The sequence below is a fragment of the Paenibacillus sp. FSL K6-1096 genome (assembly GCF_037977055.1).
Lineage (GTDB): Bacteria > Bacillota > Bacilli > Paenibacillales > Paenibacillaceae > Paenibacillus_AQ.
The window spans coordinates 1,845,486-1,903,156 of sequence record NZ_CP150274.1; the positions used below are offsets into that span (position 1 = coordinate 1,845,486).

A 57,671-nucleotide genomic window follows, 5' to 3' on the forward strand; every position below is an offset into this window, starting at 1 on the left:
GCACGATCACGGCATCAATCACTCCCCTGCGCAGATCGAGCTCCAGATCACTGATCTGGCCAAGCCGCTTGCCGTCCACAATATTGATAACATCCTTGGTCTGGAAATCGGAGATTTTCATTTTTCTCCCCGTTCCCGCCGCCTCTTCATTCATCCTGCCACCCCTGTACATTCAGACCTATAGCTCAGTATATGTCCCCAAGGCTTGGCCGCATGACTCTATTTCCACGGTGACAGAGCGCTTCCTTACATACAAAAGGATATCCCGGACAGCCGCTGCTGCCGCCCTCCGGAATATCCTGGTCATCTGCTGTGTGGGTTTAGGACTTCACATGCTTCTGCATCTGCTGAATCGCCGACTTCTCCAGCCGTGAGACCTGGGCCTGGGAGATGCCAATCTCGTCAGCGACCTCCATCTGCGTCTTGCCTTCGAAGAACCGCATCGATAGAATGCGCTTCTCGCGCTGTCCCAGCCGCTGCATCGCCTCCCGGAGGGCAATCTCTTCAATCCAGGAGACATCCTTGTTCTTGTCGTCGCTGATCTGGTCCATCACATAGATCGGGTCCCCGCCGTCATGATAGATCGGCTCGAACAGGGATACCGGGTCCTGGATCGCATCAAGGGCGAAGACCACATCCTCTTTCGGAACGCCAAGCGCCTCGGAAATCTCAAAGATCGTCGGTTCGCGCGAATTCTGGTTTGTCAGACTGTCCCTTACCTGCAGCGCCTTATAGGCAATGTCCCGGAGGGACCGCGATACCCGGATCGGATTGTTATCCCGCAGGTAGCGGCGGATCTCCCCGATGATCATCGGGACCGCATAGGTGGAGAACTTGACATTCTGCGATAAGTCAAAATTATCGATGGCTTTCATGAGTCCGATGCAGCCTACCTGAAACAGATCATCCACGAACTCTCCACGATTGTTGAACCTTTGAATGACGCTCAGCACCAGCCTAAGGTTGCCGTTAACCAATTTCTCTCTGGCGGATCGCTCGCCCTGCTGCTGCAGCGAAGTGAACAATGCCCGCATCTCCACGTTCGTGAGAACCGGCAGCTTGGCGGTGTCCACACCGCAAATCTCGACTTTATTTCGGGTCATGATGATTAACCTCCCAAGGAGAAACATTACTGTACATTATCTCCCCGGCAGGCCATTTTATTCCTCAGCTTTCCCCTCACCTACACCATCTTGTTGAACTCCTTACGCAGCCGCTTGATAATTCTTTTTTCCAGACGCGAAATATAGGATTGGGAGATGCCGAGCAAATCGGCTACATCCTTTTGCGTTTTTTCTTCCCCGCCGCGCAGGCCGAATCTCAGCTCCATGATGAGCCGTTCCCTTTCGCTGAGCTTCTCCAGCGCCTTCTGCAGCAGCTTGCGGTCGACCTGCTCCTCGATGTTGCGGTAGATGGTGTCGTTCTCCGTGCCCAGTACATCCGAGAGCAGCAGCTCATTGCCGTCCCAGTCAATATTCAGCGGTTCATCAAAGGAAACCTCGCTCCTGGTCTTGCTGTTGCGCCGCAGGTACATCAGGATTTCGTTCTCGATGCAGCGTGAAGCGTAAGTGGCGAGTTTGATTTTTTTCTCGGGATCAAAGGTGTTGACCGCCTTAATGAGTCCGATGGCGCCAATCGACACCAGGTCCTCGATGTTGATGCCGGTGTTCTCGAATTTCCGGGCGATATAGACCACCAGCCGCAGATTGCGCTCAATCAGCATGGCCCGGACGGCCGCATCGCCGCTGGAGAGCCGCTGGAGCAGGAATTCCTCTTCCTCCCGCGTCAGCGGGGGCGGCAGCGCCTCACTCCCGCCGATATAATAGATTTCCTGGCTCTTAAGTCCCAGCAGAAACAGCATCCGGTAATACTGCAGTTGCAGCACAAGCTTGAATTTGACCATTATTGTTCCTCCTATATGTTACTTACCTCAACCTTCTCAGCCGCCGCTTCTGCAGCGCTCTCCCTCCGGGTCAGATCAGGATGAATGACTGCCCGGTACGCGCCGTCTCCCGCCAATGTTCCGCCGTCCAGCCCGATAAGCACTCTGGTATGGCAGAAGGTGTCACCGCCAAGCCTGATGCTCACGCTATCCGGCTTCAGCGCGAGCATGAAGGAGGCTGCGCGGTTCACCCCCCTGTACGGCACCAGCCGTATTCTGTCCTGCCAGGCGAATGACTGCCCGTCCGTCTCCAGAACAAGTGCATCTGCAGCTGTCTGGGTCAGTCTCCCTTTCCAGGAGGCCGGCAGGTGGTTCTCCCACAGGGAAGCCTCCATCACCATGACCGGCATCCTCGTCAGCGGATCGCTCAGCCGGTTGCCGGTGTCCAGCAGTCCCGGGCAGGTAACGCTCACGCCGTCAATCTCCACGGTGACTTCACCAATGTAGGTATCCAGCTGTTCTCTGTGCCTGCGGGAAGCAACCATCCGCCGGAAGAGCAGCAGCACCAGGGGGAGCAGGGCAAGCACGAACCAGAAGCCGATCTTCAGGCGGTGAGCTTGGCCTCCCGAAGAGGTAAAGATCATGCCGTTCCAGATGTCGCCGGAGCTTTGCAGCAAGTAATGAGCGCCTATGATCCCTCCCGCTGCCGCAAAATTAATCATATAGAATGCCCCGAATGCACGGAGATAGCTTTGCAGACTTCTGAAGCCGAAGGCTATCCACAGCATCAATACCGACAACCCGAACTTAATAAGAAAGGTGTACATAAAGGAAAGCTCTGGTACAAACATCATGACAACATAGAGCGCACCCGTCAGTGCGGACAGAGCCAGGCGCCACCAGGCCACCTTTTGCTTGACCAGCCAGCTTGTCAGCCATAGCAGGACTCCGTCGATTAGCAGATTGGCGGCAAAGATCAAATCAATATACACTACCAATGCGTTCACCTGCCTGCAAGCGAAAGCTCTGTCCGGAGGCCGGGGTGCAGGCTCTCTTTTTAGACGATAAGATTAGTATAGAAACTCCTGCATTCAAAGTCTGTCTAAACATGGGAGGCGTTCCTGCGGTTTTTTTGTCGGTTTATGGGCTGATGGAGGATGCTTACATAGAAAATAACCCCACAAAGTGGAGCTTTAGCGTAGGTGATGACTCAGGTACTTTGCGGGGACCCCAAAACATATAAATTCACCTACAAAAAAAGCCAGCCCGGAAAGGCTGACTTCAACTTGGAAAAGGTTGTCATGTCATAGATTTCAATTCTTCTTCGGTTAGCCCGGTCGCCTGCTGGACAGACGCAATATCCAATCCCATACTCAATAGATTCCGGGCGATCTCCCGCTTAGCTTCAAGCTGGCCTTCAGCTTTTCCTTTATCTTTTCCCTCTGCCAATCCTTTGGCGAACCCTTCCCGCTGCGCACCGTCCCGCTGAGATGCTTCATCGAGCAGGAATTTCTGGCGGTCCTCATACTTCCGGCGGGCTTCCGAATCCTGACTCAGAAATTCAAGGGTCTCCATGGCTTTCCTCAACGCCGGCTCGTTCATCTGCAACACCTCCCAATCTGAGTAGTGAACCCCCTTCAAAAACAGCAGCCAGTTAACCAGACCGCCCTCGCCGGGAATAACCGGCTGGTTCAGCTTGGGCAGCTCCAGGAAATGGATCTCAATATCGTCTGTGAGCGGCGCTCCGGTCACGTCCTCCCGCAAATGAAATACACTGTGCGTATGTTCATTGGGCAATACCTTGTAATTCAGGATATTGATTGTCACGCATTTCTTGAGATCAGCATATTTGCCGCTGACCTGAAGCTGGCCGGCATAGCGCTTACTCCAGTAATATAATGTGCGTTTCTCTATATCATATTTGTTGAACAGCTGCATTTCAATATTGATCAGCTTGCCGCCGGCAGTCTTCGCCCAGATATCAAATATCGCCTGCTTATCCAGCGGGTCATCCTTGTCCGTATACGGGTTAAGCAACTCTACCTCTTCAAGCGGCGGATCGCCGGCATCCATGAAGATCCGGTTCAGAAAAGCCAGCAGCACATCCTTATTGCTCTCGCTGGCAAAAATCCGCTTAAACACAAAATCCACCCGGGGGTCCAGCAATTCCATGTCATCGTCTCCCGTTATCGTTATTATACTGCCTGAAAACACAAAAAAACACCATACCCCGCAGATTATACGATCTGCAGGATACGGTGCTTCCGTATACCATAAGTATAAGTCTAAATTATCAATACCGTCTAATCGTTGTTGCCGCGTGTGCGGTTACGCAGGAAGGTCGGAATATCCAGCTGATCAGAGCTTGTCTGGTTGCCGAATGGACGAAGGTTGGTGTTATTCTTGTCGGCAGCTGGTTCACTGCTGTTGCTGCTGTTGCCGGCCGCCGGACGGCGTACAGGCGCTACAGCAGGCTTGTGCTCGAAGCCGGTAGCAATAACGGTAACCTTGATCTCATCCTTCATGCTCTCTTCAATAATGGCCCCGAAGATCATGTTGACTTCAGGATCTGAAGCCGCAGTAACAATCTCAGCCGCTTCATTGACCTCATACAGGGAGAGATTGGAGCCGCCGGTAATATTCATAATGACACCGCGGGCCCCTTCAATCGAGGTCTCAAGCAGCGGGCTCATGATCGCTTTGCGGGCCGCTTCAGAGGCACGGTTCTCGCCGGTGGCAATCCCGATGCCCATCAGCGCAGAGCCGCGCTCCGTCATGATCGTCTTGACATCGGCGAAGTCAAGGTTAATCAGGCCGGGAACCTGAATCAGGTCAGAGATGCCTTGTACCGCCTGGCGGAGTACGTTGTCCGCTTCACGGAAGGCCTCCAGCATCGGAGTTTTCTTATCCACGATTTCAAGCAGCCGGTCATTCGGAATGACAATCAGCGTATCAACCTTTTCCTTCAGCGCTTCGATTCCGAGCTCTGCCTGGTTGGCACGTTTTCTGCCTTCAAAGGTGAACGGACGGGTAACTACCCCTACGGTCAGCGCCCCGCACTCTCTGGCGATCTCGGCGATAACAGGCGCTGCGCCTGTACCGGTGCCGCCGCCCATTCCTGCGGTTACGAAGACCATATCCGCACCCTTAAGCGTATTTGAGATCAGATCGCGGGATTCCTCTGCCGCCTTCTTGCCTACCTCAGGATTGGCGCCTGCACCAAGTCCGCGGGTCAGTTTATCCCCGATTTGTAATTTATGCTCCGATTTGGCCATGTGCAGCGCTTGGGCGTCTGTATTCACTGTGATGAACTCCACACCCTGAACGCCATTTTCGATCATCCGGTTCACAGCGTTGCTTCCGCCGCCGCCTACGCCGATGACCTTTATTTGCGCCAAGCTCTCCATTTCAAAATCAAATTCCAACATATTGTTTCCATCTCCCCCTCGAGTAGTGCTTGGATGGCCAGTCCAAGTATATCTGGACCTACGCTTATATGAACTCGCTGAACATATTCTTCAGACGTTCCACCAGGCCAGGCTTCTTGGAAGTATCCTGTACCGGTGCTGCGCTCTGCTTGTTGCGGTTAACGTTCTTCTTGTTCGCGCTTGGTCCGCTGCTGCGTCCGCGGTAGCTGCGGACAACATGATGAAGAATGCCTACACCACCCGTGAAACCGGGGTCGCGGACTCCAATATAATCAGGCACGGCTATACGTACAGAGGCTGCAAGCTCCATCTGGGCGACCTTCAGTACACCCGGCATGGAGACTGTACCACCCGTAAGTATATACCCCCCCGGAAGCTCATTGTAACCTAGCCGTTTGACTTCCTGGCGGATCAGCTGGAAGATCTCCTGGACCCTCGGTTCAATAATTGCCGCCAGATCCTCCTGGTTGAATTCCTTCTCGACATTGCTGCCGATACGCAGAACCTTGAAGACCACGTCAGATGCGGCATCGTCAATCCAGGCACAGCCGTATTTCAGCTTGACCTTCTCGGCCTGATCCGTAAGCGTACGGAGTCCGTATGCAATATCATTGGTAACAAATTCTCCGCCGATCGGAATCGTGGAGGTCGCACTAAGGGAACCTTCCTCATATACAGCTATCGTTGCTTGTCCGGCACCAATATCGACCAGAACAGCCCCCATCGATTTCTCATCTTTGGAGAGCGCTAATCCGCCGGCCCCGAGAGACATAAGAACAAGATCTTTAACCTTCAGACCTGATTTCTCCACACAGCGCAGCAGATTATGTATGGGTGTCTTGGCACCGGTAATGATCGTGGCTTCCACTTCAAGACGAACCCCGATCATTCCGCGCGGGTCCTGAATGCCTTCAAGTCCGTCTACGATATACTGCTTGGCGACAACATCGATTACCTCGCGCTCCGGCGGCAGGGCAATGACCTCTGCAGCCTTGATGACACGGTCGATATCATCCTCGCCGATCTCTCGGTCCTCATTCTGGACGGCAACTACACCATGGCTGGATTGCAGGCCGATATGATTGCCGGATATCCCGACATACACCTCGGATATTTGAATGCCGACCATCTGCTCCGCATGTTCCACAGCGCTTCTGATCGACTGCACAGTCTGATCGATGTCTACAATCGCACCCTTGCGTATTCCATCCGAATCTGCAGATCCGACGCCAATAATATTAAAGGTCCCACTAGTAACTTCCCCAATGATTGCCCGAACTTTGGATGTACCGATGTCCAAACTAACAATGATGTCATTGTTGCTCAAGCCCTATGGCACCTCCTGTTATAATCATAATAAGTTGTGATAATAAATAGATATTAAGCATGAGTTACTCCCGGTCCCGGGAAACATCTTCTGTACATATTCAACGTCCCTAATCCTTTCCCTCTTTTTTCAACAAATTTTTTGAGTGGAAGTATATGACAAGCTTTTCACATGCAGATCCATGCCTTCAATCGGAAGCAGCAAGGCCTGGAGCTCCGTACGAAGAAATCAGGAGAAACAAGCGTTCTATCAGGGTTTCATCCCAAAAAATCCGCAGAAAAAAGAGGGAGATTGCTTCATGCCCGTAAAACTGATTGTAGCATTTTTTCCGCTCTATTAGTAGGGACTATTTACTCTTGTGTGTCCTCTTCATCCCCCGTATTTACGGTCTCTTTGTGAAACGGGACATAGGAATCCGCCTCCAGCATCCGGATAAGTCCCGGCTCCTCCGTCTCGATGACCTGGTTCAAATAGCCTACCTTATCCTTAAGCAGGGAGATCGCCGTAATCACCTCAAACCGCGAACGGGTGTACAGCTTGATCCGGTCCGGAAAAGACGGCGTGGGAGACGGTACAATCTCCGAGATATCACTGGTCAGCTCATTCGGTATCCCGGCCAGCGCCTGACACAGCTTAGCCTTATAAGGATCATCGGCCTTCCAGTTGGTCAGGATCGGCTTCTCAACGGCGATTCCGGTATCGGTCACGGAGACGGCCGCCCCACTGGACAGAATAGCCTCCAGTACACCGGCCTGATACAGTTCATAGGCCACCGCCGGATACTCCTTAATGCTGATCGTAACCACGCCCGGGAATTTCTTCGCGACCTCCGCCTCCTGGACGGTATCAAGTTCCTTTACCGCCTGCTCCACAGTATCTGAAGAGACCGCGAAGAACTGTCCGCCAATCCTCAGACCGCTTGCGGCCAGCAGTTTCTCCCGGACTGTATATTTATCTCCTTCAACATTAATAGCTGTAATCTTGCTGATAGACGAACGGAAGAAGATAACAGCCAGCAGCGCCACAAACAGCAGCAGCAGGATTATAATCATTCTACGGTTTCTTCTTTTGCTAGGCTTGTCCTCTTTCAAAAGAGGGATTCGCGTTTTTGGCATTCTCATATCTCCGTAATAAGGCCCTGTCTCCTTCCTTCGCGGCTCAGCCGAAGGAGACAGGGAGCTTTAATTGGCCAAATCAAGCGGGTCCGGTACCGGCACTTTGCGGCTGATGTTTGCACCCAGCTTCTGGAACAGAATCTCAATGCCGTCATATCCCCGGTCGATATGATGCGCCTGCTCCACAATGGTCGTTCCGTGAGCGGCAAGCCCGGCGATGACGAGGGCGGCTCCTGCACGCAGGTCAGTGGCTTCTACCGTAGCGCCGTACAGCCGCTTCACCCCGCGTATGAACGCCCGGTTCAGATCAATGGAGATATCGGCACCCATCCGGGCCATCTCTTCCACATGCTTGAAGCGTCCTTCAAATACGGTCTCTTTGATGACACTGAATCCGTCCGCCAGGGACAATAGAACCATAACCTGTGACTGCAGATCTGTAGGAAATGACGGATAAGGGGAAGTTACAATTCTCTCTACCGCACGGGGACGTCCCATACAACTGATATTAATTATATCATTGAGCACTGTAATTTGAACACCGGCACGCCTCAGGATGTGGATCAGGGAGGTCAAGTGCCCCGCATTGGTGTGGGTCAGCGTCACATTGCCCCGCGTGGCGGCAGCTGCGATCATCACCGTCCCGGCAACGATGCGGTCAGGTATCACCTCATAGCTGCAGGCATGAAGCTTCCGGACACCCTGGATGGTGATCGTGTCCGTGCCGGCCCCTATAATCTGCGCGCCCATAGCGTTAAGGAAGTTCTGCAGATCCTGGATTTCCGGTTCCCTGGCCGCCCCCGAGATCGTGGTGGTCCCCTCAGCCATAGCCGCAGCCATCATGATGTTCTCTGTCGCGCCTACACTGGGATAATCCAGATGGATATCACAGCCTGTCAATCTGGCAGCCCGGCAGCATATCATGCTGCCCGCCTCCTCAATCTCTGCCCCCAGCAGCTTCAGCCCCTGCAGGTGAAGATCGATTTTGCGTTCCCCGATAGCGCAGCCCCCCGGCTGATAGATCGTCACTTCCCCGAATCTGGACAGCAGCGGCCCCATAAGAAAAATGGAGGATCTCATCTGCCGCATCAGGTCCTCCGGAACATGCGAGGTCAGGAGCACGGAGGTGTCAACCGTCACCGTCTCCTCTTCATGGACTGTCTTGCAGCCCAGCCGGCCCAGAATATCCAGCATCGTCTCGATGTCCAGCAGCTTTGGCACATTATGCAGTGAGTGAACTCCTTCGGCCAGCAGGCTAGCAGCCAGAATGGGCAGCGCCGCATTTTTTGCTCCATGGATACGTATGGTGCCTGACAGGGGATTTCCACCCTCAATCACCAATTTGTCCAATGTATCACCTCCGAGATTACCGCTCACCCACCACGGCACTTCCTGCCCCCTATCCCGGATACGGGCGGGAAGAGCTCCGCTTCCCGTCCCCCGGCACCGGAAGTGCTCTGGGTGATTGTCACGATTATAGGATCATCCTATGTTCGGGGGAGCGTGAGTGTGACAATGTAAGCCCGGAATCTAACGCTTGCGCCCGGCGGCCAGTCTGCGGAGCTCGCCTACGACCAGCGAAGCGGAATCTCTTTTGCCGAGGCGTCTGGAGGCCTCTGACATGCGGCTGCGGACCTCATCTGACCCGATGATGCTCTGGACCGCCGCGAACAGCGCCTCGCCGCTGAGATCCTGCTCCAGCAGCACCACAGCCGCCCCTTCGCGCTCCAGCGCCCGGGCATTCGCTTCCTGATGATTATTGGTTACATTGGGAGACGGAATAAGTACGGAGGGAATGCCAAGCGCGGTAATCTCGGCCAGAAAAGAGGCGCCTGCCCGGTTCACGATCAGCGAAGTGCAGGCCAGCACCTCAGGCATATTATGAACATAAGGGAGGACATGCAGCCAGTTGGGCAAGCCGCCCAGCTTCTCGCGCACCGCCTTGCGTGTTTCCTCAAAATAAGCCTCTCCGGTAACATATACATAATGGACACCATTACCCTTACCCACAAATGGAGCCATTTCAATCATCGCACGGTTAATTGCCTTCGCACCGCCGCTTCCCCCCACAACCAGCACCACCGTGCTGTCTTCAGGTATACCGAGGGAGGCGAAGCCTCTCTGCGGGTTAGCCTTCATGACCGAGGTGGCCCGGGGATTGCCTGTATAGATTACATTGCCTGCGCCGGGAAAAGCCGGTTCCGTGCCTTCAAAGCTCACCGCAACCGTGTCGGCATAACGGCTGAGGAACCGGTTGGTCAGCCCGGGAATCGCATTCTGTTCGTGAATCAGCGTCGGGATACCAAGCTTGGAGGCCGCGTATACGACAGGTCCGCATACATACCCGCCGGTGCCGACCACCACATCGGGCTTGAACTCGCGCAGCATCGCCTTGGAGGCCTTGACCCCCTTCAGAAAACGCATGACCGTCTTCACATTATCAAAGGACAGCTTGCGGCGGAAGCCTGTAATATCAATCGCCTGAAACGGCAGCTTCTCCTGGGGAACCAGCTTGCTCTCCAGACCGCGCTTGCCGCCAATATATAAGAAGACCGAATCGTCATCTTCGGATTCCAGTTGTCTGGCCACAGCTACAGCGGGATAGATGTGTCCTCCCGTGCCGCCGCCGCTAAGTACTACACGCATGTCTTTCACCTCGCATAACGGGATAGATTAAGCAGAATGCCAAGGGCTGTGAGCATCAGGGTCAGCGATGACCCCCCGTAGCTGATCAGCGGCAGTGTAATTCCGGTAACCGGCATCAGGCCGATCACCACACCGATGTTGATGACCACCTGAACCGCCACCATACAGACGATGCCTACCGCAAGATAGCTTCCGAACCGGTCCGGCAGGCTCATGGCCACCTTCATCCCGCGCCAGATCAGCACCAGGAACAGCAGCAGCACGGCCAGCCCCCCGATAAACCCAAGCTCCTCGGCTAATATTGAGAAAATAAAGTCAGTCTGCGGCTCCGGCACATAGCTGTATTTCTGCCTGCTCATCCCCAGTCCCAGTCCGCCAAGGCCGCCGGGGCCAATCGCGTACAGCGATTGAATGATCTGGTAGCCGGCGCCAAGCGGATCGGACCAGGGATCAAGAAATGCCGTGATCCGCTGCAGACGGTAAGGCGCAGCGGCAATAAGCCCGGCGAAGCCGGCCACACCTATAGCGCCGAGCGAGAGCAGATGCTTCATCCGCGCTCCCGCCGTGAAGACCATCATCAGGGCCGCTCCGAACATGACCGTGCCCGTGCCGAGATCCGGCTGGAGCATAATCAGCGCGAAGGCTGAGCCGATCAGCGCAAGCGGCGGAAGCAGCCCGCGGAAGAAGCCGGAGATATCATATTCCTCCGTCCCGAGCCATTTCGCGAGGAAGAGAATCATCCCCATCTTCATGAACTCGGAGGGCTGGATGCCGAAGGAGCTGATCCCCAGCCAGCTGCGCGCACCGCCGCGCACGACGCCGATGCCGGGAATCAGCACCAGCACCAGCAGGATGAAGCAGGCAATCAGCACCGGCTTGGCGAACCTCTTCAGCACCAGATAATCGGTATTGGCTGTAATGAACATTGCGATGAGGCCGAGGCCTGCGAACAACAGCTGCCTTTTGACAAAATAAAACGAATCGCCATAATTGCGGAAGCCCAGAACAGACCCGGCGCTGTATACCATTACCATACCGATGGCCAATAAAGCCAGTATAGCAAGCAGCAGCCAGATGTCGGGCGCATGTCGGGATTTGTTCATCAGGAGCACACCTCTTGCATCCGTAGTAGGGGCTTATCCACCCCCCTACTTAAAGGTTATGCACCGCCTCTTTAAAAATACGCCCGCGCTCTTCATAGGAGCTAAACATATCCCAGCTCGCACAGGCCGGCGACAGGAGAACCACATCCCCCGCTTCCGCCAGGGCTGCGGCCTCCCGCACAGCCTCCTGCAGCACGGCGGCGGCGCTATCCCCATTATCGACGGAGATCACCGTCTTTACTCCTGCCATTCCCGCCACAGCGGCCAGCTTGTCCCGGGTCTGGCCAAGCGCCACCAGCGCCTTGACATTTCCGCTGAGGACAGGCAGCAGCTCCATATAATCGGAGCCGCGGTCCAGTCCGCCGGCAATGAGAATAACCGGCTGGCGGAAAGAGCCGAGCGCCATCGCCGTCGCTTTGGAATTGGTAGCTTTGGAGTTGTTATAGTAGGCTGCCCCCTCCTTATCTGCCACGTATTCGAGCCGGTGCTCCACACCGCGGAAGGAGGCCAGTACACCGCCCAGCACCGCCGGATCAGCCCCGGCGGCAATGGCGATACCGCAGGCCGCCAGCGCATTCCCCACATTGAAGCGGCCGGGCAGGCCGATGGAATCCACAGCGGCAATCTCGGTCTCCGTCTCCGTGTAATCCCGGTAGATGATTATCCGCTCCTGTTCATCCTCGCTCCCCGGCACGAAGGATGGCCGGACGAAGATGCCCTGAACCAGCTCCTCGGTCATCGAGAAGGGCAGAATCCCGGCCTTGAGATAGGGTACCAGCCCGCGGCAGACCGGATCATCCCAGTTCAGCACAGCGGTATCCTCCGGTCCCTGATTGGCGAACAGCTTGGATTTCGAGGCTACATAGTCCTCCATGCCCCCATGGTAGTCCAGGTGGGTCTCCGCCACATTCAGCAAGGCAGCGATCTTGGGCCGGAAGTCCACCGTCCCCTTCAGCTGGAAGCTGCTTAGCTCGACCACCATCCAGTTGTCCGCGTCAGCCTCCTGTGCCGCCTGAGAGAGCGGTGTTCCTATATTACCGGCCACAATGGGGCGCATCCCCGCTGCCTCCAGCATCTGGCCCACCCAGGTCGTTGTAGTCGTCTTGCCGTTGGAGCCGGTGATGCCGATCATCGGGGCCGCGCAGAGATGGTAGGCTACCTCCACCTCAGTCACTACCTCGATGCCCAGTTCAAGCGCCTGCTGTACCGGTGGAGCCGTATAGGGGATGCCGGGGTTTTTGACCAGAAGCTGTACACCCTCATGGATCAGGCTCTCCGGATGCCCGCCGCATATAACAGAAATTCCCAAAGATTCCAGTTCGGAAGCTTCGGGACTCTGATCTCTTTCTTTTCTATCATTGACCGTCACAACAGCACCGCGCTCATGCAGCACCTTGGCCACCTGGACGCCGCTTTTGGCGAGCCCCAGGACGACCACTTCTTGATCACGGTACAGATCAGGATGTTTCATTCGTTACAACCCCTTGATGAGATATAGTCCAGCAGCGGCCAGCACCAGGCCTACCGCCCAGAAGGAGACGACCACGCGCCACTCCGACCAGCCGCCCAGCTCGAAATGATGATGAATCGGGCTCATGCGGAAGATCCGCTTGCCGCGCGTTTTGAAGGAAGCGACCTGAAGGATGACCGACAGCATTTCAACCACGAATACCCCGCCGATCACCACAAACAGCAGCTCCGTCTTGGTTACAATCGCAATAGCGCCAATAGCGCCGCCGATCCCGAACGAGCCGAAATCGCCCATGAACACCTTGGCCGGATGGGCATTGAATACTAGGAAGCCCAGCACCGCACCGATCATCGCAGCAGCGCAGACACCGGCGGCAATGGAAGTCGCCTGCATCGCAACCACCGCAAACGCGGCGAGCGCAATCGCGCTTACCCCTGACAGCAGTCCATCCACACCGTCCGTGAAATTCACGGCATTGGTGACCGCCATCATCATCAGGACAATGAACGGATAGTAGAACCAGGGGCCCCAGTCGAAGCTGAGAGATGTTCCCGGAACGCTGATGCCTGTATTATGGCCTGCCGAAATCAGCAGCACACTGAGCAGAATGCCGACCAGCAGCTGGCCCAGCAGCTTTTGGCGCGCGGTCAGACCGAGCGAGCGTTTGAAGACAATTTTGATATAATCATCGAGGAAGCCGATCAGCCCGTACCCCAGCGTAGCCGCAAGCAGCACATAGAAATCCGGATTGATGACCGAGAATTTCAGAAAAGACAGCGTGAACGCCACCATGATGATGACCCCGCCCATCGTGGGGGTTCCCGCCTTCTTCAAGTGGGTCTGGGGCCCGTCGTCACGAACCTGCTGTCCGAGCTTAAGCCGGCGCAGCAGCGGTATGATCAGCGGAGCGGCAATGACCGCAAGGATAAAGGACACAGCAATCGTCAGCAGAAGTAATTGATAATCCATGGGTACACCCCCTCCATTAGTTTGAATCGTCCGTGGAATAATCCCTCAGGCGGTGAAGCACTTCCTCCAGCCGCATGCCCCTGGACGCCTTGAACAGCACAATATCTCTCATGCTGCATTTCGCGGTTAGAGCATGAATTAAGGCTTCCTTATCGTTAAAAGCAAACACACGCCCGTCCCCGAACCGCTCTGCCGCCGCTTCGGCAATATGAGCGGCAAGCGGCCCGAAGGTATAGACCTCATCTGTCAGCCCGGGATCGAGATACTGGCCGATCTGCCGGTGGAACAGCACCTCATCCGGCCCAAGTTCCAGCATGTCCCCCAGCACCGCGATCCGGCTGCCGCTGCATTTCATGGACTGCAGCACGTCGATGGCAGCCCGCATGGAGGTCGGACTAGCATTATAGGCATCATTGAGCATGACCAGGCCGCTTGCCGCCTCAATCAGTTCAATCCGCATGCCTGTCAGCTTAAGGCCGCTTAAGCCCTCCACCATATTCTCCGCGCTCACCCCGTAATGCCGTGCGACGGCAAGTGCGGCGAGTGCATTAATGACATTGTGCTGTCCGGGCAGCGGCAGCGTGAGCGCAGGCTCCGCATGAAGATGCGAGGTGAAGGTCATGCCCCCGCCATGCGCCATCACGCCGGTCGGATAATCGCCGTTATCCTCAGACTGCCCGAAGCGGAAGGTTCTCAGTCCTTCAGGCGCACGGAAGCCAGGCTCTGCCAGCACCTCGGCAAGCAGCGGCTCATCGCCGTTATAGATCAGCAGCCCGCCCGGCTGAAGTCCCTCTACAATCTCCAGCTTCGCCCTCGCGATCTCCTTGCGCGAGCCAAGCTGGAGCAGATGCGATTCCCCTATATTAGTGATCACTGCCACATCAGGAGCAGCCAGCCGGGATAACAGGGCAATCTCCCCGCGTGAGCTCATGCCCATCTCCAGCACGGCGATTTCAACATCAGGGTCCATGGACAGCACCGTCAGCGGCAGGCCGATGTGGTTGTTGAAGTTCCCCTGGGTTTTGTGCACCTTGAACTGGGTCTCCAGCAGCGCCGTGATGATATCCTTGGTCGTGGTCTTGCCGTTGCTGCCCGTTACTGCAACCACCCGGGGAGCAATCTCATGAAGATAAGCGGAGGACAGCTGCTGCAGTGCAGCCAAGGTGTCCTCTACCAGAATGACTCCGCCTCCGGCAGGAGCCGGCCCCCGGTCCCGCTGCCACAGGGTGGCAGCAGCCCCGGCAGCCAGGGAGGCGGCAGCATAGGCATGGCCGTCGAAACGTTCCCCCACCAGCGGGACGAACAGGCAGGCAGGCGAAATGCTGCGCGAATCGGTGACGACCCCTGTAATCTCTATATTCTTATCCTGTGCAGAGGACAGCTCTCCCCCGCACATTACCGCGATAGTCTCTAGCGTTCTTGTAATCAATAGCTTCGGCCCCTTATCACTTCTTTGGCAACGATGCGGTCGTCGAAATCATGAACGACGCCCTTGATCAGCTGATAGGTCTCATGACCTTTCCCCGCAATCAATACTACATCGCCGGGGCTTGCCATTTCAATAGCTTTTGTAATGGCCTCGCGCCGGTCGGAGATCATCTCATACCGCTCCTGGCCCACCCCGTCCTCGCGCAGTCCGGCCTCAATATCCTGCAGAATCTGCAGAGGGTCCTCGGTCCGGGGGTTGTCGGAGGTAACCATCACCTTGTCGCTGTACCTGGCGGCGATCTTGCCCATCAGCGGGCGCTTGGTCTTATCCCGGTCCCCGCCGCAGCCGAAGACGGTGATGACTCTGCCGGTAGCGAACTCAGTTACTGCACGCAGCACATTCTCCAGACCATCCGGCGTATGCGCGTAGTCAACGATCACCGCGAAGTCCTGGCCTTCGTCTACAGCCTCTACCCGGCCATCCACGCCGGGGACCGATTCCAGGCTGGCCTTAATCTCTTCCAGCGGAACATCCTCCAGCAGCGCAGCCGTAATGGCTGCCAGCGCATTATAGACGTTGAACTTGCCTACCATCCGTAGCGAAATATCTGCTGCCCCTTTAAACGTCTCGACATGGAAAAAGGTTCCTCTAGCCGTGACCGATATTTGCGAAGCCTGGACATTCGCCGGGTTGTCGATCCCGTAGGTAATCACTTCCGCTGCAGTCTGGGCGGCAAAATAGCTGCACGCTTCATCATCCGCATTCAGCACAGCGTATTTGCGTTCTTCCTTCCACGGGGAGATCACGTTGCCGAGACGGGAGAAGAACAGCCCCTTGGCGGCGCGGTATTCCTCCATCGTATGGTGATAATCCAGATGATCCTGGGTCAGGTTCGTAAATATCGCTGTACGGTAGTCCGTCCCCTTCACCCGTCCCTGCTGGAGCGCATGGGAGGAGACCTCCATGACACAGCACTGGACCCCTTTCAGCGCCATTTGCTGCAGGGTGCGCTGAAGCTCAAGCGATTCCTGGGTCGTGCCGGACATGCCGTAGCTTTGCCCGTCATACCGCATCTGGATCGTACCGATCAGCCCGGTCTTCACTCCGTGATCGAGCATGATCCGTTCGATCAGGTACGAGGTCGTGGTCTTACCGTTAGTACCGGTGATGCCGATCATCTTCATCCGGCTGCTGGGTGAACCGAAGAAGGCGTTGGACAGAACCGACATGGCATACCGGCAGTCATCCACCACAATCTGCGGCAGATCAATATCAAGCTTCCGCTCGCAGACAAGGGCAACGGCGCCGCTTGCAGCAGCCTGAGGCGCATAATCATGCCCATCCACCGTGAATCCGGGCAGGCAGATGAACAGATCACCCGGCTTCACCTTCCGGGAATCCACCTGCAGATCCGAAATTTCAATCCCGCCCTCCCCGTATAGACGGGCAGCGGCCAGACAAGAAGATAGTTCATTCAATTTCATAGCAATCCCTCACTCTGCATTTAATCCTTTTCAAGTTCAACCAATCATCGGTTAAGGCTCACTGGAGGTTCCCATATAGATCCGGATCGTGGAGCCCTGCTCCACCCGCGCTCCCGGCTTGGGCGCCTGGTTAATCACAGTATTGCCGGTGCCGGAACGCACCAGCATGAAATTCATGTTCAGGTCCTCGTAGATGTCCTGAACCGTGGCTCCCGTGAGATCAGGCACCGTTACGATCGGAGTCTCCCCGTATTTGTAGGTCTTCGGCAGCTGGTCTTTGCGCTGCGGAACCTTCAGATACAGCAGGGAATCCTCAAGAATATTCTGGACAATCGGAGCCGCTACCACACCTCCGAACTGAATTCCTTTGGGGTTATCAACTGCGGTGTATACCACAATCTGCGGATCATCCGCCGGCGCGAAGCCAATGAACGATACAATATGCTCCGTTGGAGAATATCGTCCGTTGACAACCTTCTGTGCTGTCCCTGTCTTGCCGCCCACACGGTAGCCGTCAATGAAGGCCGGCCGGCCTGTGCCTTTGGCAACCACGCTCTCAAGGGCAGCCCGCACCTTCGCCGAGGTCTCCGCCGAGATGACCTGGCGCACTTCCTCCGGCTCGGTCTCGGAGACGACATTGCCGGTGTCCGGGTTGATCCAGGCTTTGGCGACATGAGGGGTATACAGCTTCCCTCCGTTAATCGCCGCCGATACTGCGGCAATCTGCTGGATCGGCGTTACGGATACCCCCTGGCCGAATGCGGTTGTCGCCAGCTCTACCGGACCCACCTGGGAGGGCTTGAACAGAATCCCGTTGGCTTCCCCGTTAAGATCAATCCCCGTCTTCGCACCGAAGCCGAAGTCACGGATATACTTGAACAAGGTGTCCTTGCCCAGACGCTGGCCCAGGGCCACGAATCCGGGGTTGCAGGAATTCTCCACGACCTCCAGGAAGGTCTGGCTTCCATGCCCGCCCTTCTTCCAGCAGCGCAGCTTCGCCCCGCCGACCTCAATATATCCCGGATCGAAAAAATGCTCATGCTGCAGATCGACCTTGCCCTCCTGCAGTGCAGCCGCCAGCGTGATAATCTTGAACGTGGACCCCGGTTCATACGTCATCCAGATCGGCAGATTGCGGTTATATACCTCGGCGTCGTATTCCTGATACGCCCCCGGCTCATAGCCCGGCCGGCTGGCCATCGCCAGAATCTCACCGTTGCGCGGGTCCATGGCGATGGACCAGGCACCCTGGGCCTGGTATTTCACCATTGCCTGATCCAGTTCGCGCTCCATAATGGACTGAATCTGCTTGTCGATGGTCAGCTGAAGACTGAGCCCATCCTGCGGCGCAGTGTACTTCTCCGAGGACCCGGGCATCAGCCGGCCTCCGGCATCGGACAGATAGGAGATATTGCCCGCGCTGCCCTGAAGCAGCTTGTCATAGATGCTCTCTATGCCGGTGATTCCCTGGTTGTCGATGCCGGTGAAGCCCAGAATATGGGCAGCCAGATCACCGTAGGGATAATACCGTTTGTTGTCCTCAGCGACAACGATGCCCGGCAGCTGCAAATTACGGATGCTCGCGGCAAGCTCCATCGTAATTTTGCGGCCGCCGGGCTGCAGCTTCACTGAGGCTTTCTTCTGGGTCAGCAGCGCCTCCAGCTTCTCCTCGGTCATGCCGAGCAGCGGAGCCAGCTGTTTCGCGGTCTGTTCCTTCTCCTTCACCTGTACCGGAATGGCATACACCGTAGGCGAGCTGATATTATAAGCCAGCGCCACACCCTCCCGGTCGAGAATTTCGCCGCGCTTCGCGGTAAACGGGATATTCCGCCGCCAGGAATCCTCCGCCTTGGCACTCAGCTTCTCCCCTTGGGTTAACTGCACATAGGCAAGACGCACAGCCAGCGCACCGAACAATACGCCCAGTCCCAGCAGCGTCCACAGCATTCTCCGCCGACTTACGACCTTTGACACCTTCATTGCATTCTCCCCGCTTTCGCTCGTATAGACATGATCTCTTATCTTCATGACTATTCGGGACAAACAGGGGTTAGAACAAGCCTTATAGAAGCGTTACTTCCCGGCCTCTTCTTGACCGGCATCCTCTGCCAAGGCTGCAGGGATGTTCTCCCCATATTCATTAAGCGGGCTAAGCTTCAGTGCAACCTGTGTTTTGCCGTTATTCTTGGATTCCGTCTGCTCTGTGACATAACCTTCTCCATCGATAGTAATTCCCACCTTCAGCAGGTTAAGAATCTCCAGCGCATCACGCAGGGATTGGCCGCGCAGGTCAGGAAGTGTCAGATTATCGCCCTGCTCGCTAATCAGATAGATCCGCTGTCCGGCGGTAAGTGTGGTATCCTTCTCAGGGTACTGGCTGACCACGTTTGCCCCTTGTCCCACCGCTTCGAAATCAAAACCCTGATTAATGAGCTGCTGCCTGGCAGCCTTTACGGTCTTGCCGGTGAGGTCCGGCGCCTTGCGCTGCACCACAGCCTGAGCCTTCGGCGTCTTCTTGCTGTCAGGATTGGCGACATCGCCTGCTTTGGGCACGCCCATATAAGGAAGCGCCTGCGATACAATCTCCTTGAAGACCGGACCTGCCGCCGCACCGCCGCCGGCCGCATCGGCAGGCTCGTCAATCGTTACGAATACTACAATCTTCGGGTCATTCGCCGGTGCGTACCCCAGGAATGAGGAACGAACCTTATCCCGGTCATATCCGCCCTTGCCGTCAGGCTTGATGGCCGTCCCCGTCTTGCCTGCCACCCGATATCCTTCGATGAAGGCATGTCTGCCGGTTCCGATCTGCTGGTCAGCCACCACCTGCTCCAGATAGCTGCCTGTCTCCCGGGCACTGGCTTCCGAGAGTACCTGACGCACAACCTCCGGCTGGGTAACTGTCGTCTTACCGGTATTCGGATCGGTAATCTCCTTCACCACATGCGGCACCATCAGCTTGCCGCCATTCGCAATTGCCGCCATAGCGGTAAGCTGCTGAATCGGGGTGACCAGCAGCTTACCATGACCATAAGCAAGCGTAGCATTCTCAATCGGACGGTTCGGGTCCGGGTTAACCAGCCCGGTGATTTCTCCCGGGAGGTCAATCCCTGTCTTCTCACTAAAACCAAAATCATTGATATACTTCAGCAGCCTGTCCTTGCCCAGCATCTCGTAACCGAACTTAACAAAAGCCACGTTACTGGACCGTTTGACCCCATCCAAGAAGCTGATTGTGCCGTATCCGGCCCGGTTCATATCATAGATCGGCTTGCTGTATCCCTTAATCCGGATAGATCCGGAATGGACGGAAGCATTCGGATCGAACAGCTTCTCCTGCACCGCTCCCGCCAGCGGCACAATCTTGAACGTAGACCCCGGCTCGAACCTTGTCATGATTGCATGGTTGAAGAAGCCTGCGGCGTCCTGATTGAGGTCAAAGTATTCATTGGGGTTAAAGGTCGGCATATTCGCCAGCCCCAGAATCTCCATCGTCTTGGGATCAGCAGCAATGACACTGATCGATTTCGGCCGGTACTCGGCATATGCCTTCTTCATCGCCTCTTCAATATAGTACTGAATCGTGCTGTCAATCGTCAGCTTGAAGTTGCTTCCGTTCACCACCGGCTGGAATGTATCCTTGGAATCCGGCAGCTTGACCCCTTTGCCGTCACTCTGGTAATACAGCTTGCCGTCGACTCCGGCGAGCTGCGTATCCATTAACTTTTCCAGACCCATCCTCGCCGTGCCGTCCCTGTCGGTATATCCGAGAATATGGGCAGCTAGCGAACCCTTCGGATAATAACGTTTCTGCTCCCTGACGAGGCCCACTCCGGTTTCCAGCGTATTATGCTCCTTCTTGAGCTTCTCAACGAAAGCCGTCACTTTATCTTTCATTTCCTCATCGACTTTCCAGCCCTCATTGCGGATTTCCCGGTTAGTCAGATACTTTCCTTCTTTATCCTTGGCCTCCACCAGCTTCTTCAGCTCATCTACCGGCTTGCCAAGCAGCTCATGTAAGCCCTGAATCACCTCATCGCCGATTTTCTTCTCGGCAATGACCTCCGGGTTCACAACTACCGTATATGCGGGAACATCGCTGGCCAGGACATTGCCGTTGCGGTCTGCAATGACCCCGCGGACCGCCTTAATTGTGGATGTATGTGCCCATTGCTCGGCTGCGGTCTCTTGCCATTTCTCAGCATTCAGCACCTGAATCCAGAATACCCTGCCGACCAAAACAAGAAAAAAGAGGGTAATACACCCTCCTATAAACAGTGTGCGAAGTTTTATTCTTTTGACCATAAGGAACCCTCACAACCTCTAGTATTGCGATTGCCGTTCATCGCTGGTTAGTTACCGGCCTTGTCAGTAGCCTGGCTGCTAATCGGCACATAGATTGTAGAATCAACAGGCGGGATCACGAATCCCATCTCCTGCGCCCGCTGAACAACTGTCTGTTCAAGCTTCTGCTTCTCCATCTGATAGGTGGCAATTTCCTTCTTGTTCTTGGCAATTTCGCTGTCCAGCTTCTGGGCCTGCAGGTTCAAATCGTAAATATGGACGTAACGCCAGATCAGTGAGGCTGCTACCAGTACAAAGGCTCCCAGCGTCAGCATGTACAAAAGCTTCTCCTGCAACGGCAGGACTCTGCGCCTGGTGACGACTTTTGTTTTCTCACGGTAGAGCGGGTTTGCCTCTTCTTTCCTTTTAGGTTGCACTGCCAGGTTTCCGCGGGTATAAGCCATCTCTGATTCTCCTTTATCGTCATTTACAATTTCTCTGCAATACGCAGCTTGGCCGAACGGGCACGCGAATTCTGTTCCAGCTCTGCTTCTCCGGGTACGATGGGCTTGCGGTTGATCAGCTTCAGGGTGCCTTCGGCACCGCACACGCAGTAAGGCAGGTCAGGCGGGCAGGTGCAACGGCTCAGGTAGCTGCTGAAAATCTGCTTGCAGATCCGGTCCTCCAGCGAATGAAAGGTAATGACCGACACCCTTCCCTCCGGCGCCAGACAGCGCACAGCGGCATGAAGCCCTTCCTCGAACGCCCCCAGCTCGTCGTTGACGGCAATCCGCAGTCCCTGGAAGCTCCGTTTGGCCGGATGGCCGCCCGTCCGCCGCGCCGCTGCAGGAATCCCTTCCTTGATCAGCTCGGCCAGCTCCCCGGTGTTGGCAATTGGCCGTTCTTCCCTGCGCTCCACAATCCTGCGGGCAATCCTCCGGGAGAACTTCTCTTCGCCATACTGGAAAAGCACCCTGGCAATCTCCTGCTCGCTCCAGGTATTGACGATATCCGCTGCGGTGAGCCTGGCCGACTGATCCATGCGCATATCCAGCGGAGCATCGTGATTGTAGCTGAAGCCCCGTTCCCCTTCGTCAAACTGCGGGGAGGATACTCCCAGATCGAACAGAATCCCGTCCACCTGCGGAACTCCATCCACCTGCGGGACGAACGGCAGCGACTTCAGCACCGCCTCCAGATCACGGAAGTTGGTCTTGACGGTCACCACCTTGTCCCCGTAGCCGGATAATTTCTCTTTCGCATTGTTCAGCGCCCAGTCGTCCTGATCCAGACAGATCAGCCGGCCCTTGCCGCTAAGCTTGGAGGCAATCAGCGAGCTGTGCCCGGCTCCCCCGAGCGTACAGTCCACATATATGCCATCCTGCTTGACGTGCAGCCCTTCTGTCGCTTCTTCCTTAAGCACCGTGATGTGGTGAAACAAGCTGCATCCCTCCAAGGCAGTAATTCCGATTGTGTGTGTTATAGGTCAAAATTGAAATCCACCAGCTTCTCGGCGATTTCGTTGAACGATTCCTCTGACTGTTCGTAGTACTGCTCCCAAAGCTGCTTGTTCCAGATCTCCACCCGGTTTGAAACGCCCAGAATGACACAGTCCTTGTCGAGCTTGGCGTATTGCCGCAGATTGCCCGGCAGATTTACCCTGCCCTGCTTGTCCCACACACATTCAGTCGCTCCCGAGAAAAAGAACCGGCTGAAGGCGCGGGCATCCGATTTCATCAGTGAAAGGCTTTTGAGCTTGTGCTCCATGATTCCCCATTCTTCCATGGGATAAACAAACAGGCATGAGTCCAGGCCGCGGGTCGCCACGAAGGAAGCGCCAAGCATGTCGCGGAATTTAGCCGGGATAATGATCCGGCCCTTATCGTCGATGGTATGCTGGTATTCCCCCATAAACATAATCTTTTCCCACCCCTGAATCCCGATTCCCCACTTTGCCCCACTTTTCACCACCTAAGCATAATAGATTCGCCGTTAAAAATCAAAAACCTTCTTCCGGGCAGAGGTAATTTTTTCTTTTTGTCAAGCGGCACTCTATGCAGCCCGAAAACACGCAAAAGCCCGGGCCACCTGACTGGCTCCGGGCTCATACAGATCCTTATGCTTAGTCGTTCAGATTCCAGCTGTCGAGATATTCCACCTGAGCCTGCGTCAGAGCGTCGATGGCAATGCCCAGACTCTCCAGCTTAAAGCGCGCTACCTGCTCATCCAGCTCGTAAGGAACATTCTCTACTTTGACACCGATATTCTTGTAATTATCATTCACATATCTCAGCGAGAGCGCCTGCAGGGCAAAGGTGGTATCCATAATCTCTGCCGGGTGTCCATCCGCTGCTCCCAGGTTAACCAGGCGTCCTTCAGCTAGCAGGTATAGCTTCCGCCCGTCCTTCAGCTGATATTCTTCGATGTTCTTGCGCACTGTGCGCTGGGACACCGAACGCTCGGCCAGCTCCGGCTTGTTCACTTCCACATCGAAGTGCCCGGCATTGCAGAGAATTGCGCCGTCCTTCATTACATCGTAGTGTTCGCCGCGGATCACATACCGGTTGCCGGTAACCGTCACGAAGAAATCACCCTGCTTCGCCGCCTCCAGCATAGGCATTACATGGAATCCGTCCATATGGGCCTCTACCGCTTTGATCGCATCCACTTCCGTGACGATGACGTTAGCACCCAGTCCCTTGGCGCGCATGGCCACCCCTTTGCCGCACCAGCCGTATCCGACAACAACTACAGTCTTGCCGGCCACAATCAGGTTCGTCGTGCGAACAATGCCGTCCCATGCCGATTGTCCTGTGCCGTAGCGGTTATCGAACAAATATTTGCAGTAAGCGTCATTTACCGCAACCATCGGGAATTTCAGCATTCCCTGCTTCTGCAGCGCCTTCAGCCGGATGATCCCTGTAGTGGTCTCTTCCGCCCCGCCGCGGATATTCTCCATCAGATCAGGCCGTTCGGAATGCAGCAGTGTCGCGAAGTCCCCGCCGTCGTCAATAATCAGATCCGGCTTGCTCTCCAGCGCCTTGATGTTCAGGGCCTTGAACTCTTCAGGAGAAGGGTTGTACTTGGCGAATACGGTGATGCCGTCCTCTACCAGTGCTGCACATACATCATCTTGAGTGGATAGCGGATTGGAGCCGGTAATCGTTACTTCAGCACCGCCGGCCTGCACTACCTTGGCCAGATAAGCCGTCTTCGCCTCCAGGTGAAGCGTAATCGATACCTTCAGCCCCTTGAACGGCTGCTCTGCTTCGAACTGCTCGCGGATACGGTTGAGCACCGGCATATGCTGGCGGACCCAGTCGATTTTGAGATGGCCCTCAGGCGCAAGGGACATATCAGCGACAATACTATTTTCCTTGGATAATGAACTCATAGGATGAAACCCTCCTTTAACATTGTGGGCGAGCCTGCGTTCTAACTGCTTCTTACATATAAATGATACGGTGTGTTCCGCTGAAGTCGGCGGGCACAGCCATTACATTCTCAAGCCAGCCAAGGCCGTAACGGTTCAGATAGTACATCATATTATATACGCGCTCCTGCAGCTTACCCAGCGGCATCAGCGACAGCTCAATCCGTTCCCATTGGCGCAGCGCAGCTTCATTCTGTTTCTCCAGCGCATCCAGCGCCTTGCCCTCCAGGAAGGAGATCTGATCAAGAATCTTCTCCTTATTATTGTTCCCCAGCTTCAGCAGCCCGGCCTGAATGCCGCCAAGCTGTTCAATCAGCGGCTCATACAGCCCCGAGAACACACTCCGGATCTCCTCGAACCGCTCTTCCAGCTTCAGCTCATCCTGGGCACTAAGCCACTCTTTGCGTTTATCCTCCAAGCCCCCTTGCACATCCGTGAAGGACAGGCCGTATTTATCCATATGCTTGTGAAGCGTTCCCTCTATGATTGTAAAAGACATGCGTGGAAGAATCAGCGGCATTTGTCCGTCCAGCACCCGGAAGGCCTGCTGCGGAATAGCCCAATAGGCGATTTCACCCTGCCCAAGCACCGTAGCCAGTACAGGCAGCAGATAATCCTGCATCAGCGGGCGCGTGAGCACATTGTTGCTGAAACGTTCAGGATGGCTCTCCAGTTGCTGCAGCAAGTCTTCCCGGGAAAAGGATACCGTGCCCTTCCGGTCTGTGAACCGTCCCTCCTCCTTATGGAGCAGCAGCCGTGCACCTTCATGTATATAGAAGAGATTCGCATTACCTGGCGTTACATCGGCCTGCAAGCTGTACCCGCTGGCGGTAATCTGTTCAGCCGCTGCCAGATACGCTGCCTCCAGCTCGTCATTGCGCTCTATAATAGAAGCGAACATCGGCGCCTCCAGCCTGCGCAGCGCAGGATCGGCTGAATCCAGCAAGATCAGGCCGAATTGCCCGAACAAGGAGCCCATCAGCTTGGCAAAGGCTTCCGTCATATTCCCGGCACTCTCCGCCGCAGCGGTAACCAGCTCCATGAGCTGGGGCTTGAACTCGCTATCCTGCAGCAGTCCATCCAATTGCTCCAAAGCCTGCTGCCAGCTTTCGGCATCCACGCTGATCTGGCTGACCGGCGACCGCGGCCCGTCGCCGCGATCCAGCTTAATCCGGGAGATTTCGCCGCTGCGGTTCAGTACATAAGTATGATTGACCTCATCCCAGTCATGGTCCTCCCCGGCAATCCAGAACAGCGGCACAACAGGCCGTCCGAGCTGCTCCGCTGCCTCACGGGCCGCCTGAATCACCGTAATGGCCTTATAGGCCACAAATAACGGACCGGTGAACAAGCCGCTCTGCTGGCCGCCCGTCACCACCAGGGTATCAGGCTGCTCCAATAGCTCAATTGAGCGGAGAACCGCTTCGTGGGCATTGTGCTTGCCGTTGTAATCGCGTAAGGCTCCAGCAACCTTCGCCCGGTCAGCCCGCAGACTGCCGGTACGGTCCAGCCAGTCCGCGCGCTCCGCCCGGCTCTCCCGGCTGCGGAAGTCTCCGCCATACAAATGCCCTACTCTTTCATATTGATGTATATAGTCACCGGCGAGCGCAGATCCGCCCGGCAGCGGTTCAGGTACAACATTCATATCTAGTGGCCTCCAGTTCTCCATGTTCCTGCTGTATGTAAATCATATTCAGTAAACAACCCTTTATGATTGTATCCAATGTTGGGTGCGGCGTCAAAGAAATGTGTGAACCGGCAGAATGAAAATAATAGGCGAGAGCTGAACGCTCCCGCCTGTAGGTGACTGTCACTATTAAGATTAGGCAAACTGCTTGGCGACGAAGTGTCCCTTGGACACCTCAACCAGCTCATAATCACTGTCATTGGTTTCCTCGCCGGCAGCATAGATCGGACTGCCCAGCTCATCGTGCAGATGAATCCGCTTTTTGTTCGCTTCCACATCCGGGTCAGGTACTGGAATAGCAGACAACAGCGATTTAGTATACGGGTGGATCGGGTTCGCGTACAGTTCTTCACTCTCCGCAAGCTCGACCATTTTGCCCAGATACATTACGGCTACACGGTCACTGATATGCTTCACCATGGACAGGTCATGCGCAATGAAGAGATACGTCAGTCCCAGACGGTCCTGCAGCTCCTTCAGCAGGTTGACAACCTGTGCCTGGATGGAGACGTCAAGCGCAGAGATCGGCTCATCGCAGACGATGAACTTCGGATTCACCGCAAGCGCCCGGGCAATCCCGATACGCTGGCGCTGACCGCCGGAGAATTCATGCGGATAACGGGTGGCATGATCATGGTTCAAGCCTACCATATCCAGCAGCTCTTCAATCCGCTTCTTGCGCTCCTGGCGGCTTCCAGCCATACCGTGGATATCCAGCGCTTCGCCGATGATATCAGATACCGTAAACCGCGGGTTAAGCGAGGCATACGGGTCCTGGAAGATCATTTGCATATCACGGCGCATCGCCTTCATTTTGCCGCCCGACAGCTTGTAGATATCGGTTCCCTGGTACTTCACGCTTCCTGCAGTCGGCTCATACAAGCGGAGAACTGTACGGCCTGCAGTAGTCTTGCCGCAGCCAGACTCCCCTACCATTCCCAGAGTCTCGCCTTCGCGGATAGAGAAGCTAATATTATCAACAGCCTTAAGCACTCTTCCTTTGCCTACGTTGAAATACTTCTTAAGGCCTTCTACTTCAATCAGGTTCTTGCTCAAATTCTTACTCATGCAAACTGCACCTCCTTCTGGTTATACTTAAGCCGGGAATTCTTAAAGAGCTCCTGGCTTCACCCGCAACATTCGTGGAGATATTGGTTAACGCGGGCCTCCGCATTGGACATGCCCACCAGCTTCAGCAGTTCAAGCCCTTCCGCTTCGGCCGCTGACATTTTCGATAGTTTGATCAAAACTTCGGTTTATCTGTTTCCCCACCTTCATGGTTGGGTTCAAAGAAGTCATCGGGTCTTGAAATATCATGCCAATATCTTTGCCGCGAATCGATTCTGTTCTACTTCTTCAGCTTAGGATCGAGCGCATCGCGCAGACCGTCACCAAAGATATTGAAGGACAGCATCGTTAAGCTGATCAGAATAGCCGGGAACAGGAAGCGCCACGGATAATACAGCCAGCCGGTCAGTGAGTCATTGATCATCGAACCGAGTGAAGCTACAGGAGCCTGTACACCGAGACCGAGGAAGCTCAGGAACGCTTCAGCAAAGATAGCATTCGGCACAGACAAGGTGATTGTTACGATAATAGGTCCTACCGCATTCGGCAAAAGATGCTTGAAGAGCAGCCGTTTGGACCCGGCACCCATCGAACGGGAGGCCAGTACAAATTCACGGTTCTTCAGCTGCATAATCTCCCCGCGGACAATCCAGGACATGGTAATCCAGCCCGTAATCGTCAGTGCCAGGATGATTGTACCGAGACTCGGCTCAAGCACGACCAGCAGCAGGATAACTACCAGCAGGTAAGGGATAGAGTAGAGGATTTCCGAAATCTTGTTCATGATATTGTCTACACGTCCGCCGAAGAAACCCATAATTCCACCGTAAATAACCCCGATGAAGAGGTCAATTGCAGCAGCGGCAAGGCCGACGATCAGCGAGATCCGCGCGCCGTACCAGGTGCGGACAAAGATGTCGCGTCCCAGATCATCAGTACCGAACCAGTGCTCGGATGAAGGGGGCTTATTGGTGGCAAGCAAATCGTTAGAGTAATAATTGAACTTGGAAAAGAACGGAGCAAAGATCGCTGCCAGTACGATCAGTCCAAGCACGCCCAGTGCGGTCATGGCCATTTTGTTCTGGCGCAGGCGCTCCCAGGAATCTCTCCAGGCGGACAGACTTTCGCGCTGAATGACCTCAGCCTGCCGTTCATCAATGCCGACTTTACGGAAATCATCAGGTGTCAGCTCCGCATGCTGCGGAACCAGATTTTTGTCAGAAGCCAATCGTTAGCCCTCCTTTCCGCCAGTTAGTTTGATACGCGGATCTACAAACACATACGCAATATCCGTGATGAAGCGTGCGACCATCAGCAGTACACCATAGAAGATAGTAATCCCCATAATGACGGTGTAATCGCGGACGCCAATGGCTTCAACAAACTGCTTGCCGATCCCGCCGACACCGAAGATTTGCTCGATAACAACCGAACCGGTTACGATGTTAGCTGTCATTGGTCCCATGTAGGTGACAACCGGCAGAATCCCGTTGCGCAGCACATGGCGGCTCAGAATCGCTGCCCAGCTGAGGCCCTTGGCCTTAGCCGTCTTGATATAGTCCGCATTCAGAACCTCCAGCATGCTGGAGCGCGTAAGCCTCGCTATGAAGGCTATCGGCTGCGCCGAGAGTGCGGCTACAGGCAGGAAGTAATACATCGGCCCCTTGAACCCGGAGACCGGGAACAGATGAAGCTTGTAGGCGAACACATATTGGAGCAGCGAGGCAACTACAAAGCTCGGAACCGCAATCCCCAGCACCGCCAGCACCATTGCTGCGCTATCAATAAACTTGCGGTGATAGAGTGCCGCCATCATGCCGAGGAAGACTCCGACAATAACCGACACAATAATTGCGACAACCCCCAGCTTCAGAGACGCCGAGAACGTTTGCCCGATCAAATGTGTTACATCCTGGTTCAGCCGCTTCATGGATACACCCAAATCACCCTGGGCGATTTCACCCAAATACTTGAAATACTGATGATAGAGCGGCTTGTCCAATCCATATTGCTCGTATAAACGCGCTTTAATTTCCGGTGGTACCTTCTTCTCAGCCGTAAACGGGTCCCCCGGAATAGCTTTCATCAGAAAAAAAGTCGCTGAAATCAGCACAAACAGCGAAACAAGCATATAGAAAAACTTATTGGCTACATAACGAACCATCCCCATCAACACCTCCTTTGACTTTTTTTAAGACACATAATTAGATTTTATGAAAAAATTGACCATTTGTCTAATTTCTTATTTTGTAAGCTCGTGAAATGTTTAACAATAGGCCTGAAATGCAAAAAAAAGGGATATATATGGAATTCCACATATATATCCCGAAGTGTAAAGCTACCTTCAGAAGATCACTATTCAGTTATTCAAACTGAAGGCTCTGTCAATCTTAGTGCTCAAGCAGGTAAGCACGGGTGAAGTCGATAGCACCGCTGAAGTCAAGAGTTACACCTTTGAGGTACTCTTTAGTCAGGGAGTTGTTGGTGTAGTAGTAGAACGGAATCAGGATCATGTCATCCTGAATGATCATTTTTTCGGCTTGAGCGAACAGCTCTTGACGTTTAGCCAGGTCGGAGCTTGTTTTCGCTTCTTGGATCAGCTTGTCATACTCAGGGTTAGCGTAACCAGTATCATTGTTACCGCCGCCTGTTACCCACATATCCAGGAAGGTCATTGGATCATTGTAATCCGCAGTCCAGCCTGCACGTGCGATCTGGTAGTTCAGGTTCTGACGGTTGTCGATGAATACAGCCCACTCCTGGTTCACAGTGTTTACAGTGATACCCAGAGCTTGTTTCCACATATCAGCTACAGCCAGAGCAATCTTCTTGTGGCCTTCACTTGTGTTGTAAGACAGTTCAATTGGAGGCAGTGAAGTCAGGCCTTCTTCAGCAAGACCTTCAGCCAGCAGCTTCTTAGCTTCTTCTGTATCTTCTTTGAAGTAATCGTCTTTGACAGCATTGCGGAATTCACCGTCAGCACCGGCGATACCAGGAGGTACGAAGCCGAATGCAGGCAGCTGTCCGCCCAGGGTTACATTGTCGATCAGAGCCTGACGGTTAACCGTCATAGCCAGAGCTTTACGGATTTTAACGTTGTCAAACGGTTTTTCAGTGATGTTGAATTCATAGTAGTAGGTACTTGCGATACCTTTTCTCTGGAATTCGTTAGGCAGTTCTTTCTGAACGATTGGAATCTGTTCCTGCGGAAGTTCACCATGCGGTGCGCCTGCACGGTCAAGCTCGCCGTTCTTGTAGCTCAGCAGTTCAGTTGCACCGCTGTTGATCAGGGAGAAGTCAATCTTGCTCAGCTTGATGTTAGCAGCATCCCAGTACTTGTCGTTCTTGCTTACTTGCAGGGATTGGCCGGTAGTCCACTCTGTCAGTGTGAATGCACCGTTAGTGATCATAGTGTCTTTGTTTGTAGCCCACTTCGGATTACCTTCAACGGACTTGTGTACAGGGTAGTACGTATAGAAGGACAGAAGTCCAAGGAAGTAAGGAGTTGGAGCCTTCAGCGTAACTTCAAGAGTCTTGGCATCTACAGCCTTAACGCCTACTTCATTGAAATCTGTAACTTTCTTAGTGTAGTATTCTTCACCATTCTTCAGGTAGTACAATTGATACGCATAAGGTGCAGTAGGGTCTGTGTTCGGATCAAGCACGATCTTCCATGCGCGGACGAAATCTGCAGCTTCTACCGGATCACCGTTGCTCCACTGTGCATCACGCAGGTGGAAGGTATATACCAGACCGTCAGCGGAAATATCCCACTTCTCGGCAATACCAGGCTCAGCCTGGCCAGTCTCATCATTCATGCGGGTCAAGCCTTCATACATGGTCTTCAGGACGGTGTTAGCCTGGCTGTCCTGAGCTTGCGCCGGGTCAAACGTAGGTGGTTCTGCAGTCAGGTTAACTCTGAGTGTCTGGTCAGCAGCCAGCTTCTCATCTCCTGATCCTGTGTTGGTGCTGCCCTCGGGTGCAGTCGTCGCCGCTGCATTGGTGCCGCTGTTGCCATTGTTCTTGTTGCCGCCGCAGCCTGCAAGCACTGTGCCGATAACCAAGACTAATGCCATCATGAGCAATAGACTTTTACTCTTCTTCATCTAGCAGTTCCCCCTAAATAGAATGTGGTATATGGTTTATGATTATACAACCAGTGGTCAAAAAAATCTAGAGCAATATTTTCTGAAAACGACTTTTTTTTAATTCTTTAAAATTTTGTGACGTTGACGCTTCACCGGAGCAGTGGAACGTTACATCGCTTGTGATATGTATTGAATGAGGCCTACAATCATAAATAATACGTAACCGGCACCCAAAAAGAAGAATGAAAGCCGCCAGACGGCACGGAGTAACCGTTGTCCGTCCACCTTTCCTTTGAGCCGGTTCTGGGCCCCTCCAATCAGCCCGGCGGATATTAATACAATTAATAGTATAAGAAAGAAGCCGAAGGTGGAGTCAAAAATAATATTGAACAGGCCTGAAACGGACAGCAGTAAAAATAAAGTAGTTACGTCCATCGCCAGCATCATTGTTTTTCTCCTGTCCTGATTCAGCCCCATTCCCGCGAAATATACAATCAAAAAAGGAACAATCGGAATAACGCTTAACACGCCGAACGAATTCCGGAGAAATTCCAAACAGCCTCACCCCTCCCTCACAGTCATGCCTTCTACCAGACCGCAGATCCAGCGGTGCAGCGGAGCGTCAATACCCTGCCGCCGTCCCATTTCCACAATGCTTCCGTTAATCCAGCGGATCTCCGTCTCCCTTGCCGCCAGCACATCGGCCAGCATAGAGGAAATATTCCCCGAGGTTGCCCGGCACACTTCCTGGACGGCATCCCACAGCTGAGGTCCGGCAGGAATCCCGCAGGCCCCATAAATCCCGGCTGCCTCTGCATACAGCTCCTTCATCAGCTGCACACGTTCGCGTGACTCCAGCAATTCGCCGTTTCGGACCCGCCAAATAGCGGTCAGGGGATTAATGACAGCATTGATCATGAGCTTCCGGTAAATGATGGTATCCACTTCTTTCGACAGAGAGGCGGTAAATCCTGCTGCATTCAGAGCTTCTATGAAACTTATTATTGCGGCGGGCCAAGAATTCTGCTGATTTCTGTCAAGCCCGTCCGCGGATTGGCTGCTCTTACCTATAGATATTTCCCCATCACCGGCATGAATAACCTCTGTTAATGTTTTCCTCTTGGCCGCCTCCGTCGTTACCGCCGCCCAGATACCGGATTCCGGCAGCAGCTCCTGAAGCAGCTCAAGATGTCCGCGGCCGTTCTGGAACCCGATCACATGAAGCTTCTGCCGGCCAAGCGGCCTCAGAATGTGAGGAAGCTCTTCATGCAGCACCTTTTGTTTGACCGTAATCAGGGTGATATCCCCGGGCAGTGCCAGTTGCTGCTGCGCATACGCTGTTACCGGTCCGGCAGAGAAGCTGCCGCCGGCCGCTGATATAGACGCTCTGCCGTCTTCATAGCTGACCGTCAGCCCGTCTTCTGTTAAAGCCCGGCTCTGCCGCTCACTCCGGCACCAGATCCGTATGGTAGCTCCCCCGCGAATCAGCCTGCCGGCAAGCAGCAGGCCCAGAGAGCCCGCACCTATTATATCGATTATCATGTCCGTACTGCCTCCTGCTGCCCTCCAATAATTTTCCTAATTATATCCTGCCTGTCCGCTCAAAAGCAAAACAAAAAACCCTGCAAAGCCGGGCAAAATTGCACCGCCTGCAGGGCTGCTGGGAGTGAATCTTCTATTCGATCCGCTCCAGGTTTCCATTTGCGTCCATTTTAAATCGGGTCTTCTCTTCATCCTCTTCATTGAGAAAAGCCAATCTGCGGGCACGGTCCATAATCTGGATTAGTGCCTTGTAATCGTCATTGACCACACGGTAATCGCTCTGGGCGAGATTCACTTCCTTGGATAAACGTTCATTCTCCACTCTTAGCTCAGCCAGCTCATCTTCCTTCTCGCGCAAATCCCGCTCCAGCATCTTAAGCTGGCGGCCGGCCTCCTGGAAGGTGCCCTTCCACTGTCTCAAAAACCGGATTACTGCATCGATGGACAGGCTGTTCTCGCCTATGCCCTCACTGCGGCTGTAGTCTTCTTCAAGGTCACCAAGAACAAGTCCGGCCACCTGCGCCCCCCGGGATGCGGGCTGTTTCTTCAGATAACTCCGTTTCTGCCGCTGGCTTTTGGCAATCCCAATGGCATCCTCATAGCTTTTGCGGACACAGCTGTTCCAGCGGAACCCGCAGGCTGCGGAGGTTCTGCCAATTTTTTCACCCACCTCTTCAAAAGCAGCAAGCTGTGTGCTGCCTTCCCGGATATGACGCAGTGTGATTTCTGCCAATATCAGATCATCTTCCGCACTCCAAGCATCCTGTCTAACGGCTGTCATAAAGCCTAACCCTCCTAACAACATCTTGAAATAACCATCTTCAGAACCGGCAGCTCTGCCGGGTAGTGAATAGGATAAAAGCTGCTTACTCCATTTCTATGCCTCTATTAGAGTTCATAGAATCTATTTGATACTAATTTGTATTTCCAAATTGTCCGCACCTCATACTACCTTTGCTATAATTTCTCTCTTCCCGAGAGAATGGCTTGTGTCAATTATAAAAATCATAATTTATAAAAATTTCTGTAATTTTTTTGATGAATTCGTTTACAGTGTTTTGCAGAGCCGCTATAATGATTGATAAGAGCTGTAGCCGGATTCATACTGGAAGGGGGACCCTCTCTTGGACCGCATGTTTCGTGTATTGGGCTTTTTCACACTTGCCATAGGACTTATGGCTTTTGCCGGAGATCTTACGGAGATGGCGCTGTTGTTCTTTTTGCAGACCGCTTTTTTTGTGATTCTGGGCTACATGAAATTTACCGAAAGAACCTATATCCTGCTGTTCTGGGGATACATGATTGTAACGTTCACAGGCTTCAGCTACTGGACGATCTTCGAGATGGGCTTGCCGCTGTAAGGTTTAAATACGCATATTATAGTAACAAAACGGAAAGTTCTCCCTGTCCCGGAGAGCCTCTCCGTTTTTTTGTTTGCAGAATTGTAGTTCTCCCGGGGCTAAAACAGGGTATGATATTTTAACAGGCTGAATCATAAGCTTAGTACATACCTGTCTAACTCTGTCCAAGGTGGTGGTGTGGTGTTATTCCGTAAATCCTTACGCCGGTTATTTGCAGCATTACTCATTCTCATCTGCATCCTTGGCCAGCCAGCCTCTACGGTATACCTGTCTGCCGGTTCTGTGTCCGGCGCTTCTCCGCCCCCCATGCCGGATAATGAAGAGACCCGCAGACTGCTGGAGCAGACGCTATCCTCGGCGGAAATTGAACGTGAGATTGCCCGGATTACGGCAGAGCAGCAGACGCTTGAGGCCAAGGTTGCCGGGCTGGAGCAGCAGGCCGCAGCCAAACAAGCGGGTATCGCTGAGACGCGGGAGCGTGCAGGTGCCGTAGTGCGGGCTTATTATATGGGCGAGCGGGACGGTCTGCTGGCAGCCTTCCTCTCCGCCAAAAGCATCAGCAGAGTTCTTGCTCTAGTGGATTATTATGAAATCATTATGGGGCAGGACCGCCGTACACTCACGGAATATGAGACGCAATACAAGGACTTGAACAGCACGCTCACAGCAGCCCAGCGCAGCAGCAGCGAACTTGAAGAACTCAAAACAGCACTAGAGCAGCAGCAGAAGCGTGTGCTTGCACTGAATGAAGAGATTGAAGGCGGGATTCAGTCCAGCACCGACCCTGCGAGTATGCAACGCCTGCTGGAGGAGTTCGGCAAGTATTGGGAGAATATCGGGCTGCATGAGGTGAAGAAATACTTCAAAGCGCTGGCTTCTGCCATGAAGCATCTGCCGGAGTACGTTCAAGGCCGTGACGGCGTGCTGGTCCGCAAGGGGATGACTTACAATCTGGCGCTGTCGGAGGAGGATCTCAATAGCTTCCTGGTCTCGCAGAATACGCTGTTCCAGGATTTCCGGTTTGTGTTCAAGGACAATTCAATTACAGCTACCGGTAAAAGCGGGGGGTTATCGCTGGCGCTGACCGGCCACTATACCATTCAAGAGAAGCCGGTCAACGGCTTGATGTTCCATGTGGATGATGTTGTATTCAACGGTCTGAAGCTGCCGGATACGACCCGCCAGGCCCTGGAGGAGGAGTTCGATCTGGGCTTCTATCCGTCCAGAATCGTATCGTTCCTGCAGGCCACAGAGGTATCCAGCACTGAGGGGATGCTCCATGTGAAGCTGTCGCTCTCATTCTGAGGAAGCGCTGACCGCCGCTTCATACCCGGCAGCGTCCAGCTTGCCCGTAAGTAAGCCAAGCGCAGCTTCCGCCCTGGCCTTCCACCCACCCTCCGAGCCTGCCCGGGGGGCGTTCCCTTCTGCCAGGAACCATCCGGCCGGAACGGGCAGATGCTCCATCTCCGGCAGCTCCGAACGGTACAGCTCATCCAGCGCAGGCAGGCGGTCTGTATTCTTCAGCCATTCCAGCTGGGCACTGCGGGAAGTGACATACGCCAGCCACCGGACGGCTGCTTCCGGATTCCCGGCTTGTGCCGGCAAGGCAAAGAAGCGGCTGTTAATCATCTCATACCCTGCCTTCCCCTCCTGCTTCCCCGGCGCCTGCACCGCCAGCGTCGAATTCCCGTGCGCCTTCCATTCGGAGAGCGGCACGGCAGCCACAGCAAGCTTCCCATCCTGCAGCAGCTCCCAGATATTCGCGTTATAGCGGCTGGTCAGATAAAAATCACTGCGGGCCGCCTCCAGCCACTGCGCCTGCGCCAGTCCGGCGGACTGCAGCCCGCTGCCCATACTCTGCAGCACAGCGGCTATACCATAAGGGTTCCGCGTATCGACCGACAGCAGGTATGTATCCTTTCCGGGTTCATTCTTCAATTGTGCCAGCAGTGTATTCCACTGCTCCAGACTGGCCGGCGCTGCCGGCAAGCCCAGTCCGGCGAGCCGCTGCGGGGAATAGACCAGCACGTAAGGGTCGATATCCAGCGGCACCCCCCAGTTATATCCGTTCCACTGCATCTGCGGAATCAGCATCGCCAGCGGCGTAGTGCCCGGTGCGCTCTGATAGATATCTACAGGCAGCAGATACCCGCGGGATGCCAGGTCGTAGATGCTGTGTCCGTCAAGCATGACAATATCGGGACTGGCCCCGACCGTTAATTCCTGCCGTACCTTCGTGGCCTCGTCCTCTGTCCCTGTATTCTTCAGCTCCACGCTGACCCCGGTAGATAAGGAATAATTCTTGCTGATCTGTTCCAGAACACTGAAATCGCTGCTGTTCAGGGAGACACGGATCGTCAGGCTCTGAATCTCGCCTGCTTCACCCGAAGGAGGACGCTCCGACTGGTCGGGCGGCTGTCTTGGCGGATAAGTGCCGCCATCTGTATCCAGCTCCATGCTTGGCGACAGGCTCGTCAGCGCAAGAAGCAGAACGGCAAACAGCAGCCAGTAATTTTTGCGTTTCAGCACAGGCTCTCTCTCCTTCGGCAGTTTCTTCTCTCCCATTTTAGCAGACCCGGGCGGGCTTGTCTGCGACTAGTGAAACCGTTCTCTTTATAATAGAAGGAAACGGCGGGGCGGGAATACCTGAGGAACATGCAGCAAGCTGGCGGTAGCCGCACCTCCGGTGCTGTCGCCTTATTGCTTCAGTTAACCACAGCCAACTCCCTTCCCGCCGTAAGGGGGCAGGCAGACAAAAGCCGGGAGTGGTTAGCTCCCGGCTGGATTACAAAGCTTGAAAAGCGTTTAGCGGTTACAGCAGATCCGCAGCCAGCTGGGCCAGATGCGAACGCTCACCCTTCTCAAGTGTGATATGTCCGCTGATGCCCTGCTGCTTGAACTTCTCCACGATATAGCTCAACCCGTTGCTTGCAGCATCCAGATACGGATGGTCGATCTGCTCGGGGTCGCCCATCAGGATGACCTTGCTGCCTTCACCGGCGCGGGAGACGATGGTCTTCACCTCGTGGCGCGACAGGTTCTGCGCTTCATCGATAATGATGAATTGCGACGGGATGGAGCGTCCGCGGATATAGGTCAGCGCCTCCACCTGGATGCTTCCCAGGCCCATCAATATTTTATCGATATCTCCAGCCTTCTTCGTATCAAACAGGAATTCCAGATTGTCATAGATGGGCTGCATCCACGGACGGAGCTTCTCATCCTTCTCTCCCGGCAAATATCCGATATCCTTACCCATCGGAACAACCGGGCGGGCAATCAGCAGCTTCTTGTATTTATGCTCATCCTCTACCTTGAACAGTCCGGCAGCCAGCGCCAGCAGCGTCTTGCCGGTACCGGCCTTGCCTGTAATGGTTACGAGCGGAATGTCATCATTCAGCAGCAGTTCAAGCGCCATCCGCTGCTGGGCGTTTCTTGCACTGATTCCCCATACGGCATCGTTGCCGAGATACAGCGGCTCAAGCTTCGTAGCATCGCTGTTCACCTTGAGCAGGGCGGACTTGCCGCTGCCCATCTCATCCTTCACGATCGCGAATTCATGCGGATACAGCGGATAAGACAAGGCCAGCTGCTTCAGATTCAGGAAACGGTGGCTGTAATATTCATCAATCAGCGAAGGATGAACCATCAGCGACTGGCAGCCGGAGTAGAGCTCATTGAGGTCTCCGGTGCGGTCTGACAGGTAATCCTCCGGGGTTATGCCAAGCACATCCGCTTTGATACGGACGAGTACATCTTTACTGACAAGTACCACAGGACGGGGTTCCGCCTTCTCATTCTCCTCGTGGAGATAATTGAGCGCTACAGCCAATATCCGGTTGTCGTTGGAGACCTCGCCGAACATTTCCTGCACCTTAACGAAGCTGCGGTGGTTCAGCTCCACCTTCAGCGTGCCTCCATGCTCCAGCACCACACCGCTGTGCAGGTGGCCCTGCTCGCGGAGACCGTCGAGCAATCGTGACACGGTTCGGGCGTTGCGGCCGATTTCATCGGCATTACGCTTTTTGGAGTCGATTTCTTCCAGGACTACAGCAGGAATGACCACTTCATTCGCCTTGAAAGCAAAAATCGAATTGGGATCGTGCAGCAGCACGTTGGTGTCCAGTACGAATATCTTTTTCATGTTATCCCCTCCACAGCGCCTGGTTTGATTGGTCATACATAACTCTATTCAGCAAGGGCAAGCTAAGGTTAACTACAGATGCTTAGGCTGAAAGGAGTACGCACATATGAGAAAATCAATGTGTCTGCTAATGGTACTGCTGCTGCTGACAAGCTGCGGTATCGCTAATAAAGAGACATCACCCTCTCCTCAGGATAAACAATCAGCTGGCACTTTAAACAGCCAGGGGAACAGCGGGGTGCAGACCTTGTCGGACGATGGCAGGACGGACCTTGAGCCTGGAGCCGGGCCGGTACAACCTTCAGACGCAGGGGGCAAAAGTGATGTTGCACTTAAGGATCATTTTGAACAATTGGCCCTGAGAGTTCCCGGTGTGAACGGCGCCCACTGTGTTGTGATTAACAACCTGGCTGTGGTCGGCATTGATGTCGACGGCGCCCTTACCCGTTCCCGGGTCGGAAGCGTGAAATATTCGGTGGCGGAAGCCATCCGCAAGGACCCGAAAGGGATGAGAGTGCTGGTCACCGCCGATATGGATCTGAACAGCAGGCTGGCCGAGATGGGCAAGCACATAGGCAAGGGACATCCGGTATCCGGGTTCGCCTCAGAGATGGCTGATATTATCGGCCGGATTATTCCCCAGCTGCCGGAGGATATCGAGCCTCAGGGCAATACAAGGTAGCTCATAACCTCCCATGAAGTGATTTCAGGGACACAAAAAGCCTAGTGCTGTCACTAGGCTTTTTGCATGGCGGCAAACACTTGTCCGTCCAGCTTCTCAGCTGCACGCGCATCGTATACCTTCGCATATTTCGGAGCAGATTCCAGATGGGCGCCATAGAACAGCGCATTGCGGACTGCTTCAATCTCCACATCAAAACAGCACATCTTAAAAGGCACATCCGGCAGCGGGTCAAGCCTGACCGCGGCATGGCCGTTGATCGCATGAACCGTACCCTCGCCAAACACAGTTACCGTCACCCGTGGGTTCACCTTCATGTTGTTCACCAGTCTGGAGCGGTGGTCTATCGCCAGCCGCACCACAGAGGGACTCACGGCATAGATCCAGGAAATCGCCGTCGATGTAGGGCCGCCGGATTCAGCATCCACTGTGTTAAGCAGAACAAACGTTTCCGACTGCAGCATAGCTAGCAGAGTTTCATTGAGCTGAGCAACGGCTTCGGACATAGGAACAGGCCCCCTAGGACGCATGATACATTCAATTTATTATATTATAGCACAGGACAAAACTTGCATTCAATTTACGGATTGTCCGCGGATCAAGGCTGTCCGGAGGCGGCGGAGGCGGATTGTGCAGGCACGCCGGACAGGCGGTTCTGCAGGCTCTGCTTGGCTGCTGACAGCTCCTTATCGTTAATATACACATAAGGGCTGCGCCAGGTTCCGGTTACCGGGACATATTCGATATTCTCCTTCGGAATGTCCCAATAAGTGGCGATCAGGCTCTTGATCTGCGCATTTTCAATATCACTTTCGAGATTATCATCTACCGCATCCAGCACCCGGCCGATCTTCAGCACCCCGCCCAGGGACTGCATTTGCGAGACCAGGGAGGTTAGGACCTCATTTTGCCGTTTGTTGCGTTCAAAATCGTCTGAAGGCTTCGTAGCCGGCTTACAGTTGGATTTGCGGTACCGTACATAGTCCAGCGCCTTGTCACCGTCCAACTGGGCCTGGCCCTTCTTGAGATTAATGTCCGTGCCGTCCACACTGTCTGTGTAGCACATATTGGCGCTGATATTGACGTCTACTCCGCCGAACTCATCCACGATATCCCGGAAGCCCTGGAAATCCAGCACGGTCGTGTAATCGACGTCAATCCCGAGATATTTCCCCATCATCTTCTTCATCTGATCCTTGGCAAGTACGCCGGATTCCTTCTCCTTGCTCTTGAAGCGGGAGTAAAAGGCATTGATCTTTGTCCTCTTGTAGCCGTCCAGCTCAACGTAGGTATCACGGGGTAAGGATACTACGGTAGCAGACTTGGTCTCCGGGTTCAGTGCCGCGACCATGATGACATCGGTCAGATTGGACGGATGCTTCGGACGGTTATCCGTTCCCAGCAGCAGGATGCTTAGCGGCTTCTCGGAGGCAGAGTGCCCCGCCTGAACCGGCTGGTCCACGCCGAAGCCTCCCTGATCCACCTTCCAGTATAAATATCCTGCGTATCCCAGCCCTGCGAGCACGGCAACCAGCGTAATGGTCAGCAGCAGCCGGGTCAGCCGGGCGAAGAACCCGCGTTTCTTAGGTTTTTTCTTGGAGCTTTTTGAACTTGTATTCGTTTTGGCAGCAGCTCTTGGCTGCTGCCTGTGATTGGTGCTTACCGGCCGCCCGTTCTTCCGGGGCGGCAGACTGCCCTTGCTTGTATTCATAATTGATCTGATTCCTTTGCATTCAGGTAGTATCGTATAACATCTAATCAATTAGACGACTCTACCCGCAGAAAGTTGCGCCTACGGCCGTTTCTCGGCATTGACAGCCGCAGCCTTCCGCTTCTGGCGGGCCTCCGCCAGGTAGCGTACCCGCACGAGCAGCATCAGTCCGACCGCTACGAGCAGGCACTGGATAATCGGCAGCTTGTCATGCTGGAAAATCAGCAGCATGCCTGAGCCTGCCGCCATCATCAGATAGAGCACAATCTCTTTACCGAGGGACAGCTTCTGATTGACGCGGAATACGCGGTTATACACATACGTCAGCAGTACGAAAATGACAATGTAAGCGATAATTGGATGTTCAGCGAACCAGCTCTGCATAGCCCGTTACTCCTCCCGGATCATAGTATCGCTTACATTATACCATCCGCAGCGGATTTGTACCGCAATGAATCCCTGCAATTTGAAAGATCCGCTGCCGGGCCGGAGGCAGCAAAAAGCCGCCGGGGTACTTGTACCCGGCGGCTGGAATGGATTATTAAGCCTGGCTGGCTTGCGCAGCCTTACGCTGTTTCTCTGCACGCTCGCGCTCGCCCTTGTTCAGGATCTTTTTGCGCAGACGGACAGATTTTGGAGTAATCTCACAATATTCATCATCATTCAAGTACTCCAGTGCGCCTTCGAGTGAGAACAAGCGCGGAGTTTTCATCTTGACCGTTTCATCTTTGGTAGCCGAGCGCACGTTAGTCAGCGCCTTCTCCTTGCAGATGTTAACGATGATGTCGTTATCACGGGTATGCTCGCCCACGATCATACCTTCATAAATATCCGTACCCGGCTCCAGGAACAGGATTCCGCGGTCTTCTACACCCATCATGCCATAGAAGGTGGAGGTTCCGGTCTCACTGGACACCAATACGCCCTGATGACGTCCGCCAACCTGTCCGCCAATCAGCTTCGCATAGCTGTCGAAGGCATGGTTCATTACACCATAGCCGCGGGTCAGCGTCAGGAAGTGGGTGTTATAGCCGATCAGGCCGCGTGCCGGAATCAGGAATTCCAGACGAACCTGGCCGGTGCCGTGGTTAATCATGTTCACCATCTCGGCTTTGCGTGTGCCCAGACTTTCCATAACAGCGCCCATGCTCTCTTCAGGGACATCAATCATCAGACGCTCAAGCGGCTCCATTTTGACGCCGTCGACTTCTTTGACGATAACCTCAGGCTTCGATACTTGCAGCTCGAACCCTTCACGGCGCATATTCTCGATCAGAATCCCCAGGTGAAGCTCACCACGGCCTGATACGATGAACGCGTCCGGAGAATCCGTCTCATCCACACGCAGGCTGACATCGGTCTCCAGCTCTTTGAACAGACGCTCACGCAGCTTGCGGGAGGTCACCCATTTGCCTTCCTTACCGGCGAACGGACTGTTGTTCACGAGGAAGGTCATTTGCATGGTCGGCTCATCGATCTTCAGTACCGGCAGCGCCTCAGGATGCTGCGGATCAGCAATCGTCTCACCGATGTTGATGTCCTTGATTCCGGCAATGGCCACGATGTCGCCTGCACCGGCTTCTTCTGTCTCTACACGCTTCAGCCCCTGGAAGCCGAACAGCTTCTCAATCCGGGCCGTCTTGCTCTTGCCGTCACGCATAATAACTGTCACGGACTGGCCTTGCTTAATGATACCGCGGTTTACACGGCCAATGGCGATACGGCCCAGGTATTCATTGTAGTCCATCAAGGTTACCAGGAACTGCAGCGGCTCTTCCACCTTCTCAGTTGGAGCAGGGATATGTTCAACGATTGTTTCGTACAATGCAAGCATGTTGTCATCCTGCTTCTCGGCGTCCATGCTCGAGGTGCCGTTCAGGGCAGAAGCATAGACAACCGGGAATTCGAGCTGGTCATCATTGGCTTCAAGCTCAATGAACAGGTCCAGCACTTCATCAATAACTTCCTTCGGACGTGCAGCCGGACGGTCAATCTTGTTGACCACAACGATAGGCGTCAGGTTCTGCTCCAGCGCCTTACGCAGAACGAACTTGGTCTGCGGCATACAGCCTTCATAGGCATCAACCACGAGCAGTACGCCGTCAACCATCTTCATGATCCGCTCTACTTCGCCGCCGAAGTCGGCGTGTCCAGGGGTATCTACGATGTTGATCAGGAACTCTTTATAGGTAATTGCTGTATTTTTGGCAAGGATCGTAATTCCGCGTTCCCGCTCCAGGTCGTTACTGTCCATAGCCCGCTCCTGCAGGTGCTCGTGCGCGCTGAAGATGCCGGATTGCTGGAGAAGCTGATCGACGAGTGTTGTTTTACCATGGTCAACGTGGGCAATGATCGCAATGTTGCGGATATCTTTTCTTGAATGCATGATTTGTATCCAAATCCTCTCATTTATCAAATTGAAAATGTTCAAATTTATAGCATGTCACGGCAGTCTCACAAAAGAAGCGCCAGGCAGAAAGCCGACGCTCCAACATTCCTTAATAGTATAGTGAAAGTACTATGAAAAGCAAGTATTTTTCTGAAAAAAACGTTGCCAACTGCGCTTAATTTTGCTAAATCGGCCTTAGAACTGAATTCTGAAGGTTACCAGCCGCCATTCCACTTGTTCCGGCTTCCCCGTCTGCCTCTTCCCAGCATCAGCCAGAGTCCCGCAGCCACCAGCACCGCACCGAGCAGATAGAGCGCTCCGGTCCCCATTGAGGTGAAGAAGAACAGCACTATACTGAGCAAGCCAAGAATCACAGCGGTGGACGTCAAACCGCCGGAGCGGGGTGATGCATAGAACGAATATTCATATAATCCGACAGCAATCCCCAGCAGCAGCACAGGCCATAAGTGCCTCATAAGCCCCCAGCCCCAGGTGTTACACAATCCGAAGAGCAGGCCGTACACCGTCAGTATGCCCGCAGGGACAAGTACAGATGCAGAAGCGCGGCGGGTGAAAAAGAGCACATGCAGAATCAGTCCGGGAATCAGCAGAATGAGCGGCCATAAGGCGCGGCCAAGAAAACCGAATACCCCCAGCTTGCCTAATAAAATAACCAGGCCGGCGGCAGCGATAAACACACCCAGTTTCATGTCATTTTTGGAAGACATCTTTCACCTATCCCTTCACAATTCGTGTCTTTTCACTGGCCCTTGTCTCATTACACGGACAAATTCGGCGACAGGATTCCCTTTTATTTTATCTGATTGGCGGATAAAACACCATCCTTCATCTCACAACCTGGAACGCAGCGGCAGCTTTGCCGGGTGTTCAGGATCATCTATAAAAGCAAAAAAGACTGCGCTCCCGCCTTCCGGCAGGTGCTACAGCCTTTATTATTGCCGCGTATTAACCCGCAGATACGGACCTGCGCTTGAGCATCCCGGTAACGACAACGATAATTCCCAGCAGAAGCGGCAGCATGGAATGAAGCGTTGGCAGCAGGAAGGAAATGACCGGGCCGAATTTGGCATCCTGCAGCAGCATATTGCCCGCCGTGTAGGCCAGGATGTAAGCCCCAATGAACACCAGCACGGGAAAACGGTGCAGCCAGCCCACAATAATACCGCTCCCCCACACTACAATCGGAATGCTGATGGCAATCCCGATCACGATGAGGGCCAGATCCCCTTTGGCCAGTCCCGCAATCGCCAGCACATTGTCGAGGCTCATCACGAAATCTGCCAGTAAAATGGTCCGCACCGACTTCCAGACGCTTGCGCTTCCTTCGATCCGCAGCTCCCCCTCTTCCTCCAGCAGCAGCTTGAAAGCAATCCAGAGCAGCAGAACTGCCCCTCCGGCTTCAATGTAGGGGATCTTGAGCAGCAGCACGGCAGCAAACGTCAGCATACAGCGCAGCGCCACCGCTCCGGCAGCTCCCCACCAGACGGCCAGCTTCCTGTTCTTCTCAGGGAGATTCTTGCTGGCCATCGCAATGACCATCGCGTTATCCCCGCTGAGAACCAGATTAATCATTAATATTTCGCCAAGCAGCAGTAAAGAATCCATCCGTTCTCTCTCCTCCCCGAACTCCATGTACTACATGTATGTCGGGGAGTGACAAGCTATGCTACCTGTCCGGATTTTTGTGAGGCTGCCCGGCTTAGAACCATTCTTCCCGAACCTCTGCCTGGACCGGAACCAGATCGGCCGGCTTCTCATTGCCGTATGGGGTAATCCGCACTGTCTCTGTTCCGGCAACCGCTGCATCCAGCAGCGACTGATATCCGGGCAGGGTAGCTTCAATCTTGTTCACGATCCGCAGATTCGGATTCGTGGTCGGAGACTTGGGAATGAACAGCGTACAGCAATCCTCATAAGGAAGGATGGACAAGTCATAGGTGCCAATGCGCTGGGACAGCTCCACAATCTCGCTCTTATCCATCATCACCAGCGGACGCAGCAGAGGCAGGTCCGTAGCCCGGCCAATCACGTTCATGCTCGGCAGCGTCTGGCTGGCGACCTGGCCCAGGCTGTCACCGGTGACCAGGGCAAGCGCCCCTTCCCGCTCAGCGAGCACAGTAGCAATCCGCAGCATCGCCCGGCGCATCAGCGTAATAATCAGATTATCCTGCCCGATCCCGCTGAAGGAGGTCTGCACCTCCGTGAACGGCACCAGATGCAGCGTAATTTCCCCGGCATACCCGGACAGGACCCGCGTCAAATCTACAACCTTCTGCCGGGCCAGCTCACTGGTATACGGATAGCTGTAGAAATGAACGCATTCCACCGCAAGCCCTCTGCGCATCGCCGACCAGCCTGCTACCGGACTGTCGATCCCGCCTGACAGCAGCAGCATGGCTTTGCCGTTCGTGCCCAGCGGGAAGCCGCCGACACCCTCAATCTGCTCACAGAAAATATAGGTCTGACCTTCACGGATCTCGATCTTCAGCTCCAGATCCGGTGACTTCACATCCACGAGCAGACCCGGATAGCCTTGAAGCAGCGGAGAAGCAATCAGCTTGTTCATTTCTATGGAGCCATGGGGAAAGTCCTTCCACACCCGGCGGACGCTGACCTTGAACCGGCTTCCCGCCGGTGGAGCAATCTTATGGAGCAGGGACCGGCTGACTCCCAGAATATCCTCGAGCTCGGAGCGGGCAACCTTCACCGGGCTGATCGAAGCTATCCCGAACACCTTCTTCAGCGCCTCCGCGAGTTCGGCTGCCGGCTCCCCGTTCAGCTCCACGTAGATCCGGCCGAATTCCCGGCTCAGCTTCACCTGCGGATACGGCTTGACCATTTCCTTTACATGACGGAATACGGTTTTTTCAAACCGGCTGCGGTTTTTGCCCTTCAGGGTGAATTCCCCGAAGCGCAGCAGGAGCATATCCGCGTACCCCATATCTGTTGTTGTCATTCGTTACTTCATGCCTCCTTCTGCGATCTTCAGAGCCTGGACCGCTGCAATCAGCGCCTGCTCTAATTCCGTAACATCCTGCGGTGTATGGCTGTCCCCCAGGCTGATTCTTATACCGCCCAGCGCGGCGGCCGCATCCCTGCCCATAGACAGCAGCACCCGGCTTGGCTCCGCCAGGCGCGAGGAACACGCTGACCGCGTGGAGACGGCCATGCCCAGCTCCTCCAGCTTACGGGCCATCACTTCCCCCTTCATCCCGGGGTAAGAGAAATGCACAATATGCGGCGCTCCGTCCGCCCGGCTGTTCAGCACCAGTTCTGGAATGCCTGCGACCACAGCTTCCAGCCGCTTCTTAAGCGGAGCAACGCGGTTCACGAATTCTTGCCGCTGTTCCCCGCTCATCCGCACCGCCTTGGCAGAGGCGACAATCCCCGGCACGTTCTCGGTTCCGGCGCGGTGCTGCTGCTCCTGTGAGCCTCCGCTGAGCAGCGGAAACAGCGTGACTCCTTCCCGGACGTAGAGGATTCCCGTTCCACGCGGCCCGCGCAGCTTATGCGCAGACAGGCTGTACAGATCGGCCTGCCAGCCCTTCAGATCCACCTCAAGCTTGCCATAGCCCTGCACGCCATCCACATGAAACAGGGTGCGGCTGTTCACCGCCTTGACCTGCCGTCCGATCTCCCGAAGCGGCTGGACCGTGCCAATCTCATTATTCACATGCATGACACTGACCAGCACCGTGTCCGGCCGGACCGCAGCCGCGATCCTGGACGGATCGACCACACCCTCACTGTCCGGTGAGATCCAGGTTACCTCCCAGCCCAGCTTCTGCAGCTGAAGACAGCTCTCGTAGACCGAAGGGTGCTCCAGCTCCGTAGTAATCAGATGCCGTCCTCTGCCCTGAAGCTGCAATGCCGCCCCTTTTATCGCCAGATTATTGCTCTCTGTGGCTCCAGAGGTGAATATAATTTCCTGAGGCAGCACGCCCAGCGCAGCAGCACATACTTCCCGCGCCCGTCTGATCAGCCCGTTCGCCGTTTCTCCCGCACGGTGCAGGGACGAAGGATTGGCGAAGTGCGTTCTCATGACCTGTTCCAGCGTCTGCACGACCTCTTCATAAGGAGGAGCAGCCGCAGCATAATCCCAATACAGCATATATCGGCGTTCTCCTTTGCATATCGCGGAATGTATAGTCGTATTGTTGCAAAAAGGACCAAACGGCTGCCCCCGCCTTCAAGCGGCTGGTGCAGAACTCCGTCTGATCCTTTATATTATAGCGCGTATTGTGCCCGTGCGCGTTCTATTTTGGCAATATAGTTCTGTGTTTCCTTCGGCAGCGCGGTAAGATTCGCCATCAGCTCTGCGTCATTGCTGACGCCCAGCTTGTTCACCCGGCCCGGTCCGGCGTTATACGCGGCCAGTGCCATCTTCTCCTGCCCGTCATACCGCTTGAGCTGGTAAGAGAGATACCGCACCCCGCCGTCTATGCTCTGCGCCGGATCGAACGGATCAGATACTCCCAGTCCATTCGCTGTCCCGTCCATCAACTGCATCAGCCCCTTGGCTCCTGCAGAGGAGACGACATTCGGGTTAAAAGAGGATTCTGTGTCGATTACAGCCTTGATCAGGTCAACCGGCACGCCATATTTCGCACTGGCTGTCTGGATCAGCTGCTCATAATCGGTTGGCACCGTCTGCGTTATTTCCCCGGAAATGCCTGCTGCAACTTCAGATGTTCCGCCTAACTGCTGCCATAACAGATTAGGGGGTGAAGAAACATCCGCTATCGCAACGGCAGCTCCTATACGGCTGCCTGCTGGAACAGATGCCGGTTGAGAGGCCTGCTGCAGCATGGCAGTGAATTCTGCCGATGACGAGCCGCTGACTCCTGGCGGGACCTTAGTGCTGTCAGCCTTGTTGCTTGAACTTCTGAGATCCACCCATTTCAGCTGACCATACGCTGAAGCGGCTGCGGCGGCATCCATCGCCATACTTCCATTCCCTCTTTCCTGAATCATACTTTATATGGTATCGCATTACATTCTATTAAAATTTGAAATTCGGATTCATTTTACTATTAATCCGTAGCAATTACTAGCTGCCAAGCCCAAAAAACAGACCTCAGACCTGCAACTTTAGGTCTGAGAGCCTGTTTGAGAAACCAGCGGTGCGGAATCACTTGCTCTAACGGGCAAAAGGAATCAGGACAAAATAACTCAAGGCAGATATAATGCCCAGGCCCATTGACCAGGCGCCGGCTGTTTTTTGCCCCTTGGCATAAGCATAATACCCTAATACGACAGCGATCGGACCCATAATAATGGACCAGACGAATAATGACACCACACCGAAGCCCAGGCCGATGTAGCCGATGGTCCGGTCTTCCGCTTCCTTCACGCTGTCCCTTGTGTGCACCTCACCGTCTTCCCTGCTGCTAATGACCTCCCCACGAACCGGCGTGATCTCAGCAGCATATTCCTCCGAATGGCTTCTGTCCCGGCGGGGGTAATCCACTCTGCTGCGGGGACGCAGAACGACCTTACGGCGGGCTGAACGGTCCACTTTAGGTTCATCCTTCGGATTGTCCATAAGCCCTCCTTCAGTCGTTCGGCTTGAACGTCAGACAACAGGTTGCTGAAGAAGATCCGGCATGGTCATGATGATTGCCTGCCGCTGTCAGCTCTTCGGCATATTCTTCCTTATAATGGCTGCCGGAATGCTTGTCGATCTCAATTACAATTTCGTCGGCGCGGCACAGGTTCTGTTCTCCCCAATAATGACAGTTGCTTACACTGCATCTCACAAGCGGTTTGGCGTTTGCCATAATCATCACCTCGGCTTGTATTATGCCCCCTGTGACGACCGGTATTCGTGCAAAAAATAACCCCACAAAGTGGGGCTTTAGTGTAGGTGATGACTCAGGTACTTTGCGGGGACCCCATAACATATAAATTCACCTATCAAAAAAGACCAGGCATCATCCTAAGATGACATCTGGTCTTACGCAGAATCTGCTTGCTATACCTGGTTCTGCATCCGTTTCTCTGTCAAATAATCATTCTCGTAATAGGTGAGATCATCACGCAGCTCTTCGTATACCTTGGTAATATCCATAATGATGTCGCGTGCCGGACGGACAGGCTTCTTGCGGAAGCGGATGGCATCCTGCCCGGTGTAGGCGTAGCGTCCATCCTCCGAATAGCTCTCATTCTTGGGATAGAAGAAGTTATTGACTCCGAGATGATATACGTTATATAGCGCTTTATGCGCGAAGGCTTCATCAAAGGTTGCGCGGCGCAGAGCAAGCCCGAGCTTCTCATAGGACATTTCCGAGAACACCAGCAGATGGCGGAGATCGGACAGGAAGCCCTGATAGAAGTGCAGCGTTTCTTCATCCTCTTCGGTAACCAGTTGCGGGAGTGCATGTTCGTTCAGGAACAGCTCCATTTTTACGATTACGGATTTCAGTTTTTCTCTCGTCGATTCACACAATTTCTGCAGATTGGCTGCTGACATGGCGGTTGCTCCCCCTTATTGTTCCCTGCTTTGGTAGTCGTTAACGACAGCTGGACATTTCAGTTGTACTCTCTTGATAGTATCACAAAATCTCTTATGCCTCCACCCGGAACGGGACAAGCTTCAGAAGGCGCTTACTTTCTGATATTAACATAAATCCAAGGACGGCGGTATCCTTTTCTGCAATGCATAAATCCGGTGCTCTCTTCTAACCCTAACAGGGATGATAAAGCGATGAAGGAGCGGTACTCATGTCACGTAAAAATCTAACCGTCGCCGGTCTGGTCACTGCCGCATTCACTGTACTGCTGCTGATCTTTGCCCTGCGGCCGGAAACCGCAAGTACACTCAAGCCCGCCTCTGTCCCTAATCCCGCTCAGGAGAAAATACTCAAAAAATCCGCTCTTGTTCAGGATGTGACTGCCACCGATAAGCTCAACCGGGTGGATGTGGGTAGGCACTTAAACGCTCTGCTCGTTCACGCCCACGGTGCTTCCCCTGAGGATATATCAGCATATGCCGCCAGCCTGCAGCAGGGACACGGGCATATCACCATGCTGATGCTGGTGGATTTCCGTACTCACAAGACGACTACGTATAAATCCTCACTTCCTGAAGGCACCGACCGGGAGAACGCACAGATGCTTAAGTACCTCAAGACGGCCAAATCAGCCATCCGCGGGCACCAGTCCTACGAATCCCCTTCGTTTATCATCGGCAGCAGGAAGTATTACTTCGTTGCCCGGCGTGATCAGGAGGGACAGCTTGGTGTGATCGCGCTGATTAACCAGAAGATTCTGGACAAGGTTGCGGAGCATCAGCTGAAGAACCTGCGGCTGATTCCCTATCCGAAGGAAGGCAAATACCGCATTGAGTCAGTCCACGCCGATACGCTGCAGGATATCACGGTCAAGACAGGACATGACAATGAGAAGGCCAGCCATTTTTACGAGAATGAGATTGTAGTCCGCTTCCCGAACGGGCATCCCACGCCGGCCCAGCTTCAGACCATCACCGCCGACATCCGCTGCAAGCAGCCGCGTAAGCTGGGGTATGCCTATATTTTCCGCTCGGACAAAATGAACTATTCCCAGCTCAAAACGTACTTCAACTACAAATGGCATCCGCTGTACGAAGAGCCTCACTATATGTACTTAACCAATGATACGGTCAGCGAAAATGCCGGAGTGAATGTCATTACGCCCAATGACCTGCTTTTCTCCACCTACCAGTGGAACCTTCCGGCCATTGAAGCCGGGCAGGGCTGGAATCTGTCCAGAGGCAGCAAGGACGTGACGGTGGCTGTGGTTGATACCGGCGTCCAGGCTAATCATCCCGACCTGAAGGGGCGGCTGTTAACCGGATATAATGCGATTGCCAGCGGGGGAGCGCCGGATGATGATGTCGGGCATGGCACCCATGTTGCCGGGATTATCGGGGCCCTAACGAATAATCAGGAGGGGGTCGCCGGCATCAGCTGGTACAACAAGGTCCTTCCGGTCAAAGCGCTCGATAACTCCGGGGCGGGCACCACCTACTCCGTAGCCGAGGGCATTATCTGGGCCGCCGACCAGGGCGCCAAGGTGATTAATCTCAGTCTCGGCAACTATGCCGATTCACAGTTCCTGCATGATGCCATTAAATATGCCTATGACCGCGACGTGGTGATTGTCTCCGCAGCCGGAAATGACAACACCGAGCGTCCCGGCTATCCCGCAGCTTACGAAGAGGTCATTGCCGTTGCCGCCACCAACGCCTCCGGGGAACGGGCCTCCTTCTCCAACTACGGTGACTACATCGATATAACGGCCCCGGGAGAGAGCATTGCCAGTACGTATCCCGGCAGCCAGTATGCAGCATTATCCGGCACCTCCATGGCCAGCCCGCATGTGGCGGCGGTGGCCGGGCTGGTTCGCTCGCTCAATCCGGCGCTGACCAATAAGGAGGTTACCGAGCTGCTTACCTCAAATGCCGTGGACCTGGGCGCTCCCGGGCATGACAAATATTACGGCTGGGGCCAGGTGGATATCTACCGCACGCTGCAGGCGGCTGGCGGCGGAGAGGTTCCGCTGCAGCTATTCCCGCAGCATGTCGGGAAGCAGCTGAGATCGATGCCGTAACCGTCAGCGCAATCCGGTTATTCCGATGATTGCAGATACCGTTCCAGCAGCTGCAGGAACTGCTTCAGCCCGCGCTCCATCCCTTCCGGTGTGAGCTGCGAATAACACAGCCGGATATGCCGGGAGGGCTTATCCCCGGCATAACAAACATCGCCGGGCAGGAAGGAGATGCCCTCCTGCTCCGCCAGGTCATGCAGCCGGCTGATCTTGGCAGCTGGCGGAAGCTGCAGCCACAGGTTCAGCCCGCCCCCGGGCAGCTGCCAGGTTACACCCGGCGGGGCGTACTGCTTCAGCAGCCTCGCGGCTGATTCCTGGCGGAGACGCAGCGCCGTCCGCAGCTTCGCTGCGTAATTCTCATACTTGCCTGCGATGAAGGGCAATACCGCCCGCTGGGTCAGCAGCGGGCTGCCCAGATCACTAGCCGACTTGGCGGCGATCAATCTGGAGAGGATATTGCCTCCGGCCGCTACACAGGCGATGCGGCAGCCGGGGGCAAGGACCTTGCTGAAGCTTTTCATATAGACCACATGCCCTCCGGCATCCATGGATTTGATGGATGGCGGGGGCGGCTTATGGAAATACAGATCACTGAACGGATCATCCTCAACAATCAGACAGCGGTAGCTGCGGGCAAGCTCCAGCAGCCGCTGTCTTCGTGCTAAACTCATTGTCGCTCCGCTCGGATTCTGGAAGGTCGGATTCGTATAGATCAGCTTCGGCGGCTTCCGGTCACACATCGCTGTAAGCTTATCCACTCTCATGCCGTCCCCGTCCATCGGAACGAAGATCATCTCTGCGCCCCGCCCGGCAAATACATCAATCGCCCCGGTATAGCTGGGCGCTTCCAGATAGACTGTATCCCCCGGCCCGACGAAGGTCCGGGCGACGAGATCGATCCCCTGCTGGGATCCGCTAGTAATCATCAGGTCTCCGGAACCGACCGCGATTCCCCGGCTCAGCAGATGACGGCGCATCACCTCGCGCAGCTCTGCATCCCCCTGAAAGTTCCCGTAGGACGCCATCAGCTCAGGCTGCTCCCGGACCAGTGCCGCCATCGTGGCGCCAATCGGCGCAAGCGGAAGCAGGCTGCTGTGAATGGCGGCCAAATGAAAGGGATACTCCACCTCAGACACATCGAAATTCCGCCACAGCTGGGCCCGCGGCAGGTAGTCGTCATAGCTGTCCTGCCAGCTCCCGCCTTCCCCCTGTGCACTCTGTTCCCGCCGGGCAACATAACAGCCCTTGCCCTGGCTGCAGAGGATATGCCCGCGTGCCTCCAGATCGGCATAAGCCTTGCTTACGGTGACCTGGCTGACCTTCAGGGATGATGACAGCCCTCTTACCGACGGCAGCCGGGTTCCCGGCTGAAGCAGTCCTGAGGTGATCCGCTGGGCAATCGTTCCGCTGATCTGCTGCGGCAGCGTCTGCCCGCTGCTGCGGATAATTTCGATATGCATTCTGCTTCCCCCTGACTGTTATATTCAGCGCTTTACTGTTATACCGCTATACCGTTATGATACTACAAAATTCATCAAAAGCGGGGAGCATGAACATGAAGATTCGATTTGCGGAAATGACGAACCACCTGGGATCGTCTGCCGTCCGCGATATTCTCAAAATTACCCAGGGCAAGGACATCATCTCCCTGGCAGGCGGGCTGCCGGCCGAGGAATTATTTCCCGCCGGAGCTATCCGCGAGGCCTACAGCCGGGTATTGTCGAACGATGCGTCCGCGCTGCAATACGGACTGACCGAGGGTTATCTTCCGCTGCGCGGGCAGATTGCCGCCAGACTCGGGCAGCAGGGAATGAAGGTATCCCCTGAGGAAATGATTCTGACCACCGGCTCCCAGCAGGCCATCGACCTGCTCTGCCGGGTTCTGCTTGACCCGGGGGACACCGTGCTGGTAGAGGCTCCAACCTACCTGGCGGCTCTCCAGGTGCTCGGCTCTTACCGTGCAGACATCCGGGTAGTGGAGAGCGATCAGGAAGGGATGGTGCCGGAGCATCTGGAGGAGCTGCTGCGCTCCTGCAGCCCTAAGCTGCTGTATGCCGTTCCCACCTTTAACAACCCGTCTGGCGGAACCTGGAGCAAGGCGCGCCGTGAGCAGGTAGTCTCCCTGTGCCGGAGATACGGCGTATTGCTGCTGGAGGATAATCCGTACGGAGAGATTACCTTCGATGAATCACCGGAGGCCTATCCGCCCACTCTGGCAGCTATAGACAGACAGCTGGGCGGTGAACCCTGTGTAGTCTATACCGGCACCTTCTCCAAAATAGTGGCCCCTGCCCTGCGGACCGGCTGGCTCACCGGCCCCGCCGAACTGGTCAAGATCATCGCCAGAGCCAAGCAGGCGGCTGACCTGCACTCCAGCGCCATTGACCAGCGCGCCCTGTATGAGCTGCTGCTGAGCTTCGACCTGGAGCAGCATATCAAGAAGATATCCCGTGAATACAAGTCACGGATGAAGCTGCTCTCGGCCGAGCTCACCGCCCAGTGCTGGGAAGATGCAAGCTTCCTTGAACCGCGCGGCGGCATGTTCCTGTGGCTGAGCCTGTCTCCCGGCATTAATACCGCAGAGCTGCTGCCGCTGGCCGTGGAAGAGGGCGTTGCCTTCGTTCCCGGGGAAGTGTTCTACCCGGAGCAGCCGCAGCGAAATGCCATGCGCCTCAACTTCACCCACACCCGGCCGGAGCTGCTGCCGCTGGCGGTGCAGCAGCTCGGGACCGCCTTGTCCCGGTATGAGGAGCGCGTGATTGCCCGGTAAATCTATAATTAACAAGAAGGGGTGTCCCGCAAGCCATTGTCATGGCTTGCGGGACACCCCTTTATTGATGCGATGCATTCATTATATAACTGTACTTATCAGTTCAGCGTTGTCAGTTGGGAAAGTTTGCCGTAAGCCGGGTTCTGTGCTCGTTGTGGTTCAGACGGGAACTACCCTCCCACCATAAGCGACAATCATCTATCTAGGCTATACATTACTGCATAGCTCCAGCGACCAACCTAGACGCGCCTCAGGCGAAGGCTGCGGCTTCCGTGAAGAAGACGCTGCGTCTCATTAGGTCTTGCTCCAGATGGGGTTTACCAGGAACGAAGTCACCAGCGTTCCTCGGGGTCTCTTACACCTCGGTTCCATCCTTGCCTGTGCCGCCCGCAGGCGGCCATCGGCGGTCCATTTCTGTGGCACTATCCTTCGGCTCGCGCCGACTGGATGTTATCCAGCACCCTGCCTTGTGGAGCCCGGACTTTCCTCCCGTATACTCGCGTATACCGGCGATTGTCTGTCAAACTTTCCGATACAACATTGTATATTATACAGAGATGTGCCAGCCCGCACAAGGGCTAATAATTACTTTTACAGGAATTGAAAGGGCTCGGTGTCAGGCTGCGAGGCATGAACCACAGTGCCGTATTTATTCGCAGCCAGCTTATCCGCGAGATACTCCGCCACCTTCTCCTTCATAATTTTCTCCGCGTTATGCCCCGGATCGATCAGAGCAATTCCAGCCAGATAGGCATCTTGGGCGGTATGGTAATCAATATCCCCGGTGACCAGCACATCCGCCCCTTTGAAGATCGCGCTGCTGTAATACTTGGCACCGGAACCGCCCAGCACCGCTGCCTTGCGGACCGGACGGTCCAACTCCCCGACTACCCGTACGCTAGGCACATTAAGCCCGGACTTGACTGTCTCAATGAACGCTCCCAGCGTGGTCGGCTCCTTCAGCTTCCCGACTCTTCCGAGTCCCAGGCTGCGCCCTTTGAGATCCATGGAATACAGATCATAGGCTACCTCTTCATACGGATGGGCCTTCAGCATCGCCTGGACCACCTTATTCCGGACCGGCTGCGGGACAATGGTCTCAATGCGGATTTCTTCAGCCCGCTCCAGCTTGCCCGGCTTTCCGATATAAGGATCTGTCCCCTCCTGCGGAAGGAAGGTGCCGTAGCCTTCGATATTGAAGCTGCAATGGCTGTAATTGCCGATGTGGCCCGCCCCGGCGTTCAGAATAGCGTCCAGCACCTTCTGATGATGATCCTTCGGCACGAACACGACCAGCTTGGACAACTGCTCTGTATGGATATCCTTGATCGGTGCACCGTTCTCTATCCCGAGAGCCTCTGCCATCCAGTCATTCATTCCGCCTTCGGCCACATCCAGATTCGTATGGCTGATATAGACGGCAATGTCATGCTTGATCAGCTTCTCATACAGACGGCCCATAGGGGTATCTGTGAGAATGCCTTTGATCGGCCGGAAAATCACCGCATGATGGGCAATGATCAGATTGCAGCCCTTGGCCACCGCCTCGTCTACGACCTGCTCATTGACATCCAGGGCGGTCAGCACGCCGGTAATCTCCTTCTGTAGAGTACCCACCTGCAGCCCGACATTATCCCATTCCTCCGCCAGATGCTTCGGGGCAAGCTGCTCCATATATCCGATTACAGTCTGTCCTTTGGCAAACATTCCAGCACCTCCCTGATCTGCTTAATCTGCAGCATTACCTTGCTGCGTTTCTCTTCGGCCGCCGCAAGCTCTGAACGGGCAAGTGATGACAGTATCGTCTCCAGCTTGGAGATTTCCCCCTGCCATTTCGCCGCAAACACCGGGTTCGGCGATTGCAGCAGCCACGGTCCCATCTGCAGCAGCAGCTCCTGATCACACTGGACCTTGCCCCCGGCAAGAGCACGCCCGCTGTACAGCTGTTCATTCGTCAGCGCAGCCTGGCCCTCCGGTACAGCCGTCAGAATCTCATAGATTTTGCCGTCTTCCTCCAGAATATGCTCCGCAGTCAGCACCCAGCCCCTGCTCAGCAGCCATCGGCGCAGAATATCCTCGCCGACGTTCGGCTGCAGCGCCAGCGTCTTCACCCCGGCCAGCTTGCCGAGCTTCTGCCCGCGTTCCAGAATCGCCGCAATCAGCGATCCGCCCATACCGGCAATGGTGATGCAGTCCGCTTCCCCAGGCTCCAGCACTTCAAGCCCGTCTCCGCGCCGGACGGCAATCTGTCTGCTGAGCCCGGCTTCCGCGACCCCTCTGTTTGCCGCTTCGTAAGGACCGGCATTCACCTCTCCGGCAATAGCAGCCGCAGCTCTTCCGCTCTGCACGGCAGCCACCGGCAACAGCGCATGATCTGAGCCGATATCGGCAAGCACGCTGCCTTCCGGCACCTGCTCCAGCAGCAGCTGAAGACGGTCTGATAATTTGATATTGTTCATGATGCCACCCACGTTATCCATTTTTTTCTGAAGAGGAACAGCAGCGCAAGGCCTGCCGCAACCTTCAGGATTAATACAAGCGAAGTCCATTCCGGGAAGCCCGAGCGGAGCCACAACGCATCCACCTCCGGCATAAGCCAGAGGCAGACGCCAACCCCCAGATACACCCCTGAGACCCCGCTGACCCGGTGATACAGCAGCCAGCTCAGCCAGATCATCAGCACACACAGCGGAAGCCAGAGCAGCTCCAGCTCAAGGATCGAAGCATCCGGCCGCTCCTGGCCGAAGAATCCGGCATAGAGCAGCGCCCAGAAGGCATATCCGCAGAAATGCAGCAGCCCTATACGCAAAAAGAAGCCCAGCACACACCACAGCAGGCCGCAGAACGCAATGAGCAGCGGCCTCCAGAAGCCGGGATCAAGCTCATGCAGGGCTATCAGCCAGAGGCCGAAGCCCAGCGTAAGCACACTGCCGATTCCGGCCAGCAGCAGACTGATCAGCTTGTTGCGGTCCAGATACACAGCCGAATAGCCGTAACACACGATGAGGACACAGAGTGCCGTGGCAAGTTGCAAAGGCCAGGGAAAAA

The 57,671-nt window shown here is 54.8% G+C and carries 52 protein-coding genes, 1 other RNA gene and 1 pseudogene (2 of these 54 cut by a window edge); 5 read left to right on the top strand and 49 right to left on the bottom strand.

The annotated features are described in order from the left end of the window. The 30 genes and pseudogenes from MHI24_RS08120 to MHI24_RS08265 form a co-directional block, all read right to left on the bottom strand. A protein-coding gene (locus tag MHI24_RS08120; protein WP_340025136.1) for a YlmC/YmxH family sporulation protein crosses the window boundary here: on the bottom strand, positions 1-154 show its 5' end (the start). Its footprint begins 191 nt before the window's first position; 154 of the gene's 345 nt are visible here — the first part of the coding sequence; it begins with the start codon at positions 152-154; the stop codon falls past the left edge of the window. 166 nt (positions 155-320) lie between these two features. Next, on the bottom strand, positions 321-1,103 hold the full coding sequence (sigG, locus tag MHI24_RS08125; protein ID WP_036690188.1) for an RNA polymerase sporulation sigma factor SigG: 783 nt from the start codon (positions 1,101-1,103) through the stop codon (positions 321-323). Between the two features lie 80 nt (positions 1,104-1,183). Beyond that, positions 1,184-1,906 (bottom strand): RNA polymerase sporulation sigma factor SigE, encoded by a 723-nt coding sequence (sigE, locus tag MHI24_RS08130; RefSeq protein ID WP_036690190.1) that lies wholly within the window; start codon positions 1,904-1,906, stop codon positions 1,184-1,186. An 8-nt stretch (positions 1,907-1,914) separates the two neighbouring features. Beyond that, positions 1,915-2,880 (bottom strand): sigma-E processing peptidase SpoIIGA, encoded by a 966-nt coding sequence (spoIIGA, locus tag MHI24_RS08135; RefSeq protein ID WP_340025137.1) that lies wholly within the window; start codon positions 2,878-2,880, stop codon positions 1,915-1,917. A 301-nt stretch (positions 2,881-3,181) separates the two neighbouring features. After that, positions 3,182-4,054, bottom strand: a complete 873-nt coding sequence (locus MHI24_RS08140) for an Rpn family recombination-promoting nuclease/putative transposase (protein WP_340025138.1) — start codon at positions 4,052-4,054, stop codon at positions 3,182-3,184. A 131-nt stretch (positions 4,055-4,185) separates the two neighbouring features. After that, a complete protein-coding gene (ftsZ, locus tag MHI24_RS08145; RefSeq protein WP_340025139.1) occupies positions 4,186-5,310 on the bottom strand; it encodes a cell division protein FtsZ in 1,125 nt (374 codons plus the stop codon). Between the two features lie 64 nt (positions 5,311-5,374). Next, positions 5,375-6,637 carry a cell division protein FtsA gene (gene ftsA / locus MHI24_RS08150; protein ID WP_340025140.1) on the bottom strand — a complete coding sequence of 421 codons (1,263 nt, stop codon included), beginning with the start codon at positions 6,635-6,637 and terminating at the stop codon, positions 5,375-5,377. Positions 6,638-6,987: 350 nt separating this feature from the next. After that, positions 6,988-7,752, bottom strand: a complete 765-nt coding sequence (locus tag MHI24_RS08155) for an FtsQ-type POTRA domain-containing protein (protein WP_340025141.1) — start codon at positions 7,750-7,752, stop codon at positions 6,988-6,990. A 66-nt stretch (positions 7,753-7,818) separates the two neighbouring features. Continuing rightward, a complete protein-coding gene (murA, locus tag MHI24_RS08160; RefSeq protein WP_340025142.1) occupies positions 7,819-9,102 on the bottom strand; it encodes a UDP-N-acetylglucosamine 1-carboxyvinyltransferase in 1,284 nt (427 codons plus the stop codon). 180 nt (positions 9,103-9,282) lie between these two features. Then, entirely contained in the window at positions 9,283-10,398 is a 1,116-nt protein-coding gene (murG, locus tag MHI24_RS08165; RefSeq protein WP_340025144.1) for an undecaprenyldiphospho-muramoylpentapeptide beta-N-acetylglucosaminyltransferase, read from the bottom strand. A 5-nt stretch (positions 10,399-10,403) separates the two neighbouring features. Further along, complete coding sequence (spoVE, locus tag MHI24_RS08170) at positions 10,404-11,501, bottom strand: stage V sporulation protein E (protein ID WP_340025145.1); 1,098 nt, start codon at positions 11,499-11,501, stop codon at positions 10,404-10,406. 49 nt (positions 11,502-11,550) lie between these two features. Beyond that, on the bottom strand, positions 11,551-12,972 hold the full coding sequence (gene murD / locus MHI24_RS08175; protein WP_340025146.1) for a UDP-N-acetylmuramoyl-L-alanine--D-glutamate ligase: 1,422 nt from the start codon (positions 12,970-12,972) through the stop codon (positions 11,551-11,553). 3 nt (positions 12,973-12,975) lie between these two features. Then, positions 12,976-13,941 carry a phospho-N-acetylmuramoyl-pentapeptide-transferase gene (gene mraY / locus MHI24_RS08180; RefSeq protein ID WP_340025147.1) on the bottom strand — a complete coding sequence of 322 codons (966 nt, stop codon included), beginning with the start codon at positions 13,939-13,941 and terminating at the stop codon, positions 12,976-12,978. A gap of 16 nt (positions 13,942-13,957) precedes the next feature. Next, the gene (gene murF / locus MHI24_RS08185) at positions 13,958-15,370 is read right to left on the bottom strand and encodes a UDP-N-acetylmuramoyl-tripeptide--D-alanyl-D-alanine ligase (RefSeq protein ID WP_340025148.1); all 1,413 of its coding nucleotides are present in this window, start codon (positions 15,368-15,370) and stop codon (positions 13,958-13,960) included. Then, a complete protein-coding gene (locus tag MHI24_RS08190; protein WP_340025149.1) occupies positions 15,367-16,854 on the bottom strand; it encodes a UDP-N-acetylmuramoyl-L-alanyl-D-glutamate--2,6-diaminopimelate ligase in 1,488 nt (495 codons plus the stop codon). The genes murF and MHI24_RS08190 overlap by 4 nt, the downstream gene beginning before the upstream one ends. A 51-nt stretch (positions 16,855-16,905) precedes the next feature. Next, positions 16,906-18,834, bottom strand: coding sequence for a stage V sporulation protein D (locus MHI24_RS08195; RefSeq protein ID WP_340025150.1), 1,929 nt, complete (start codon positions 18,832-18,834; stop codon positions 16,906-16,908). 93 nt (positions 18,835-18,927) lie between these two features. Then, a complete protein-coding gene (locus MHI24_RS08200; protein WP_340025151.1) occupies positions 18,928-21,159 on the bottom strand; it encodes a penicillin-binding transpeptidase domain-containing protein in 2,232 nt (743 codons plus the stop codon). 47 nt (positions 21,160-21,206) lie between these two features. After that, positions 21,207-21,473: a hypothetical protein gene (locus MHI24_RS08205; RefSeq protein ID WP_340025152.1), complete on the bottom strand. Its 267-nt coding sequence runs from the start codon at positions 21,471-21,473 to the stop codon at positions 21,207-21,209. Positions 21,474-21,625: 152 nt separating this feature from the next. Further along, on the bottom strand, positions 21,626-22,579 hold the full coding sequence (gene rsmH / locus MHI24_RS08210) for a 16S rRNA (cytosine(1402)-N(4))-methyltransferase RsmH (RefSeq protein ID WP_340025153.1): 954 nt from the start codon (positions 22,577-22,579) through the stop codon (positions 21,626-21,628). A 38-nt stretch (positions 22,580-22,617) separates the two neighbouring features. Then, on the bottom strand, positions 22,618-23,055 hold the full coding sequence (mraZ, locus tag MHI24_RS08215) for a division/cell wall cluster transcriptional repressor MraZ (RefSeq protein ID WP_238654635.1): 438 nt from the start codon (positions 23,053-23,055) through the stop codon (positions 22,618-22,620). Positions 23,056-23,260: 205 nt separating this feature from the next. Further along, positions 23,261-24,532, bottom strand: coding sequence for an adenosylhomocysteinase (locus MHI24_RS08220; protein WP_340025154.1), 1,272 nt, complete (start codon positions 24,530-24,532; stop codon positions 23,261-23,263). 52 nt (positions 24,533-24,584) lie between these two features. After that, complete coding sequence (bshC, locus tag MHI24_RS08225; protein WP_340025155.1) at positions 24,585-26,216, bottom strand: bacillithiol biosynthesis cysteine-adding enzyme BshC; 1,632 nt, start codon at positions 26,214-26,216, stop codon at positions 24,585-24,587. Positions 26,217-26,393: 177 nt separating this feature from the next. Further along, positions 26,394-27,326: an ATP-binding cassette domain-containing protein gene (locus tag MHI24_RS08230; RefSeq protein WP_340025157.1), complete on the bottom strand. Its 933-nt coding sequence runs from the start codon at positions 27,324-27,326 to the stop codon at positions 26,394-26,396. A gap of 71 nt (positions 27,327-27,397) precedes the next feature. Continuing rightward, positions 27,398-27,602: pseudogene (locus MHI24_RS08235) on the bottom strand (peptide ABC transporter ATP-binding protein); the annotation flags it as partial. Positions 27,603-27,606: 4 nt separating this feature from the next. After that, positions 27,607-28,554: an ABC transporter permease gene (locus tag MHI24_RS08240; protein ID WP_340025158.1), complete on the bottom strand. Its 948-nt coding sequence runs from the start codon at positions 28,552-28,554 to the stop codon at positions 27,607-27,609. Between the two features lie 3 nt (positions 28,555-28,557). After that, positions 28,558-29,490 carry an ABC transporter permease gene (locus MHI24_RS08245; protein ID WP_340026634.1) on the bottom strand — a complete coding sequence of 311 codons (933 nt, stop codon included), beginning with the start codon at positions 29,488-29,490 and terminating at the stop codon, positions 28,558-28,560. Between the two features lie 226 nt (positions 29,491-29,716). Beyond that, entirely contained in the window at positions 29,717-31,432 is a 1,716-nt protein-coding gene (locus MHI24_RS08250) for a peptide ABC transporter substrate-binding protein (RefSeq protein WP_340025159.1), read from the bottom strand. A gap of 150 nt (positions 31,433-31,582) precedes the next feature. Beyond that, positions 31,583-31,942 carry a DUF3397 domain-containing protein gene (locus MHI24_RS08255; RefSeq protein WP_340026635.1) on the bottom strand — a complete coding sequence of 120 codons (360 nt, stop codon included), beginning with the start codon at positions 31,940-31,942 and terminating at the stop codon, positions 31,583-31,585. Positions 31,943-31,975: 33 nt separating this feature from the next. Then, positions 31,976-32,956: a ketopantoate reductase family protein gene (locus MHI24_RS08260; protein WP_340025160.1), complete on the bottom strand. Its 981-nt coding sequence runs from the start codon at positions 32,954-32,956 to the stop codon at positions 31,976-31,978. 133 nt (positions 32,957-33,089) lie between these two features. Then, positions 33,090-33,737: an RsfA family transcriptional regulator gene (locus tag MHI24_RS08265; RefSeq protein ID WP_340025161.1), complete on the bottom strand. Its 648-nt coding sequence runs from the start codon at positions 33,735-33,737 to the stop codon at positions 33,090-33,092. A 343-nt stretch (positions 33,738-34,080) separates the two neighbouring features. Between MHI24_RS08265 and MHI24_RS08270 the strand changes: the two genes are divergently transcribed. After that, the gene (locus MHI24_RS08270; RefSeq protein WP_340025162.1) at positions 34,081-34,317 is read left to right on the top strand and encodes a DUF2626 domain-containing protein; all 237 of its coding nucleotides are present in this window, start codon (positions 34,081-34,083) and stop codon (positions 34,315-34,317) included. A 180-nt stretch (positions 34,318-34,497) separates the two neighbouring features. Next, the gene (locus tag MHI24_RS08275; RefSeq protein WP_340025163.1) at positions 34,498-35,622 is read left to right on the top strand and encodes a hypothetical protein; all 1,125 of its coding nucleotides are present in this window, start codon (positions 34,498-34,500) and stop codon (positions 35,620-35,622) included. On the opposite strand, the gene MHI24_RS08280 is transcribed toward MHI24_RS08275, so the two are convergent. Both MHI24_RS08280 and MHI24_RS08285 read right to left on the bottom strand, forming a co-directional pair. Continuing rightward, positions 35,614-36,846, bottom strand: a complete 1,233-nt coding sequence (locus tag MHI24_RS08280; protein WP_340025164.1) for an extracellular solute-binding protein — start codon at positions 36,844-36,846, stop codon at positions 35,614-35,616. The two genes, MHI24_RS08275 and MHI24_RS08280, sit on opposite strands and share 9 nt — an antisense overlap. 283 nt (positions 36,847-37,129) lie before the next feature. Beyond that, positions 37,130-38,461, bottom strand: coding sequence for a PhoH family protein (locus MHI24_RS08285; RefSeq protein ID WP_340025165.1), 1,332 nt, complete (start codon positions 38,459-38,461; stop codon positions 37,130-37,132). 106 nt (positions 38,462-38,567) lie between these two features. Between MHI24_RS08285 and MHI24_RS08290 the strand changes: the two genes are divergently transcribed. Beyond that, complete coding sequence (locus MHI24_RS08290; RefSeq protein ID WP_340025167.1) at positions 38,568-39,143, top strand: YhcN/YlaJ family sporulation lipoprotein; 576 nt, start codon at positions 38,568-38,570, stop codon at positions 39,141-39,143. A 53-nt stretch (positions 39,144-39,196) separates the two neighbouring features. On the opposite strand, the gene MHI24_RS08295 is transcribed toward MHI24_RS08290, so the two are convergent. From MHI24_RS08295 to MHI24_RS08350, 12 genes are all read right to left on the bottom strand, one after another. Beyond that, the gene (locus MHI24_RS08295) at positions 39,197-39,649 is read right to left on the bottom strand and encodes a pyridoxamine 5'-phosphate oxidase family protein (RefSeq protein ID WP_340025168.1); all 453 of its coding nucleotides are present in this window, start codon (positions 39,647-39,649) and stop codon (positions 39,197-39,199) included. Between the two features lie 92 nt (positions 39,650-39,741). Continuing rightward, entirely contained in the window at positions 39,742-40,854 is a 1,113-nt protein-coding gene (locus MHI24_RS08300) for an LCP family protein (RefSeq protein WP_340025169.1), read from the bottom strand. 81 nt (positions 40,855-40,935) lie between these two features. Beyond that, the gene (locus MHI24_RS08305; RefSeq protein WP_340025170.1) at positions 40,936-41,238 is read right to left on the bottom strand and encodes a YlaH-like family protein; all 303 of its coding nucleotides are present in this window, start codon (positions 41,236-41,238) and stop codon (positions 40,936-40,938) included. A 157-nt stretch (positions 41,239-41,395) separates the two neighbouring features. Then, positions 41,396-43,240, bottom strand: coding sequence for a translational GTPase TypA (gene typA / locus MHI24_RS08310; RefSeq protein WP_340025171.1), 1,845 nt, complete (start codon positions 43,238-43,240; stop codon positions 41,396-41,398). Positions 43,241-43,458: 218 nt separating this feature from the next. After that, positions 43,459-43,971, bottom strand: a complete 513-nt coding sequence (locus MHI24_RS08315; RefSeq protein WP_340025172.1) for a hypothetical protein — start codon at positions 43,969-43,971, stop codon at positions 43,459-43,461. A 238-nt stretch (positions 43,972-44,209) separates the two neighbouring features. Beyond that, positions 44,210-44,869: a TerC family protein gene (locus tag MHI24_RS08320; RefSeq protein WP_340025173.1), complete on the bottom strand. Its 660-nt coding sequence runs from the start codon at positions 44,867-44,869 to the stop codon at positions 44,210-44,212. Positions 44,870-44,963: 94 nt separating this feature from the next. Next, a complete protein-coding gene (gene thiI, locus MHI24_RS08325; RefSeq protein ID WP_340026636.1) occupies positions 44,964-46,205 on the bottom strand; it encodes a tRNA uracil 4-sulfurtransferase ThiI in 1,242 nt (413 codons plus the stop codon). Positions 46,206-46,223: 18 nt separating this feature from the next. Then, positions 46,224-47,375, bottom strand: coding sequence for a cysteine desulfurase family protein (locus MHI24_RS08330; protein WP_340025174.1), 1,152 nt, complete (start codon positions 47,373-47,375; stop codon positions 46,224-46,226). Between the two features lie 116 nt (positions 47,376-47,491). Next, positions 47,492-48,211, bottom strand: a complete 720-nt coding sequence (locus MHI24_RS08335) for a lytic transglycosylase domain-containing protein (protein ID WP_340025175.1) — start codon at positions 48,209-48,211, stop codon at positions 47,492-47,494. 193 nt (positions 48,212-48,404) lie between these two features. Further along, positions 48,405-48,809 carry a hypothetical protein gene (locus MHI24_RS08340; protein WP_340025176.1) on the bottom strand — a complete coding sequence of 135 codons (405 nt, stop codon included), beginning with the start codon at positions 48,807-48,809 and terminating at the stop codon, positions 48,405-48,407. Positions 48,810-48,819: 10 nt separating this feature from the next. After that, entirely contained in the window at positions 48,820-49,044 is a 225-nt protein-coding gene (locus MHI24_RS08345) for a DUF1540 domain-containing protein (RefSeq protein ID WP_340025177.1), read from the bottom strand. 194 nt (positions 49,045-49,238) lie between these two features. Next, positions 49,239-49,736 (bottom strand): YpuI family protein, encoded by a 498-nt coding sequence (locus MHI24_RS08350; protein WP_340025178.1) that lies wholly within the window; start codon positions 49,734-49,736, stop codon positions 49,239-49,241. 251 nt (positions 49,737-49,987) lie between these two features. Here MHI24_RS08350 and MHI24_RS08355 point away from each other — a divergent pair, with 251 nt between their 5' ends. Beyond that, positions 49,988-51,856 carry a S8 family peptidase gene (locus MHI24_RS08355; RefSeq protein WP_340025179.1) on the top strand — a complete coding sequence of 623 codons (1,869 nt, stop codon included), beginning with the start codon at positions 49,988-49,990 and terminating at the stop codon, positions 51,854-51,856. Between the two features lie 17 nt (positions 51,857-51,873). Here MHI24_RS08355 and MHI24_RS08360 read toward each other — a convergent pair whose 3' ends face one another. Beyond that, positions 51,874-53,313 (bottom strand): PLP-dependent aminotransferase family protein, encoded by a 1,440-nt coding sequence (locus tag MHI24_RS08360; protein ID WP_340025180.1) that lies wholly within the window; start codon positions 53,311-53,313, stop codon positions 51,874-51,876. Between the two features lie 95 nt (positions 53,314-53,408). Between MHI24_RS08360 and MHI24_RS08365 the strand changes: the two genes are divergently transcribed. Beyond that, complete coding sequence (locus MHI24_RS08365; RefSeq protein WP_340025181.1) at positions 53,409-54,623, top strand: PLP-dependent aminotransferase family protein; 1,215 nt, start codon at positions 53,409-53,411, stop codon at positions 54,621-54,623. 117 nt (positions 54,624-54,740) lie between these two features. Here MHI24_RS08365 and rnpB read toward each other — a convergent pair. The 4 genes from rnpB to MHI24_RS08385 form a co-directional block, all read right to left on the bottom strand. After that, an RNA gene (gene rnpB / locus MHI24_RS08370) (RNase P RNA component class A) lies at positions 54,741-55,152 on the bottom strand. A 62-nt stretch (positions 55,153-55,214) separates the two neighbouring features. After that, on the bottom strand, positions 55,215-56,330 hold the full coding sequence (locus MHI24_RS08375) for a Nif3-like dinuclear metal center hexameric protein (protein ID WP_340025182.1): 1,116 nt from the start codon (positions 56,328-56,330) through the stop codon (positions 55,215-55,217). Then, positions 56,306-57,082, bottom strand: coding sequence for a class I SAM-dependent methyltransferase (locus MHI24_RS08380; RefSeq protein ID WP_340025183.1), 777 nt, complete (start codon positions 57,080-57,082; stop codon positions 56,306-56,308). Before MHI24_RS08380 ends, MHI24_RS08375 begins: the two co-directional genes overlap by 25 nt. Further along, on the bottom strand, positions 57,079-57,671 hold the 3' portion of the coding sequence (locus MHI24_RS08385; RefSeq protein ID WP_340025184.1) for a hypothetical protein. It continues 232 nt past the right edge of the window; only the last 593 of its 825 coding nucleotides appear in the window; its start codon lies off the right edge, out of view — the gene reads right to left on this strand; the stop codon is at positions 57,079-57,081. Before MHI24_RS08385 ends, MHI24_RS08380 begins: the two co-directional genes overlap by 4 nt.

Coding starts and splice junctions, on each gene's coding strand:
- sigG (WP_036690188.1), bottom strand. CDS start 1,103: ATGACCCGAAATAAAGTCGAGATTTGCGGTGTGGACACCGCCAAGCTG.
- MHI24_RS08140 (WP_340025138.1), bottom strand. CDS start 4,054: ATGGAATTGCTGGACCCCCGGGTGGATTTTGTGTTTAAGCGGATTTTT.
- ftsZ (WP_340025139.1), bottom strand. CDS start 5,310: ATGTTGGAATTTGATTTTGAAATGGAGAGCTTGGCGCAAATAAAGGTC.
- MHI24_RS08155 (WP_340025141.1), bottom strand. CDS start 7,752: ATGCCAAAAACGCGAATCCCTCTTTTGAAAGAGGACAAGCCTAGCAAA.
- murG (WP_340025144.1), bottom strand. CDS start 10,398: ATGCGTGTAGTACTTAGCGGCGGCGGCACGGGAGGACACATCTATCCC.
- spoVE (WP_340025145.1), bottom strand. CDS start 11,501: ATGAACAAATCCCGACATGCGCCCGACATCTGGCTGCTGCTTGCTATA.
- murD (WP_340025146.1), bottom strand. CDS start 12,972: ATGAAACATCCTGATCTGTACCGTGATCAAGAAGTGGTCGTCCTGGGG.
- mraY (WP_340025147.1), bottom strand. CDS start 13,941: ATGGATTATCAATTACTTCTGCTGACGATTGCTGTGTCCTTTATCCTT.
- MHI24_RS08190 (WP_340025149.1), bottom strand. CDS start 16,854: ATGAAATTGAATGAACTATCTTCTTGTCTGGCCGCTGCCCGTCTATAC.
- MHI24_RS08195 (WP_340025150.1), bottom strand. CDS start 18,834: ATGAAGGTGTCAAAGGTCGTAAGTCGGCGGAGAATGCTGTGGACGCTG.
- MHI24_RS08200 (WP_340025151.1), bottom strand. CDS start 21,159: ATGGTCAAAAGAATAAAACTTCGCACACTGTTTATAGGAGGGTGTATT.
- MHI24_RS08205 (WP_340025152.1), bottom strand. CDS start 21,473: ATGCTGACGCTGGGAGCCTTTGTACTGGTAGCAGCCTCACTGATCTGG.
- mraZ (WP_238654635.1), bottom strand. CDS start 23,055: ATGTTTATGGGGGAATACCAGCATACCATCGACGATAAGGGCCGGATC.
- MHI24_RS08220 (WP_340025154.1), bottom strand. CDS start 24,532: ATGAGTTCATTATCCAAGGAAAATAGTATTGTCGCTGATATGTCCCTT.
- bshC (WP_340025155.1), bottom strand. CDS start 26,216: ATGAATGTTGTACCTGAACCGCTGCCGGGCGGATCTGCGCTCGCCGGT.
- MHI24_RS08230 (WP_340025157.1), bottom strand. CDS start 27,326: ATGAGTAAGAATTTGAGCAAGAACCTGATTGAAGTAGAAGGCCTTAAG.
- MHI24_RS08245 (WP_340026634.1), bottom strand. CDS start 29,490: ATGGTTCGTTATGTAGCCAATAAGTTTTTCTATATGCTTGTTTCGCTG.
- MHI24_RS08250 (WP_340025159.1), bottom strand. CDS start 31,432: ATGAAGAAGAGTAAAAGTCTATTGCTCATGATGGCATTAGTCTTGGTT.
- MHI24_RS08260 (WP_340025160.1), bottom strand. CDS start 32,956: ATGATAATCGATATAATAGGTGCGGGCTCTCTGGGCCTGCTGCTTGCC.
- MHI24_RS08265 (WP_340025161.1), bottom strand. CDS start 33,737: ATGACAGCCGTTAGACAGGATGCTTGGAGTGCGGAAGATGATCTGATA.
- MHI24_RS08285 (WP_340025165.1), bottom strand. CDS start 38,461: ATGAAAAAGATATTCGTACTGGACACCAACGTGCTGCTGCACGATCCC.
- MHI24_RS08290 (WP_340025167.1), top strand. CDS start 38,568: ATGAGAAAATCAATGTGTCTGCTAATGGTACTGCTGCTGCTGACAAGC.
- MHI24_RS08295 (WP_340025168.1), bottom strand. CDS start 39,649: ATGTCCGAAGCCGTTGCTCAGCTCAATGAAACTCTGCTAGCTATGCTG.
- MHI24_RS08300 (WP_340025169.1), bottom strand. CDS start 40,854: ATGAATACAAGCAAGGGCAGTCTGCCGCCCCGGAAGAACGGGCGGCCG.
- MHI24_RS08305 (WP_340025170.1), bottom strand. CDS start 41,238: ATGCAGAGCTGGTTCGCTGAACATCCAATTATCGCTTACATTGTCATT.
- typA (WP_340025171.1), bottom strand. CDS start 43,240: ATGCATTCAAGAAAAGATATCCGCAACATTGCGATCATTGCCCACGTT.
- MHI24_RS08315 (WP_340025172.1), bottom strand. CDS start 43,971: ATGTCTTCCAAAAATGACATGAAACTGGGTGTGTTTATCGCTGCCGCC.
- MHI24_RS08320 (WP_340025173.1), bottom strand. CDS start 44,869: ATGGATTCTTTACTGCTGCTTGGCGAAATATTAATGATTAATCTGGTT.
- thiI (WP_340026636.1), bottom strand. CDS start 46,205: ATGGGGTACGCGGATATGCTCCTGCTGCGCTTCGGGGAATTCACCCTG.
- MHI24_RS08330 (WP_340025174.1), bottom strand. CDS start 47,375: ATGCTGTATTGGGATTATGCTGCGGCTGCTCCTCCTTATGAAGAGGTC.
- MHI24_RS08335 (WP_340025175.1), bottom strand. CDS start 48,211: ATGGCGATGGATGCCGCCGCAGCCGCTTCAGCGTATGGTCAGCTGAAA.
- MHI24_RS08340 (WP_340025176.1), bottom strand. CDS start 48,809: ATGGACAATCCGAAGGATGAACCTAAAGTGGACCGTTCAGCCCGCCGT.
- MHI24_RS08345 (WP_340025177.1), bottom strand. CDS start 49,044: ATGGCAAACGCCAAACCGCTTGTGAGATGCAGTGTAAGCAACTGTCAT.
- MHI24_RS08350 (WP_340025178.1), bottom strand. CDS start 49,736: ATGTCAGCAGCCAATCTGCAGAAATTGTGTGAATCGACGAGAGAAAAA.
- MHI24_RS08355 (WP_340025179.1), top strand. CDS start 49,988: ATGTCACGTAAAAATCTAACCGTCGCCGGTCTGGTCACTGCCGCATTC.
- MHI24_RS08360 (WP_340025180.1), bottom strand. CDS start 53,313: ATGCATATCGAAATTATCCGCAGCAGCGGGCAGACGCTGCCGCAGCAG.
- MHI24_RS08365 (WP_340025181.1), top strand. CDS start 53,409: ATGAAGATTCGATTTGCGGAAATGACGAACCACCTGGGATCGTCTGCC.
- MHI24_RS08375 (WP_340025182.1), bottom strand. CDS start 56,330: ATGTTTGCCAAAGGACAGACTGTAATCGGATATATGGAGCAGCTTGCC.
- MHI24_RS08380 (WP_340025183.1), bottom strand. CDS start 57,082: ATGAACAATATCAAATTATCAGACCGTCTTCAGCTGCTGCTGGAGCAG.